This window comes from Segatella copri, assembly GCF_019249765.2.
Taxonomy (GTDB): Bacteria; Bacteroidota; Bacteroidia; order Bacteroidales; family Bacteroidaceae; genus Prevotella; species Prevotella copri_K.
This window is the reverse complement of the sequence record NZ_CP152484.1, coordinates 1,780,687-1,838,357: the sequence shown is the minus strand read 5'-3', so window position 1 is coordinate 1,838,357 and position 57,671 is coordinate 1,780,687. Positions and strand designations below refer to the sequence as shown.

The 57,671-nt window shown below is 46.3% G+C and carries 46 protein-coding genes (2 of these 46 only partly in view); 28 read left to right on the top strand and 18 right to left on the bottom strand.

Annotated elements, in window-relative coordinates:
* Positions 1-508: the final stretch of an o-succinylbenzoate synthase gene (locus KUA46_RS08185; protein ID WP_218486828.1), read on the top strand. The gene continues 620 nt to the left of window position 1, outside the view; the window shows 508 of its 1,128 coding nt (coding positions 621-1,128); its start codon lies beyond the left edge, outside the window; the stop codon is at positions 506-508.
* A complete protein-coding gene (locus KUA46_RS08180; RefSeq protein WP_218486827.1) occupies positions 505-1,488 on the top strand; it encodes an AMP-binding protein in 984 nt (327 codons plus the stop codon). Before KUA46_RS08185 ends, KUA46_RS08180 begins: the two co-directional genes overlap by 4 nt.
* A gap of 33 nt (positions 1,489-1,521) precedes the next feature.
* On the opposite strand, the gene aroB is transcribed toward KUA46_RS08180, so the two are convergent.
* Positions 1,522-2,568, bottom strand: a complete 1,047-nt coding sequence (gene aroB / locus KUA46_RS08175; protein ID WP_218486826.1) for a 3-dehydroquinate synthase — start codon at positions 2,566-2,568, stop codon at positions 1,522-1,524.
* 217 nt (positions 2,569-2,785) lie between these two features.
* Here aroB and KUA46_RS08170 point away from each other — a divergent pair, with 217 nt between their 5' ends.
* Positions 2,786-5,740 carry a TonB-dependent receptor gene (locus KUA46_RS08170; protein WP_218486825.1) on the top strand — a complete coding sequence of 985 codons (2,955 nt, stop codon included), beginning with the start codon at positions 2,786-2,788 and terminating at the stop codon, positions 5,738-5,740.
* Between the two features lie 157 nt (positions 5,741-5,897).
* Here the strand turns inward: KUA46_RS08170 and KUA46_RS08165 are convergent, their stop codons facing one another.
* The gene (locus KUA46_RS08165) at positions 5,898-6,449 is read right to left on the bottom strand and encodes a porin family protein (protein WP_217745831.1); all 552 of its coding nucleotides are present in this window, start codon (positions 6,447-6,449) and stop codon (positions 5,898-5,900) included.
* A gap of 269 nt (positions 6,450-6,718) precedes the next feature.
* Between KUA46_RS08165 and KUA46_RS08160 the strand changes: the two genes are divergently transcribed.
* Positions 6,719-6,841 carry a hypothetical protein gene (locus tag KUA46_RS08160; RefSeq protein WP_006847295.1) on the top strand — a complete coding sequence of 41 codons (123 nt, stop codon included), beginning with the start codon at positions 6,719-6,721 and terminating at the stop codon, positions 6,839-6,841.
* A gap of 42 nt (positions 6,842-6,883) precedes the next feature.
* On the opposite strand, the gene KUA46_RS08155 is transcribed toward KUA46_RS08160, so the two are convergent.
* The 3 genes from KUA46_RS08155 to KUA46_RS08145 form a co-directional block, all read right to left on the bottom strand.
* Entirely contained in the window at positions 6,884-7,306 is a 423-nt protein-coding gene (locus tag KUA46_RS08155) for an RNA-binding S4 domain-containing protein (protein WP_118254006.1), read from the bottom strand.
* Positions 7,307-7,388: 82 nt separating this feature from the next.
* Positions 7,389-7,961, bottom strand: coding sequence for an aminoacyl-tRNA hydrolase (gene pth, locus KUA46_RS08150; RefSeq protein WP_118066592.1), 573 nt, complete (start codon positions 7,959-7,961; stop codon positions 7,389-7,391).
* Between the two features lie 51 nt (positions 7,962-8,012).
* Complete coding sequence (locus tag KUA46_RS08145) at positions 8,013-8,618, bottom strand: 50S ribosomal protein L25/general stress protein Ctc (RefSeq protein WP_218486824.1); 606 nt, start codon at positions 8,616-8,618, stop codon at positions 8,013-8,015.
* A 284-nt stretch (positions 8,619-8,902) separates the two neighbouring features.
* Here KUA46_RS08145 and nusB point away from each other — a divergent pair, with 284 nt between their 5' ends.
* From nusB to KUA46_RS08120, 5 genes are all read left to right on the top strand, one after another.
* Positions 8,903-9,970 carry a transcription antitermination factor NusB gene (nusB, locus tag KUA46_RS08140; protein WP_153081244.1) on the top strand — a complete coding sequence of 356 codons (1,068 nt, stop codon included), beginning with the start codon at positions 8,903-8,905 and terminating at the stop codon, positions 9,968-9,970.
* A gap of 78 nt (positions 9,971-10,048) precedes the next feature.
* Entirely contained in the window at positions 10,049-10,363 is a 315-nt protein-coding gene (gene yajC / locus KUA46_RS08135; protein ID WP_006847301.1) for a preprotein translocase subunit YajC, read from the top strand.
* Positions 10,356-11,336: a CdaR family protein gene (locus tag KUA46_RS08130; RefSeq protein ID WP_217745832.1), complete on the top strand. Its 981-nt coding sequence runs from the start codon at positions 10,356-10,358 to the stop codon at positions 11,334-11,336. The genes yajC and KUA46_RS08130 overlap by 8 nt, the downstream gene beginning before the upstream one ends.
* Before the next feature lie 40 nt (positions 11,337-11,376).
* Positions 11,377-11,949, top strand: a complete 573-nt coding sequence (coaE, locus tag KUA46_RS08125) for a dephospho-CoA kinase (protein WP_194256702.1) — start codon at positions 11,377-11,379, stop codon at positions 11,947-11,949.
* An 11-nt stretch (positions 11,950-11,960) separates the two neighbouring features.
* Positions 11,961-12,410: a DUF5606 family protein gene (locus KUA46_RS08120; RefSeq protein WP_022121573.1), complete on the top strand. Its 450-nt coding sequence runs from the start codon at positions 11,961-11,963 to the stop codon at positions 12,408-12,410.
* A 72-nt stretch (positions 12,411-12,482) separates the two neighbouring features.
* On the opposite strand, the gene KUA46_RS08115 is transcribed toward KUA46_RS08120, so the two are convergent.
* The 6 genes from KUA46_RS08115 to KUA46_RS08090 all read right to left on the bottom strand — a co-directional run bounded on the left by KUA46_RS08115 (position 12,483) and on the right by KUA46_RS08090 (position 19,191).
* Positions 12,483-13,844: an MATE family efflux transporter gene (locus tag KUA46_RS08115; RefSeq protein ID WP_218486823.1), complete on the bottom strand. Its 1,362-nt coding sequence runs from the start codon at positions 13,842-13,844 to the stop codon at positions 12,483-12,485.
* 289 nt (positions 13,845-14,133) lie between these two features.
* Complete coding sequence (locus tag KUA46_RS08110) at positions 14,134-15,087, bottom strand: phage antirepressor (RefSeq protein ID WP_256625008.1); 954 nt, start codon at positions 15,085-15,087, stop codon at positions 14,134-14,136.
* A 180-nt stretch (positions 15,088-15,267) separates the two neighbouring features.
* Positions 15,268-15,828 carry a DUF5675 family protein gene (locus tag KUA46_RS08105; protein ID WP_218486821.1) on the bottom strand — a complete coding sequence of 187 codons (561 nt, stop codon included), beginning with the start codon at positions 15,826-15,828 and terminating at the stop codon, positions 15,268-15,270.
* 14 nt (positions 15,829-15,842) lie between these two features.
* Positions 15,843-18,377, bottom strand: coding sequence for a hypothetical protein (locus KUA46_RS08100; RefSeq protein ID WP_218486820.1), 2,535 nt, complete (start codon positions 18,375-18,377; stop codon positions 15,843-15,845).
* Between the two features lie 281 nt (positions 18,378-18,658).
* Positions 18,659-19,054, bottom strand: coding sequence for a hypothetical protein (locus KUA46_RS08095; protein ID WP_153087894.1), 396 nt, complete (start codon positions 19,052-19,054; stop codon positions 18,659-18,661).
* Positions 19,036-19,191: a hypothetical protein gene (locus KUA46_RS08090; RefSeq protein ID WP_022120246.1), complete on the bottom strand. Its 156-nt coding sequence runs from the start codon at positions 19,189-19,191 to the stop codon at positions 19,036-19,038. Before KUA46_RS08090 ends, KUA46_RS08095 begins: the two co-directional genes overlap by 19 nt.
* 750 nt (positions 19,192-19,941) lie before the next feature.
* Here KUA46_RS08090 and tnpC point away from each other — a divergent pair.
* Complete coding sequence (tnpC, locus tag KUA46_RS08085) at positions 19,942-21,417, top strand: IS66 family transposase (protein ID WP_434725783.1); 1,476 nt, start codon at positions 19,942-19,944, stop codon at positions 21,415-21,417.
* Positions 21,418-21,426: 9 nt separating this feature from the next.
* On the opposite strand, the gene KUA46_RS08080 is transcribed toward tnpC, so the two are convergent.
* On the bottom strand, positions 21,427-25,512 hold the full coding sequence (locus KUA46_RS08080) for a hybrid sensor histidine kinase/response regulator transcription factor (RefSeq protein WP_256625092.1): 4,086 nt from the start codon (positions 25,510-25,512) through the stop codon (positions 21,427-21,429).
* A 285-nt stretch (positions 25,513-25,797) separates the two neighbouring features.
* Here KUA46_RS08080 and KUA46_RS08075 point away from each other — a divergent pair, with 285 nt between their 5' ends.
* From KUA46_RS08075 to KUA46_RS08030, 10 genes are all read left to right on the top strand, one after another.
* Positions 25,798-27,264: a hypothetical protein gene (locus KUA46_RS08075; protein WP_256625091.1), complete on the top strand. Its 1,467-nt coding sequence runs from the start codon at positions 25,798-25,800 to the stop codon at positions 27,262-27,264.
* Between the two features lie 50 nt (positions 27,265-27,314).
* Positions 27,315-30,332: a SusC/RagA family TonB-linked outer membrane protein gene (locus KUA46_RS08070; RefSeq protein ID WP_117729485.1), complete on the top strand. Its 3,018-nt coding sequence runs from the start codon at positions 27,315-27,317 to the stop codon at positions 30,330-30,332.
* A gap of 57 nt (positions 30,333-30,389) precedes the next feature.
* On the top strand, positions 30,390-32,006 hold the full coding sequence (locus tag KUA46_RS08065) for a RagB/SusD family nutrient uptake outer membrane protein (RefSeq protein WP_117729487.1): 1,617 nt from the start codon (positions 30,390-30,392) through the stop codon (positions 32,004-32,006).
* Positions 32,007-32,103: 97 nt separating this feature from the next.
* Complete coding sequence (locus tag KUA46_RS08060; protein WP_118200802.1) at positions 32,104-33,858, top strand: glycoside hydrolase; 1,755 nt, start codon at positions 32,104-32,106, stop codon at positions 33,856-33,858.
* A gap of 68 nt (positions 33,859-33,926) precedes the next feature.
* Complete coding sequence (locus tag KUA46_RS08055; RefSeq protein WP_194252361.1) at positions 33,927-35,486, top strand: glycoside hydrolase; 1,560 nt, start codon at positions 33,927-33,929, stop codon at positions 35,484-35,486.
* Positions 35,487-35,604: 118 nt separating this feature from the next.
* A complete protein-coding gene (locus KUA46_RS08050; RefSeq protein ID WP_153079729.1) occupies positions 35,605-37,971 on the top strand; it encodes a beta-galactosidase in 2,367 nt (788 codons plus the stop codon).
* Between the two features lie 207 nt (positions 37,972-38,178).
* Positions 38,179-38,463 carry a hypothetical protein gene (locus tag KUA46_RS08045; RefSeq protein ID WP_228112419.1) on the top strand — a complete coding sequence of 95 codons (285 nt, stop codon included), beginning with the start codon at positions 38,179-38,181 and terminating at the stop codon, positions 38,461-38,463.
* Positions 38,460-38,924, top strand: a complete 465-nt coding sequence (locus KUA46_RS08040) for a hypothetical protein (RefSeq protein WP_228113134.1) — start codon at positions 38,460-38,462, stop codon at positions 38,922-38,924. The genes KUA46_RS08045 and KUA46_RS08040 overlap by 4 nt, the downstream gene beginning before the upstream one ends.
* A gap of 214 nt (positions 38,925-39,138) precedes the next feature.
* Positions 39,139-42,201 (top strand): DUF3427 domain-containing protein, encoded by a 3,063-nt coding sequence (locus KUA46_RS08035; RefSeq protein WP_218487729.1) that lies wholly within the window; start codon positions 39,139-39,141, stop codon positions 42,199-42,201.
* A gap of 22 nt (positions 42,202-42,223) precedes the next feature.
* On the top strand, positions 42,224-42,616 hold the full coding sequence (locus tag KUA46_RS08030) for a (deoxy)nucleoside triphosphate pyrophosphohydrolase (RefSeq protein WP_118255918.1): 393 nt from the start codon (positions 42,224-42,226) through the stop codon (positions 42,614-42,616).
* 4 nt (positions 42,617-42,620) lie between these two features.
* On the opposite strand, the gene KUA46_RS08025 is transcribed toward KUA46_RS08030, so the two are convergent.
* A complete protein-coding gene (locus tag KUA46_RS08025; RefSeq protein ID WP_218487728.1) occupies positions 42,621-44,360 on the bottom strand; it encodes an LlaJI family restriction endonuclease in 1,740 nt (579 codons plus the stop codon).
* A gap of 6 nt (positions 44,361-44,366) precedes the next feature.
* A complete protein-coding gene (locus tag KUA46_RS08020; RefSeq protein WP_218487727.1) occupies positions 44,367-46,220 on the bottom strand; it encodes an AAA family ATPase in 1,854 nt (617 codons plus the stop codon).
* A gap of 558 nt (positions 46,221-46,778) precedes the next feature.
* Here KUA46_RS08020 and KUA46_RS08015 point away from each other — a divergent pair.
* The 3 genes from KUA46_RS08015 to KUA46_RS08005 are packed head-to-tail and all read left to right on the top strand — an operon-like array spanning position 46,779 to position 47,986.
* Positions 46,779-47,078, top strand: a complete 300-nt coding sequence (locus tag KUA46_RS08015; protein ID WP_217745842.1) for a type II toxin-antitoxin system HigB family toxin — start codon at positions 46,779-46,781, stop codon at positions 47,076-47,078.
* Positions 47,079-47,089: 11 nt separating this feature from the next.
* Positions 47,090-47,452, top strand: coding sequence for a helix-turn-helix domain-containing protein (locus KUA46_RS08010; RefSeq protein WP_022120483.1), 363 nt, complete (start codon positions 47,090-47,092; stop codon positions 47,450-47,452).
* A 24-nt stretch (positions 47,453-47,476) separates the two neighbouring features.
* Positions 47,477-47,986, top strand: coding sequence for a very short patch repair endonuclease (locus tag KUA46_RS08005; RefSeq protein ID WP_218487726.1), 510 nt, complete (start codon positions 47,477-47,479; stop codon positions 47,984-47,986).
* 281 nt (positions 47,987-48,267) lie between these two features.
* Here KUA46_RS08005 and KUA46_RS08000 read toward each other — a convergent pair whose 3' ends face one another.
* Complete coding sequence (locus tag KUA46_RS08000; protein ID WP_218487725.1) at positions 48,268-48,732, bottom strand: DUF1016 N-terminal domain-containing protein; 465 nt, start codon at positions 48,730-48,732, stop codon at positions 48,268-48,270.
* A gap of 66 nt (positions 48,733-48,798) precedes the next feature.
* Positions 48,799-50,106, bottom strand: coding sequence for an ATP-binding protein (locus KUA46_RS07995; RefSeq protein ID WP_153081229.1), 1,308 nt, complete (start codon positions 50,104-50,106; stop codon positions 48,799-48,801).
* A 923-nt stretch (positions 50,107-51,029) separates the two neighbouring features.
* On the opposite strand from KUA46_RS07995, the gene KUA46_RS07990 reads away from it, so the two are divergent.
* The 4 genes from KUA46_RS07990 (at position 51,030) to KUA46_RS07975 (ending at position 53,440) form a co-directional block, all read left to right on the top strand.
* Positions 51,030-51,275: a hypothetical protein gene (locus KUA46_RS07990; RefSeq protein WP_218487983.1), complete on the top strand. Its 246-nt coding sequence runs from the start codon at positions 51,030-51,032 to the stop codon at positions 51,273-51,275.
* On the top strand, positions 51,275-52,495 hold the full coding sequence (locus KUA46_RS07985) for a hypothetical protein (RefSeq protein ID WP_434725800.1): 1,221 nt from the start codon (positions 51,275-51,277) through the stop codon (positions 52,493-52,495). The genes KUA46_RS07990 and KUA46_RS07985 overlap by 1 nt, the downstream gene beginning before the upstream one ends.
* Before the next feature lie 218 nt (positions 52,496-52,713).
* Complete coding sequence (locus KUA46_RS07980) at positions 52,714-53,268, top strand: HU family DNA-binding protein (RefSeq protein ID WP_217745688.1); 555 nt, start codon at positions 52,714-52,716, stop codon at positions 53,266-53,268.
* A 73-nt stretch (positions 53,269-53,341) separates the two neighbouring features.
* Entirely contained in the window at positions 53,342-53,440 is a 99-nt protein-coding gene (locus tag KUA46_RS07975; RefSeq protein WP_153084353.1) for a smalltalk protein, read from the top strand.
* 163 nt (positions 53,441-53,603) lie between these two features.
* Here the strand turns inward: KUA46_RS07975 and KUA46_RS07970 are convergent, their stop codons facing one another.
* Positions 53,604-54,356: a NigD-like protein gene (locus tag KUA46_RS07970; protein WP_217745687.1), complete on the bottom strand. Its 753-nt coding sequence runs from the start codon at positions 54,354-54,356 to the stop codon at positions 53,604-53,606.
* Between the two features lie 102 nt (positions 54,357-54,458).
* Positions 54,459-56,228 (bottom strand): outer membrane beta-barrel family protein, encoded by a 1,770-nt coding sequence (locus KUA46_RS07965; RefSeq protein WP_217745686.1) that lies wholly within the window; start codon positions 56,226-56,228, stop codon positions 54,459-54,461.
* Positions 56,229-56,499: 271 nt separating this feature from the next.
* Between KUA46_RS07965 and KUA46_RS07960 the strand changes: the two genes are divergently transcribed.
* On the top strand, positions 56,500-57,671 hold the beginning of the coding sequence (locus KUA46_RS07960) for a C10 family peptidase (protein WP_217745685.1). 1,282 nt of this gene lie beyond the right edge of the window; 1,172 of the gene's 2,454 nt are visible here — the first part of the coding sequence; the start codon lies at positions 56,500-56,502; the stop codon falls past the right edge of the window.

Genomic DNA, 57,671 nt, shown 5'->3' with positions numbered 1-57,671 from the left:
GGAGCAGGTTGAGTTGCGTGTAGATGCCAATGGCGGCTTTTTGCCGGAGAATGCGATGAGCCAGCTGGAGGCTTTGGCTAAATATGACATTCATTCGATAGAGCAGCCTATCAAGCAGCATCAGTGGCCTAAGATGGCCCAGCTCTGTCACGAAACACCGCTTCCTATCGCTCTGGACGAGGAGTTGATTGGTGTGAATGTCCGGAGTATGAAGCAGGCTTTGCTCGATACGGTCCGTCCTCAGTATATCATCCTCAAACCTTCACTTCATGGTGGCATCTATGGATGCAACGAGTGGATAGAACTGGCTAATCAGCGCGGTATCGGCAGTTGGATTACTTCTGCTCTTGAGAGTAATATCGGTCTGAATGCTATTGCTCATTATGCTGCTAAAGTATATGGTCCTAATGTCAAGATGCCGCAAGGCTTGGGCACCGGTCAGCTCTTTACTGATAATATACCGATGCCTTTGGAGATTCGTGGTGACAAACTGTTTGTTGTAAAATGACTTTAGAAGAATTCCTTTCAGAATGGAATAACGGTAGCGACCGGGTGCTTGTTCATACAAGTGGTTCTACAGGCAAGCCCAAGCCGATGATGGTAGAGAAGAAGCGAATGCTCAACTCAGCCCGCATCACTTGTGATTTCCTGGGATTGAAACCTGGAGACAGTGCCTTGCTCTGTATGTCGCTCGATTATATTGCAGGTAAGATGGTGGTGGTGCGGAGTATAGAGCGCCATCTCCATCTTATTTCTGTTTGCCCAAGTGGGCATCCTTTGAAAGATGTAAATGAAGAGATTACCTTTGCTGCGATGGTCCCGATGCAGGTTTATAATACCCTGCAGGTTCCTGAAGAGCGGGCTCGTCTCTGCCGCATCAGGCATCTTATTATCGGTGGCGGAGCCATAGATGAGGCTCTCGAACAGAAACTGAAGGCTCTTCCCGGCGATATTGCCATCTGGAGTACCTACGGAATGACCGAAACGCTCTCGCATATTGCCCTGAGAAGAATTAACGGTGCTGAGGCCAGCGAATGGTACCAGCCTTTCGATAGTGTGAAAATCAGTCAGACCGATGAAGGTTGTCTGGTGATAGATGCTCCGCAGGTCTGTGCTGAACCCCTGGTAACGAACGATATAGTGGAAATAGAATCCTATATATATAATAAGGTGGAAAAACTCCGTTTTCGCATCAAAGGCAGAAAAGACAATGTGATTTGCAGCGGAGGTATCAAGATACAGATAGAAGAGGTTGAGGCTCTGTTGAAGCCTTATCTCGAAAAACCTTTCATGATAGCCAAGAAGAAAGACGGGAAGTTTGGAGAGATTGCTGTCCTCCTGACGGAAGATGAGGAGATAGAAAAAGTAGAGGCGACTGTTCGCCGCCTCTTATCTGATCATAAATATTGGATTCCAAGGGAATTCCTTCATGTAGAGCATCTCCCGCTTACCGAAACCGGAAAGCCGAAGCGCTCTATCTTTCTTTAAAGGGATTCTCTGAAGAAAGATTCTTTAGCTGAATTATCCTTCTCTGAAGAAGTCGAGTGCTTCCTTGATCTCTTCTGTCGTAGCTGTCTGGTTGATACGGATATCGCCTATGCCGCCCAGCATCGTGAAGTTGATGATGCCATTCTGGTTCTTCTTGTCATGATGCATCAGTTCGATGAGCTCATCATAGTCATCGCAGGTAATATCCAGTGTACCATAGAATTCCTTGATGAAGTTTACGGTCTGGCGCATCTTCTCAGTAGGGAATCCGGTTTTGGCAACACTCAGATAGAGTTCTGGAATCAGGCCGAATGCCACAGCGTAACCATGCAGGATAGGCTTGCGCTTCAAAGCCCAGCTCTCAAACGCATGACCGAAAGTATGCCCCAGGTTCAGCGCCTTGCGGATGCCCTGCTCGTGAGGATCCTGCTCTACAATGCGCTCCTTTACCTTCACGCTGTCGCCTACCATGCGCTGCAACAGCTTCAAATCAGGCTTGTCGAGGTCGAAACTGACCAGTTCTTCCCACATTGCTTCTGTAGAAATCAGACCGTGTTTCAGCATCTCTGCATAGCCCGAACAGATGTTTTCTGCATCGAGCGTCTTTAAAAATTCTGTATCGAGAATAACGAACTTAGAATCGTTGAACACACCTACTTCGTTCTTCAGTCCGCCGAAGTTGATGCCTGTCTTTCCACCTACCGATGCGTCTACCATAGCCAGCAGTGTGGTAGGAATATTGATAAAGTTGATACCTCTCTTAAAAGTGCTGGCAGCAAAGCCACCCAGGTCGGTTACCATACCGCCGCCCAGATTAATCATACAGGAGTGGCGTGAAGCTCCCCCCTCCTGCAGTCCTTTCCATACCATCATCAGACTTTCGATGTCTTTATGGCTGTCGGTAGCCGGAATAGTGATGATATGGGCTTCCTTCATGCAGTAAAAATTCTGCAATACAGGCATGCATAGTTCCAATGTCGTAGTATCTGTAAGCACAAAAAGCTTGTCGTGCTCACACTCAGAAAGTGCACTTACCAGTTCGCTTTCCAGTTGGGTTGATATGATTACTCTTTGTTCCATAACATTCTAACGTATTAATTTTTGTGCAAAGATACACTAAAATGGAGACAATACAAAAAAAAAGTTGCTAAATTTGCGTTTTTTATCTCAGAATGCATTAAACCTTGGTGTATTTAACGCGTCAAAACAATCGAGTAACAAAAATGATAATAGAATATCATAGCGATTATGTGTGAAAACACTCATAGTTGGAAATAATAACAAATTAAAAATAAGAATGAAAAAATCGATTCTGACGATGCTGCTGCTGTTGATGGCAATAGCATCCTTTGCTCAACAGCGACTGATATCCGGTCAGATTACCGACCGCGATACCAAGGAGGCCATTGAGCAGGTAACTATTCAATTGCTTAAGAGCGACAGCACGTATGTGGCTGGTGCCATCAGTAATGAGAACGGACTCTTTCATGTCACCGCTCCGGCTAATGGCAAGTATCTGCTCAAGATTTCGAGCGTAGGATACAAGGCTACCGTGAAGCGTATCCAAATTTCTGATAACAAGGATCTGGCTATGGGGAAGATTGTGCTGGGTGCTGAGGCTATCATGCTGAAAGGCGCAGTGGTAACAGCTATGGCTCAGAAGGTAACTCTGAAGGAGGATACTTTCGTGTACAATTCTTCTGCCTATCGCACACCGGAAGGCTCGGTAGTAGAGGAACTCGTAAAGCGTCTGCCGGGTGCAGAGGTGAGCGATGATGGTACTATCAAGATCAACGGTAAGGAGGTAAAGAAGATTCTCGTAGATGGCAAGGAGTTTATGACGGGCGATACCAAGACTGCCTTGAAGAACCTGCCTACCAGCATCATCGAGAAAATCAAGGCATACGATGAGAAGAGTGATCTCTCTAAGGTGACCGGTATTGATGATGGCGAGGAGCAGACCGTGCTCGACTTCGGTGTGAAGAAGGGTATGAACAAGGGCTTGATTTCCAATATCGACCTGGGCGTGGGCAACAAGAGCCGCTATAACATGCGTGGCATGGGAGGTTATTTCAATGATAACAACCGATTCATGCTCTTTGCCAATGCCAATAACACCAGCGACCGTGGTTTCGGAGGCGGTGGCCCTGGCAGAGGTTTTGGTGGTGCTAACGGGTTGAATGCCAGTAAGATGATTGCTGCCAACTACAATTACGAACTGAAAGATAAATTCAAGTTCAATACTTCACTTCGCTGGAATCACAGCGATGGCGATATTTGGAGCCGTCGTTCCAGCGAGAACTTCATGGGTAGCAGCTCTTCGTTCAGCAACAGCTTGACTCAGAATTTCTCCCGCAGCAACAGCTGGAACGGCAACATCCGCTTGGAGTGGATGCCTGATTCCATGACCAATATCCTCTTCCGTCCTTCCATCTCCTGGAGTACCAGCGATGGATTGAGTGGCAGCCAGTCGGCTTCTTACAACAAGGATCCTTATACCATTACCTCCAAAGACCCTCTTTCTGAGGAAGGTATTGAGGAGTTGGACAAGGCTGAGGCTATGGTGAACCGTCAGTTGACTAACGGAATCACCTATTCTGATAATAACAATATCAGGGGTATGCTGCAGATCAACCGCAAGTTGGGCAACAAGGGACGCAACATCACCTTGCGTATGGATGCCAAATATACGGATAATGACAGCAAGAGCATCTCGCTCAACAATGCCAAGCTCTATCTCGTACAGACAGCGGAGGGTAAGGATTCTACTTATCAGACCAACCGCTATAACCTGACTCCTTCGAAGAATTACAGCTATGCGGGTCAGTTGACCTATAGTGAGCCGCTCTGGAAGGCTACCTTCCTGCAGTTCAGCTATAAGTTTACTTACAGCTACTCCAAGAGCGACCGCAGCACCTACGATTTCAGCAAGTATGCCATGAATGGCGATCATGAATATCGTGGTTGGGATAGCTACCTGAATCCGTTTGCCGGTCAGCTTGGCGATTACAGAAATGATGAATTGAGCCGTTTCTCTGAGTATCGCAACTACAATCACGATATCCAGGTGATGATGCGATTCGTCCGTCAGAAGTATAACTTGAACTTCGGTGTGATGATTCAGCCACAACAGTCGAAGTATATCCAGGAATATCAGGGAGTGCATGTAGATACCGTTCGCAACGTAACGAATATCAGTCCAACCCTCGATTTCCGTTATCGCTTCTCAAAGATGAGCAACCTGCGCGTGAATTACCGAGGTACCACCTCTCAGCCAAGCATCTCTCAGTTGCTTGACATCACAGATAACAGCGACCCGCTGAACATCTCGAAGGGTAACCCTGGATTGAAGCCATCGTTCACCCAGAACTTCCGATTGTTCTACAACAACTTCGTGCAGAACCATAACAAGGGTGTCATGACCTTCATCAACTTCTCAACCACCAACAATAGCATCAGCAATAAGGTGACCTACGATGAGAAGACTGGTGGAAGAATCACCCGACCTGAGAATATCAATGGCAACTGGAATGTGATGGGAGCCTTTATGTTCAACTGCTCTATCGATAGTGCCGGTGTATGGAACTTGAATACCGACACCTACTTGGGTTACAACAACTACGTGAGCTATCTGAGTCTCGACAAGCAGTCTGATTCCCAGAAGAATACCACCCGCAGTACTACTTGGAGAGAACGCCTCTCTTTCAGCTATCGCAACAACTGGCTGGAGCTTTCGCTCGATGGAACATTGAATTATAACCATGCTACAAACAAGTTGCAGCCTAACAGCAACCTCAATACCTGGCAGTTCTCTTATGGACCAAGCATGACGCTTACAGCGCCTTGGGGTACCAGTCTGAACTCAAGCCTCTCTATCAGCAGCCGTCGCGGTTATAGCGACAGCAGCATGAATACGGATGAGTTTGTATGGAATGCGCAGCTCTCTCAGGGTTTCCTGAAGGGCAAGCCTCTTACCATCATGCTGCAGTTCTACGATATTCTCCGTCAGCAGAGCACCTTCTCTCGTGCCATTTCTGCTACATCACGCACGGATACGGAGTATAATGCCATCAACAGCTATGCGATGCTGCACGTGATTTACCGCCTGAATCTCTTCGGAGGCAAGGATGCCCGTAGGGGTGGACCTGAAGGTCCTGGCGGTCCTGGTGGTCCTGGTGGCCGTCCAAACTTCCATGGCCGTCCTTTCAATGGCGGTTTTGGCGGTGGTCGTCCAGGCGGCAGAATGTTCTAGAAAAGAAAATGAAGTAAGCTTCATTTTAAACGATAGTAAGCCTCACTTCATGTTTACGTGAGGCTTATTTCAAACAGATATGACGAGAAAAAAAGAAATCCCCGCTCTTCGTAATGAAGAACGGGGATTGTTATTTTGTCTTATCAAGAGTTCTCGATTAGAGAGCGAACTTGTAACCTACAGTAATCTGGATTACGTTGTTGTAATGATCCCAGTTGTCTGCAACCTTAGTTACACCGATGTTGTAACGAGCATCGAATACGATGTTCTGGTACTCGTAAGAAAGACCGACTGGGATAGAAAGGTCGAATGTCTTAACGTCTTCTGCATCATCCTTGTTTACCAAGAAACCTGGCTGCAAACCTGCCTTGAGAGCCAAACCAGCTATTGGGTAGTAGTTCAAAGTGATAGGCACATTGATATAGCCTGGATTCCACTTGCCACCTTCAAAAGTCATACCGGCAACTTTTACATCCTTAGCCTTGAAGCCCTGTACAGAGTAGAGAGCACCTACTGCAACGCCTAAATTATCTGTAGCCTGATACTGCAACTCAGCACCAGCAGCGAAACCTGCTTTCCAATCGTTGTCACCGATTGTAGAAACGTTCAAACCAACCTTAGGCTGAATAGTTGTTGTACCTGCAGCCTGCTGTGCGAAAGCACCTACTGAAGACAGCACCATAGCTGCCATAACGAATAATTTTTTCATAATCTCTAATATTTTAAATTAATAGTTTATAATGCTCATATAGAGTATGATTAGTTATCAGTGTGTATGCTGATTCCATCATTTTTACTAGGTGCAAAGGTATGTTTTTTCTCTATTCGCTCCAAATATTTTAAGCTTTATTTTAAAATAAGTAGCCAAATATTACATATAAGTTTCTATTTCGTATATTTTTAGCAATAATTATCCCAATTTTTTTGCATCGTATCTTAAAATGTTGTATATTTGCAAAGTAAAAAAGAAAGATAATTATGACTACACAAGAAATTAATTTCGCAATGATTTGTGGAGCACTCATCCTGATTTGTCTTTTTGCTGTCGGGTTGATTATTCACGAAAAGAGCCAGCAAAAGAAGAATGCTCAATGGGAATAAAAAAATCCCCTATACAGTGTAAAAGATGTATAGGGGATTCTTTTATTCTTCATCCTCGTCCCAGTCTTCTTCGTCAAATCCAAACATGGCGGGATCTACGAAGGCGTCCAGGGCACGGCGTTCTTTCTTTGTAGGGCGACCGGTGCCTCTTGCTCTATCTACGAATCCGCTGATGCGGCTCATCTCCAGGAGCTCGTATTGCTTAGGGTCGGTTACGTTTTTATAGACACCATACAGCATCTTGGCGCCTACGCGCTGCTCTATGCAGTCGAGAACCTCGAAAGAGTAGGTGATAGGGGCTTTCTTTACGCTCACCACATCGCCACGCTTGATGATGAAGGAAGGCTTTCTGTTTACGCCTCCCACCATGACGCGGCCATTCTTACAGGCATCGGCAGCAATGCTGCGGGTCTTGTAAATGCGGGCAGCCCAGAGCCACTTGTCTATTCTTGCTGATTCTTTCATTTCTGCTTTGTTTTTTGGGGGGACAAGCGATGGAATCGCTTGGAACGGGGGACTGGCTTCTGCTTCTGCTTCTGCTGGCTTCCTATTTCTTCCCTAGCTTGTTAAACTGGTTCATGGTGATGTCGATACCGGCAAGGACGAAGCTTTTGATAATCTCTACACCCAGGTCGATGGCCGGCTGCAGCTGCTTCATGTCTTCCTCAGTATATTTGCCCAGCACCCAGTCTATCTGGCCGCCACGCGGATAATCGTTGCCGATGCCCATGCGCAGGCGGGCATAATTCTGACCGATAAGCTGCTGGATATGTCCCAATCCGTTATGGCCGCCGTTACTGCCGTTCGCCTTCAGTCGGAAAGCACCCAGAGGCAGGGCTAGCTCATCGCTGATAACGAGGAGTCGGCTCTGGTCAATCTTTTCCTGATTCAGCCAATATCTTACCGCATTACCGCTGAGGTTCATGAATGTGGTAGGTTTGAGCAGGAAAATCTTTCTTCCCTTGAGCGTAGTCTCGGCTACGAAGCCATATCGCTTATCCTCAAAATGAATATTGGACGCTTTAGCAAAAGCGTCCAATACCATAAATCCTGTGTTGTGCCTGGTGCCGGCGTATTCATCGCCAGGGTTACCAAGCCCACAAATCAAATATTTATCCAATGTTTGATAATGCTTTACTCAGGTTCGTAAAATCTCTAGATGACTCAGTGATTAAGCCTCTTCTTCCTCAGTAGTCTGAGCTGCGAGCTGAGCGTTACGTGTCATCTTGATAGAGCAAACTACAACAGCCTTGCTTGTAGCCAACTCGAGACCCTCGAATGAGAGGTCACCTACCTTGATGCTCTTACCGATCTTCAACTCTGTAACGTCGATATCGAGGTGCTCAGGAATAACCTGGTAAGGAGCTGTAACGTTGATCTTACGGATAGAGAGGTTCATACGACCACCATCACGTACACCCTGTGCAAGACCTGTCAACTTAACTGGAATACCGATAGTGATAGGCTTCTGGTCGTTAACCTCGTAGAAGTCAACGTGCAGAGGAGCGTCTGTTGTTGGGTGGAACTGGATCTCCTTCATGATAGCTGTGTGGCTCTCACCGTCGATGATGAGGTTGATAACGTATACATGAGGAGTGTAGATAACTTTACGCAACTCAGCGAATGGAACTGCGAATGACATAGCCTCAGGAGCACCGTTCTCGCCCTTCTTCTCACCGTAAAGGTTACATGGGATAAAACCTTCCTTACGCAATGTCTTAGAAGCTTTCTTGCCAAGGTCTGTACGCTTCTGACCTGTTACATTAATCTCTTTCATTTTGTGTTACTCTAAATTAAGTTATTAATAAAAAATGTGCCTTAACTCGCCATCACACGGATTAGCTTTGCTTAAAGCGGGTGCAAAATTACGAAAATTATTTGGAACGAGCAAACTTTTTGCCGAAAAACATGTTTTATATGCAGAAAAAATATTGAAAATACAATTTTTTGCTTAAATAAACTGAAATTTTTGCCCGTTTTCTTGTCTATTACCTATTTAATGTGTATTTTTGCAAGCGTATTAGGTAATTTAATAAATGAATCTTTTAAAAACATTAGAGAATGATTAATAGGGATTTGATAAGACGTAAGATTGTGCAGTTAACCTACGCATACTATCAAAACAGCGATCATAACATGGAGAACGCTGAAAAGGAGCTGATGTTTAGTCTCTCCAAGTCATACGATTTGTACAACTACATGTTGCAGCTCATCGTTGCCATCACCCAGGAGGCACGCAAGCGCTACGATGTAGATGTAGCTCGTGCCAAGAGAGAGGGTGAGCAGGAACCTTCACCACGTTTCGCATTCAATAAGTTCGCTCTGCAGCTCGAAGAGAACAAGATGCTGCTCGAATGGATAGATGTTAAGCATTCCAACTGGGATGAGGATATCGAAATGGTGCGCAAAGTGTATACTGCGATTACGTCTAGCGATCTCTATGCTGATTATGTCAGCGGTGCTATTGATGAGGAACTCGCCGATCTCGACGAGTACAGCCGCGACCGCGAGGTATGGCGCCGCATCTACAAGCAGTTCATTCAGAATAATGAAGAGCTTGATGCATTCCTCGAGGAGAAGAGCCTCTACTGGAATGATGACAAGGATATCATAGATACTTTCGTATTGAAGACTATCAAGCGTTTCGATCCGGAAGCTAAGGCCAAGCAGGAATTGCTGCCGGAATATAAGGATGCTGAAGACAGAGAGTTTGCACGCAAGCTCTTCCGTGCTACCATCCTCAACTGCGATACCTACCAGCGCTATATGAGCGAGGCATTGCGCAACTGGGATTTCTCCCGTCTTGCCTATATGGATGTGATTATCATGCAGATTGCCATCGCTGAGGTTATGAACTTCCCTGGCATCCCGGCTACCGTCACTATCAACGAGTATGTAGAACTTGCCAAGGCATACAGCACTCCTCGCAGCGGCGGTTATGTTAACGGTATGCTCGACAGCATCTGCCGCGAGCTCATCAGCCGCAACCTCATCCAGAAGGAGATGCCTGAGCGCAAGCAGCATCAGCATGCACAGCACGGCGAACATGCCGGCAAACAGCGCCCAGACAACCAGCACCCAGCCGGCCGTCGTCCGCGCATTCATCGCGCTCCGGGCGAGGGTGAGTAAATAACGGAGGCCTTTCTTGCTGGTCACACCTTATTTATATATAGAACATAAAATAATAATAGATAATACTTTAACAACATGACAAATTTAGTATTGCAAGCAGCTGCCGGTGGTAGCAGCATGAGTTTTCTCATCATGATGGTAGCTATCTTCGCTATCATGTGGTTCTTTATGATCCGTCCTCAGCAGAAGAAGCAGAAGGAAATCCGCAAGTTCCAGAATGCTTTGGCAGAGGGTACCAAGGTGGTTACAGGCGGCGGTGTTTATGGCACTGTTAAGCGTGTTGACCTTGAGGCTAATACCGTTGATGTTGAGATAGCTCGTGGCGTGGTAATCACTGTAGCTAAGGGCTACGTGTTTGCTGATGCAGCTAGTCAGACACCTAATGCATAGTATCAAGAGCATATTAAAAGCTGTCAGAAACTTCCTGTTCAGTGGTCTGAATAAGGAGTTTCTGATTTTTTTGTTCTTTCTCGCTCTCAGCGGCATCTTCTGGCTGATGATGACGCTCAATGAGACTACCGAGAGAGAATTCAATATTCCTGTGCAGTTAACCGGCGTGCCCCGCAATGCGGTGATAACCGGAGAACTCCCTGATACCGTGCATATTACGGTGCGCGATAAGGGATTCACACTCGTTACCTATGCTTACGGAGGCAAGATTCATCCGCTCACATTCCGGTTTGCCAATTATGCCGACGAGGAAACGGGAACGGGACAGATCCCGATGGCTGATGTGCAGAAACAGGTGGCATCCCAGCTCTATGGCTCTACCAAACTGATCTCCATCAAGCCGGCAAAATTCGATTTCTTCTTCACCTACGGCTCTTCCAAGCGAGTGCCTGTGGTGTTCAGAGGTAGGATTACAACCAGCAAGAGCTATTATCTGGCACATACCGAATTCCTGCCGTCTACGGTTACGGTTTATGCCAACAAGAAGCAGCTCGACCAGTTGGAATCGGTAGAAATCGAGCCGTTCAACATGCGCAACCTGCAGGATACCATTCATCGCAGCGTACCTATCAAGAAGATACGTGGCATGAAGATTGTGCCTCAGATGGTGCGACTGGCGGTATATCCTGATGTGCTTACCGAAGAGTCGGTCGATGTGCCTGTTACGGCCATCAACATGCCTGATAACATGGTGCTCCGTACCTTCCCATCTAAAGTGGCGGTAAGATTCACCATCGGAGCCAGCCTCTTCAGAACCATCAAGCCGAGCCAGTTTAAGGTGGTAGTAGATTATAACGATCTGGCTAACAACCCTTCTGACAAGTGCAAACTCCAGTTGCGCAGCGTGCCACGCTCGGTGAGCAAGGCGCATCTCGAACTGGAAACGGTAGATTATCTGCTGGAACAGCAATGATGATTAATAATTTATAATTTACAATTAATAATTCATCGTGATGAAGATAGCGATAACGGGCGGTATAGGTAGCGGAAAGAGCTATGTGTGCCGGATATTGGAGAAACAGGGCATCCGGGTTTACGACTGCGATGCTGAGGCTAAGCGGCTCATGCGTACCGATGCCCGCTTGCAGGCTGGCTTGAAGAAGCTGGTGGGCGAGCAGGTTTACAGCGCAGAGGGCGTTTTGCAGAAGCCCGTGCTGGCTCAGTTTCTGCTGGCTGGCGAGGCTAACAAGCAGGCTGTCAACGATGTGGTTCATCCGGCTGTGGCGCGCGATTTCGAGCAGAGCAGCTATGAGTGGATGGAGAGTGCCATCCTCTTCGATAGCGGTTTCTACCGCCGTATCCACCTCGATTTCGTGGTCTGCGTAACGGCTCCCATACCGGTTCGCATCCAGCGCATCATGCAGCGCGACCATATCCCGGCAGAGAAGGCGCAGCAGTGGATAGATGCCGTCATGCCGCAGGAAGAACTTGCAGCCCGCTCCGATTTCGAAATCGTGAACGATGGCGAGCAGGATATCGATGCACAGGTAAGGAAATTATTAGATATCATTAATAATAAAGAATAATAGAAAAGACAATGGAAACAATCCTTTCAATTGCAGGCAAACCAGGCCTTTATAAATTGGTATCAAGAGGTAACAGAAACCTCATCGTAGAAACACTCGATGAGACTCACAAGCGTATCCCAGCTTTCGCTACCGACCGCGTAACAAGCCTTGGTGACATCGCTATGTATACAGACGCTGATGAGGTGCCACTCTGGGAAGTGCTCGACAGCGTAAGCAAGAAGGAAGAGGGCAAGCCTAGCACTTTCAACTACAAGAAGGCGCCTGTTGCTGAGCTCCACGCTTATTTTGCTGAGGTTCTTCCTAACTACGATCGTGACCGTGTTCACGACAGCGATATCAAGAAGCTCCTCCAGTGGTACAACATTCTCGCTAAGTACGGCATCACCGATTTCAAGGCTACTCTCGCTCCTACAGAGGGTGAGAACGTAGATGATCGTGCTGAGCAGGTTGCTGAGTAAAAAATAAATTGCAGTTGTATTATACTTAAGGGTGTTCATACTTCTAGAAATAGAATATGATACACCCTTTTTTTATTCCTTTTCAATCTTTTTCAATTCCTTCTCAAATCTTCTGCGATACATTTCTCCCGCTATGGTCAGACCGAACGGGAAGGCTAACCAGATGCCCAGAATGCCCAAGCCGCATGGGAAACCTAGGGTGTAGCCCAGCGGCAGGGAGATGACGAAATAGGCGATGAAGGCATAGAGCACCATCGGCTTTACACAGGCGATGCCACGCAGCGCATTGGCAAAGGTATACTGCAGTCCGTCGCCAAACTGATATACCATCAACAGGATAATCAGCGTAGCCACATACGCCTGCACCTCCACATTATCATTAAACCAGCCACCTATCTGATGGCGAAGCAGGAACACCGGCAAACCCATACACAGCGAGAACAGCAGGTTCAGACGGAACCCGTCGTAAGCATTTCGGCGAACTGCCCCGTAGTCCTTCTGTCCCATAAAATGGCTCACGCGGATAGCCAGCGCAGCCGCCATGCCCGAAAGCACGAGATAGAAGAGCTGCGAGAGGGTAATCATCACCTGATGAGCCGCCAGCGGAATGGTTCCCAGCCAGCCCACCATCACACAGCTCAGCGTGAAGGCAGCCGATTCCATGCCCAGCTGCAGCGCCACAGGCCAGCCCAACCGGTTCATCTCCTTGAAGTCAGCCCTGGTCAGAGAACTGTGCAGAATATCGCGTCTGTATTCCCCGAAATTCTTGCCCGTCATCAGCATGCCCACCATTGCCAGCGCCATCAGAATACGGCTCACCAGCGTCGAAATACCGGCTCCCAGCAAACCCAGTTCCGGGAACCCCGCCACACCGTAAATCAGTACCCAGTTGCCCAGGATATTGATTACGTTGCCGCCAATCATCGCCCACATCGCCACCTTGGTCTGTCCGAGTCCGTCAAGAAATTGCTTCATCGTGAAGAAGATTCCCATGAAGAGCACCGAGGCGAGGTTTACCAGAAAGTAAGGACGGATGAGCGAGAGCAGCTCTTCAGGCTGTCCGATGTGCCCCAGGTTCAGGTAGAGCACAACGAGGGCGAGGGTGAAGATGAAGCCCGTCAGCATGTTGGCACAGAAGGCATTGCGCACTTTCTGTCCGATGCAGTCAGTCCGTTCCTCGCCGTAGAGCCGTCCGATGATAGGAGTGAGTCCGTAGGTGAATCCCATATAGGATACGAAAACGAGACCGAAGATATTGTTCACCAGTCCGGCAGCCGCCAGTTCGGGTGTACTGTGATGGCCTATCATCAGCGTATCGGCAAATCCCAGGATGATGGTACCCAGCTGTCCTATGATGATAGGAATGCCGATAGCCAGCAGTTCCCGGTAGTGATGTTTCTTGTTCGTCGTTATTGATGTCGTATGATTATTCATATTTGCTTTTAATTACTAATCTATTTCCTTTATTCTGCTTAAGAGCATGCAAAGTTACGGCTTTATTCACTAATTACCAAATTTTTCTCCCCTTTTTTTTAGAGGACCAGCGATGGAATCGCTGGGAACGGGGCGCAACGGGGCAGGAATAGGCAGAAAGGGGCAGGAAGAGGCTTTCCCCCCTTCCTGCCCCCGTCCCCAGCGATTCCATCGCTGGTCCCCCTAAAAAAGGTAAAAAGAGCCCTAGCTAGCTTACCCCCCGCTAGGCTCTTTTTACCTTTTTACTTTTTTACCCTTTTACCTTTAATAGATGTATGAACTTCCTTCCTCTTTCTGTCCATACGAGGTAGGTGTGGGTATAGGCGGTGCCCAGCTTCTCCTGTGCCCCATCGCAGTGAGGGTCGGGGAGGGTAGAGTAGCGGGTGCGGCTCTTCGCCAGGCCCATGTGGGCATAATCGGCATAGAGCAGATACTGACCGCTCTGGTAGTACTGGATATGAAGGGCACAGAGCTGGCGGTTCAACTCCTGTGCCGTGATACCCAGCTCCTTCGCTATCTGCGTGGTGGTATAGCAGGAAACAGAGTTGAGAACATTGTCGGTGTAGAGCGCCTTCGGCAGAAGATGATCCACCTGATTCTCCAACTGGATGATGTTCTCACCGTTCTTGGCGATGCAAACCACCTGCTCATCCACCACACCGTTCAGCCGACGAATCTCCGTATCCTGTTCTCCGATGAGTTTCTTCTGCTGATCAATCTGCACTTGCTGGTTTTTCAGCAGATTCTCCTTCTCCTTGAGTGTAGCTCTGAGAATCTCTTCAGCATGCCGAATCGTCTCCTCATCACTCTCGCCCTGATTTACCGGAATATAACCGCCCGTCTTGCGAATCTGCGGCAGCACCTCGGAAGTAACCCAGTTTTTGAATTTCACCGCCGTTGGAAGCTTGGACCCGAGAACCAAAGCATAGAATCCGCTCTCGTTGACGAAAAGCACTTGAGACCATCGCTTAGCTTCACTTCCATCCTTCTTAATACCTGTCACTACCCATGCCCCTTGTTTTAAGGTGTCATGTGGGTTAACGAACTGATATACAGCGTTATAAGATTTCTTGTACCCCAGTATATCGCAGACATCCTTCGCACAGAACAAAGGCTCCCCGTTTTCATCGGTCTGAGTAAGAATCTTACCGAATTCAGGGTTTTCAAACACGACAGCATTACCCGCTGTCTTTTCATTCTTCATTTCTTCTTTTTTTGTTTTATAATTTTTTTCCATGATATAAAAATGTTAAATTGAATGTTGAGTGTTGAATGTTGAATGTTGAATTATTAGTGTTGAGTGTTGAATGTTGAATGTTGATTTTTTGCCTAACGGACTCAAGGGCGCTAGCCTAATTCAACATTCAACACTCAACATTCAACATTACAAAATCGTTCCCCAAATGCTCTCCTCCCTGTCTCTCGCAGCGGTGATGGCATTGATGAGGCGGTGGAGCCAGATGCGGGAGTTCACAACCATGCCTTTCACACGGTTCTCACCCACCAGGATGCAGCCCTGCGTATCATCGGGATAATTGCCGGCATGGATGCGGATGCCCTCAAAATTAGGGACACCCAACAGCAGCGGCAACCACATCTGAAACCTCGGCGACTTGCTGATCACCACCGGATAAGTGCCCTCAGGTATCGCCGTCTTGCCCTTCATCTTCTGCGCCTTCTTGCCCGATACACGCCCCAACCGCACATTCTCCTCGGCAGGACTCAGCTCCACACCCAGAAGGTTGCGCCAGCACGGCTCCAGCGTATCACAGAAATACGAGTCCGCATTCAACTTCTCCGCAGGCACCTCGCACACCGTCTTCAGCCCCCTGCACTTGTTCACACTCTCAATCGTGCGCTTCTTCACGTCCTCATCCTTCAGGATGTAAAGGCGACCTATCGTGTAGGTCTTCTTCTTCGCTATACGTTTTAAAACTATCTGCATAAGTAAAAATAAATTTAAGATTTAATAACCATACCGTCGTGGCGGTACTTAAGCTTCTCAAAACTGTCACAACTGTCACAACTGTCACGCTTGCCCGTATACTGATACGCTCGCCTGATGTAATTCCGGTGCAGCCACTGCCTGATCATCATATCGGTACCCTTCGCATCCAGTCCATGCTCCAGCCGGATGGCAAGCACCTGCGCAGCCGTAAAGCTATCGGGCAGTATCTGTAAAAGATTCTGAGGCCCACGCTTCGAACTCTTCTGCGCCGTAAAGTTCTCCTTCGCAATCATGTCGCCGAAGAACCGCATCTTGCAGTACAGGTCATACTGCTCGCTCCAGCGGATAAAATCGTCAATCTCCGGCTCCCACTTGCAACCATTGGCTACATACAGCACACACGCCTTCAGGTAAGCGATGACGTTGGCACGGAACGAGAGATTCTCAAACGTCCTGTCCTGCGACAGCCGGGCAAACTCAGCATTCTCATCCTTCAGTTTGAGGGCAAGCAGAAACGCCTCCTTACACTCAATCAAGCCCGTTACTTTGTTCAGATTTTCGATGTAAGGCCGTAGCGCCTCACGGTACGATTCATCATAGGTTCCGTAAACAGGCATATCTTCGCCGATTTCCCTTTCGGGGATGGTACAGAAGTTGATACGGCTGATAGGACCATCGGTAAGAACCTTAGAGAAGTAACGCTGACCCTTCTGGATGGTGGTAGATGCATTCCAGTTGAACCGGATGGTAACACGCTCCGTGACACTCATTGTTCCTACGCGAGTTTGTCCATATTTGTTACCCGGGTCTGCGGCAAGACACATGATACGGAACTGCTGGCTTCCGCTGCCCTTGAGCGCATCAAACTGGTCGAGCTCATTGAGCGAAGTATAGAGGAAATGTTCCTGCGCTTCAGCCGTTCTCATCACGAAAGCCGGGTTCGTCATATCCGCATCAATCTCCTGGATAATCAGGTTTTCAGGTCTCTTGCGCTTATCCTTGTTGGCACCCTTGCGCAGCATCTCATCCTTCCACGCCTTTTCGCGCTTCAGGTTTTCAGCATCCCTCAGCCTGATATCCTCCATAATGAAATCGATGGGCCTGTTCACGCTGCTCTTACCTGCTCCGGTACCCGCAAGCAGCAGCGTCATCAGTCTCGCCTCGTGCTCCACGTTGTCAATATACCGGAACCTCGTCTTCCAGAGATGCGTAGCCAGCGGCGGGAAGATAGCGTGCGCCACAGCCGGCTTATAAAGTTCCGGCGTCCTCGATATCAGCAGCTCCACCAGCTTCGGCAGTTTCTTCGGCATCTCCGGCGGGTCAGGATAATCCTCATCAGCCCTATTACCTGTTAACTGTAAACTATTAACTTGTTGATTAGCCTTCTGCTCCGCAAGCGCATTCACCCTCATCACTTCCCTCGACATCGGCTTCGTATTGTCAGCATATTTCGCATAAAAGTCGTGAATCAGCTGATGGCAGTCATTCTCCTGATAGTAGCTCGGCATTTTCACCCTCACCACCTTCATCAGTTCCTCTTCCTCCATCACCCTCGAAGCACCGGCGCTCATGATAGCCAGCAGCGAGGAGTGTCTCGACCCCACGGTATCAATCTCCATACCCCCGAGTCCGGCAGCCTGCGTAAAGAGGTCAAACGCAATCAGATTCTTCTCTCTGGCTTCCAATCCGCCAGCATCCTGATTGCCTCCAGAATCCCCGATATGAGGAGCATCAGCACCATGGCTATCACCAGGTTGGGCAGGCTGAACAGCAGAGCCAGCAGAAACAGCAGGATTGCCGTCGTTGCCCGATAGTCTATTATTTTCATTATTCTTACCATTGTCATTAACTTTTAACTGTAAACTATTAACTTTCCCTCTTCCGTCCACGGTCAGTCCGCGGTCCAGATACGCCTGCCTTCGCATCAAAATCTCCTTCTCGCTCAGCACGGCGCACCACATCTTCGACCTGTAGATTTCCGAGTCCTTATCCGTAAGATAAATCATTCTCTCGGGTGTGATGCAGCTCTCGTCATACGGCACCCCCAGCGCCTCGCAATACGCCTTCTGCGTCTCCTCGATGGTCATTCCCACCGGCAGTCTGATACCGATGTGCAGCTTCTTCCGGGCACTGTAGCAGAGGTGCAGCAGCGAGCCGTTCCAGATGCTGTCAGAGCAGTTCAGCTCCCTTGCCTTCTCGATAGCCTTGTCTACATACTCCCTGTCATCCACGTCGATGATAGTCTGGAACATGAAGCTCTCGGGCTGGGCATTCTCCTGTCTGCGCACATTGTTCTTGAAAATGCCGTAGTGGGGACAGAAGAAAGGCAGTTCGCTCTTCAGCCTGTCCTGCGCCTTCTTCACCGCCTCTGCATCGTTGGCATTCACCTTCGGGATAGGCAGCTCGCCCCTGATCTGCCGGATCATCTTCCTGATTTCCGGCGATGCAATCACCTTGTCATACACCGCCATACTGTTTGAAAACACCTTCCCCTTATTGCCCTTGCGATAAGGGTTCAGTGCAATTACATGTTGTGTTTCTGTCATGTTATTTCGTTAATAAAAGATTGGTTTGTGGGGTAATCCCCTCTTCCGTTTTCACCACTCTCAGCCGTCTGTAAGGAGGAGGACTGAACACATACGCTTTCACTTCCATCATTTTAAATAATTTAGAAGATTGGGGGCTCCCACCATGGTTGATGTGCAGATACACAAAAGCCCCCGAAACTCAGACCGCATTGGTTCTGAATTCCGGGGGCAAAGGTAAGGCAAATTTCTCGCTTCTACCTAGTACGTACTATGTACGCGTACTAGTACTACCTGCCAGATTAGCCTCTGATAGCAGGCATCACTTTTTCGAGGAAGGGAATCGTTTTCTTCTGATCCATTCCTCGGTTGTAGGCGGCTCTCATCGAGTTCGGATTAGGACCCCAATAATTGCCGAATACGCTCCATATATTATCGATTTTCAACTCTGTACCTATCTGGTTGGCAAGGATGGCAGCTTCGGATGAAGACAGTCCTGAGGGCATGAAATTTTCGGTTACCAAGCCTATCTCTATCAGGTTGTTCTTTATCCTCTGAGCCTTTTCCGTTTTCAGCTCTGCCGGCATCTCAGCATTTCTGCATGAGTTTTGCTCACAGGCATTGCTGCCATAATAGTTTTCCACATGCTCGAAGTACGAGCTACCAGCGTTCATGATGATCATTCTTTGTCCAGACATTTCTCATCCTCCTTTCCCTGATAGTTGTTCATGTGTTCGATATATTGTCCACCATTCATCTGTATGGTATTGTTGATAACGATGGTAAAGTGCTTTATTACGAAGCGAATAAATTTTCTATAGAAAAAAAGTTTCATCTTCTTTTGTTGTTTTTATGTTGATTGTTAACTGTTTCCGCCTCATTTTAGTAGAGGACGTGTGTTTGCGCTAACGTTTTTAGCGTAAGCCGCTGGAGACTGCCGAGCGCCTACTATCGTAAGGTGTGGGGGCGGGTAAGGTTGTGTTTACTTTCTGGTTGTTGATATGGCATTAAGTTGATACTTGGTCGCAGATACCTGGCATCTCGACCGATTGTTAATAATTATAGCATACCACAGCTCGCTTAGGAGTTCTCCTAAGCTTCCGAAACACCTTTTCTTCATAAAGTCGAGGTGATTGCTGTTAATATGCTTCATTTTTTTCATAATTTCAAAATTTCGTGCAAAGGTAATAAAAAACATTCAAATAACCAAATAAAAAGTGAGCGTTATGACGCTCACTTTAATTTAATGTTTATTATACCAATATTACATTTTCGTAACTACTCAGCACCCCTATAGAAAACTTCTCGTTAATAAAGCATAAACTTGATTTTGCTTATTTTCTTCATCATTACAAACTTTTTAATGATTGAGTCGATGAGGACGTAGGCTGTTTAAAACAGTTCATTTAACGAGTTCTTTTCCGATGATGCCTCCAACATGTCTCCTTTGTCTATTATCGCCTTTCAACAGATTCTCTGCCAGGAGATGCGTTTTTGCATTCCCCGTAAGTCAAAAGTCTGCGTTAATGGATGTAAATCGTGATTTTGCCATGTGGAGAAAAATGCTTATCTTTGCACCAAAAAAATGGCAAGCGACTGTACTGACATAGATGTTGTTTTGCGCCAGATAAACCAGCGTCTGCGCAAACTTGAGAAGTCCGACTCCGAGAAGACTGAGGAGATCGGACGCCTCAACCGTGTCATTAACCAGAAGGACGTGGAGATACATAATCTAAAGACAGAACTTGCTTCCACAAAGGCAGAACTTGCCGTTGCTAAAGAGCGCATCAAGGAACTCGAGGGAGCTGATGACGATACATCAAGTACACCAGGAAAGCCCGAGAAAAACAGCAGTAACAGCAGTATCCCTCCATCCCAAGAAAGTATCGCTTCCCGTGAGCTGCGCAGGACAAAGTCTCTTCGCAAGCCAAGCGGAAAGCCGAGCGGTGGACAGCCTGGCCACAAGGGTCACACACTGCAGACTATAGCAGAACCAGACGTAATTGTAAAGCACGAACCAGTCTATTGTAAATGCTGTGGTCGGCTCTTGATTGATATACCATGCCAGAAGATCCGTAAGACACAAATTGTTGATATCAAGGTGGTCGTAGAGACCTGCGAGGAACAGTATTACGAGAAGGTCTGTGAATGCGGTTGCGTAAACAACTGCGAAGCTCCCAACTGTCGTATCAAGTATGGTGACAACCTCCGTGCACTGGTGACATACCTTAATGTAGTGCAGTGTATTCCGTTCAAAAGGATTGCAGAACTTATATCCGACCTGTCCGGCCAGAATATAAGTGAGGGTACAGTGCAGAACATACTCAAAGAGAATAGCGGCAAGGCAGACTGTGCATATGAGGAAATACGCAAGAGGCTGGAAACAGCGTCTGTCGTAGGAGCCGATGAAACTGGTGCTACGGTAGGAAAGCATCTGCATTGGAACTGGATATTCCAGAACGACCTGCTTACATACGTGTTCCAGTCAGAATCGCGAGGTCAGAAGGCCATAGATTCCAGGTTTCCAAAGGGACTTCCCTATTCGACACTTGTGACTGACAGACATCAGAGCTACTTCAAGATGAATGTTAAGGACCATCAGGTCTGCCTGGCTCATCTTCTTAGGAATGCAGAGTATCTGAACGAACTGGATCCAAACCAGAACTGGTCACGGAGATTCATCCATCTGATAGAACACTCTATAAATCTCAGAAGAGAGGACAACATTACCTCTAGAAAGATAAAGGTACTGAAGACAAAGATGAAGAACCTCTTGGGTGAAAGCCTCACGCATTTAGATAACGAGTTTGAGAAATTCAAGAGGGGTATCCTTAAAGTCAAAGACTACCTATTTACCTTTCTCTCCAATCCAAGTGTGCCTTACGAGAACAATGCCAGTGAGCGGGGAGTTAGGAAAATCAAGATAAAGCAGAAAGTCAGCGGTTGCTTCCGAACAGACAGCGGTGCCGATGATTTTGCCAAGTTGCACTCCATTGCTGAAACTGCTATGAAGAACGGAAATTCTAAATTCAATGCAATTCTTGCTGTAGTACAACAGTAAGACGATTACTCATGCCCATAGGGGTGCTGAGTAGTTACACATTTTCTGCAATTTCTTGAGATATTCAGAAGGAATCTCCCCATATTCAGCCTTGAAACACCGGCGGAAATAAGCCACACTATTCATACCTACCATAAAGGAGATCTCACTGATGCTATACTTACCCTCCAGAAGCAAATGCTCGGCATACTGCATCTTATACTTGCGGATATATTCGTTGGTAGATATACCCGTGAGCGCCTTCATCTTGCGATAGAGCGTACTGGTACTTACCGCCAAGTTACTGGCAATCAAGTTAACATCCACATCACCACTGATATTCTCTTCTATCAGCTTATTCAACTTGTCAAAGAATTCCTGATCTACCTTATTGAGCGATTCCCTCAACTGTTCTTTCTTCCGTGCCAAATTGGTTTCCTTCGATTCCTGTATCAGCATCTTGTCACGCCGACGCTGCTGCAAGAGGTTAAGGATTCGGCTACGCAAGAGCAAATGCGTGAAAGGTTTGGTGATATACGAATCGGCACCCGAATCATAGCCCTTCTCCTTGGCTTCGAAAGAATCCTTCGCCGTAAGAAGAATGATAGGAATATGACTCGTGCGTATATCTTTCTTCAAGGCCCTGCACATGGCATTGCCATCCATATTTGGCATCATGACATCTGAAATGATTACATCAGGCACCTTATTCAATGCCAAAGCCAATCCTTCCCGACCATCACCAGCCTTCAACACATCAAACTCGTCAATAAACGATTCTGCCACATAGTCGAGTATCTCCCTATTGTCCTCTACCACGAGGAGCAACGGTTTGCCATTCTCCACACTGAGCACAGCTTCCTCCAAATTGAGGACACCAGATGCAGTATCATTACCCTGCAATTTAGCAGAAGCATTCTCATCACCTCGCAAGGCATCGGGATAAATTTCATTCTCATCCAGAGTGACGATGAAACTGGTACCCTGCTCCAGATTGCTTTCTACCTTCACTTCACCATGATGCAGGGTCACCAACTTCTTGACCAGTGAGAGACCGATACCTGTGCCGGAAGCCTGATGGGGTCCATTCTCCTGATAATAGCGATCGAAAATATGCGGCAATGCCGTTGCAGAGATGCCATGGCCCGTATCACTCACCGTGATATCTACCAGATGACGTTCCCCGCTGCGACGACGCTCCACACTGATATCAATATTACCCTGATCGGTATATTTGATGGCATTCGATACCAGATTATCCAAGATAATGGCGATGACCTCCTTGTCGATATACATCATAATCGGATTCTCTGGAGCCACAAACTTGATGGCTACGTCAGGCTTCTGTGCCAATTCCTCGTACTTCAAAGAAACCTCATGCACGGCATCCACCACGTTTGCCTTCACTACACGAAGCTGACGGTTGTCGGTCTCCGTCTTTCTGAATTCCAATATCTGCGTAATCAGTTCGTTCAATCTCACCGCACTCTGATATATCACCGCCAGCTTATGCTTCACGGCCTTCGTAATATCCGACGAATGCGAGATGTCATCGAGCGGACCGAGAATCAGCGTAAGTGGCGTGCGAAGTTCGTGAGTGATATTAGTAAAGAAGCGCAGGCGTTCCTCGTTGAGTTTCTGTTCCTTCTCATGGTTCACCTTTTCTGCTTTCAACTCGAATTTCAAGCGGAGATGACGCTGATATATTCTCAAAGCCAGATACACTATCGCCAAAACGAATAAGGTATAGCACAACTTAGCCCACCATGAAAGCCAGAACGGAGGCCGAACGATGATGGTAAACTCGGCTATTTCAGAAGACCATGGCTGGTTATGAAAGCGAGCTCGTACCTGCAACTGATAGGTTCCTGATGGAATATCACGTAAAGTAATGGTTCCATTCTGTGCTGTAATCCAATCATTCTGCAAACCAGAAAGCATATAGCTATACTCCACATAGTTCTCCATGGCAAAGTTCTTCACGGTAAAATTTATCGCAAAGGAATTTTCATCATACGCCAACGAGATATGGTTGCGTATGGCAAGATTGATGACACTATCAGTCTGCTCTATTCCACGAATCAGCCGCAACGAAGTTATAATCGTTTTAGGCGCTCGGTTGACAGACAAGACTTGTCTTGGCAGGAAACAGCATAATCCCTGAGTCGAACCAAAATAGATAACACCTTGCTCGGAACGAGCCACACTGCCATCGTTAAAATTAGCCTTAACGACATTATCTTTCTCATTAAAATTGATAAACCTACCAGCTTGTCCTGCCTTTAAGCAACTGATACCACGATTGGTGCTCATCCAAATGTTGTGCATCTCATCTTCTATAATGGCACGCACATGGATATTGCTCATTCCCTGTCTCTGGTCATAAATCACGTGTCTATCCTGATGCTTTACATCAAAGCAGATGGCTCCCTCGTTGGTAGCTGCCCAAATACGACCTTGGGAATCACGCATCAGTTGATTCACTGCGTTGGAAGGAATATATTCTTTTTCACCCTTAGTTGAATTAAACGACTTGATCCGCTTCATTTGAGGCGAAAACACCTCAATGCCAATGCCGAAATAGCCCACCCAGACTCTATGCTGTGCATCCATACAGATGGCACGTACCATATCATTGCCAAGATGATAATTATTTACCACCTTCATCCGCTTGATATCAACCACATAGATGCCATGAGCGGTACCTATCCACATCTGCTGCTTGTCATCTTCATAGAAACATCTGACATCTTCATGCGCATCTGGCAAAACCTTGCGGAAACCTCCCCCCCCCGCCATCTTTACGGTAGCACCCTGAAAGAAAGATCCAAACCACAAATTACCATTGCTATCTCGAGTTGCAGCTGCCACGATACTGCCACCTTCATGTTCATAGGTAGCCAATCGTTTTTTTTCTGGCGAGAAGACATTCAGTCCTTTACCATCAGTACCTACCCATAGCTGCCCATCCTTATCGAAAACCAATCCCATCACAGATTTCTCCGTAAGTCGTTCCAGCTGATCAGGAACACCAGCCCGAATGGTACTGAATGGTGCAACAGATTGAGTCAGGAAATTGATGCCGCTACCATAAAATCCTGCCCATACATTATTATATTTATCTAGCAATAGGCTTCGCACACTATTACCCGTAAGATTAAATTCTTCCAACCCCTCGCTGATGAAAGAACATGGAATTTGAGTACTTGCAGTAAATGATTTGTTGGCAACATCCAATACAGCTATACCCATCTGCTCGGTTGCTACAAGCATATTACCATTCGGCAATTCACAGAAATCAAAAATACGATGATTCTTGATGGTTTGATCCGCCACATGCAGAAATCGCTGGCTAAGTGGGTCGTAAATATCTATACCCATATTAGTACCGATCCATATCGTTCCTTTTTTGTCGCGATACAGACAAATTACCTCATTACCCGAAATAGAGTAGATGTCTTGGGCGTTGTGCTTAAAATTCCGGGCAGTTAAATGTTGGGTATCCATGATGGATAATCCACTCTTGACATGTCCCACCAAAAGATTGCCATTTCCCAAATCGAGCACACACCACAATTGGTTATCAGGCAAACCTTGCACTCTATCTTTATCAAAATGCACAAACCTGCCGGTTTCGGGATCAAACAGTTCTACACCTTTCCAATAGGTGGTAATCCAGAGTTTACCATTGGCAGAGGGTGTGATATGCGTAATATCATTCGTTGCGATGCTGGAAGGATTCTTGCCGTCATGCTTATAGCTATGCCATTCTTCTGTTTGATAGTTAAAGGAATTGAGACCATCATTCTTGGTTCCAATCCAGACAACAGGTTTCTTGGCATCATCAATCACACAGTTCAACTCACTACTGGATATGCCCTTTCTGTCTCTTTGCTTGTAATAGGTAAAGAAGCTATTACCATCAAACCGATTCAATCCTTCTTCGGTAGCAAACCAAAGAAAGCCATATTTATCTTGCGCTATGCTTACAACATAATTGCACGATAAGCCCTGCTCCAAGTCCAATGGTCTTACCTGATACTTCTGAGCCAAGGCAACAATATGCCCCATCAAACAGATGAAGACCACCCAAAGTGTCTTTTTTATTTCTATCATATTCATCGAAGGTATATGGTTTTTAATTTTCAATTTGCTGCAAAATTAACAAAAAACGCCAAAAATCGGGCAAAAACAAGCAAAAAAACGAGAAAAACAGAGGCACAAATCCTTCACTGCACGATTTATGCCCCCTTTTGAATGATTTTTCTCCATTAATTCCTAATAATCGCCGTACATTTGCAACCGAATAAACAACACGCAAGTTGTTCAACTAACACAAAGTTACTCAACTAACGCATAATAAACAAAACAACAAATATAAATAACTAAAAAGAATGTCTTATGGCACATCAACCATTTAATCTAAAGAATGTCCTTTTATGGGCTGCAATTGCTTTGGGTGGATTCACATTCCAGGCATGCAGTAACGATGATGATTATCCTACAGTGGATGGTCAGAATCCAACGATTTCATTAACATCAGACCTGATTCATGCAGAACCAGGACGTACCTTCAACATCACAGGTAAGATTAGCGATGCCGACGGTATCAAGTCTATCCGACTCAAGAACGAGGGAATGCTCCTCGACAAGACCATCAACCTGCTCGACATCTACAAAGATTCCCTGCTCCATGAGTATAATCTCGACTATGCTTATACTCCTGCAGACGACTGGACCGACAACTCCAGCTTTCCATTGGAAGTGACCGTTGAAGACGTGGTGGGAAAAGTATCAACAGCCAACATCACCATCAAGGGTGACGGCGACTTTACCTTCCCGGTATTCACAGTAGCACCATCTAATAAGGTGAACGTGATGAAGGAAGACCCAATATTCCTGCTCAATGTTGCCGTATCCGACAACAAGTCGTTGAAGAAGTTGGTCATTGATATTCCTGGCATCAACAAGCACGACGAGGTAACACTCTCTGGTACCGAGTACGAATACAGCGAGGAATATACATTCCCATCAGAAGATGCCGATTACGAGATGAGCATCAAGGTGTATGACAGTATGGACAACATGACCGAGCAGAAGAGCACCATCATCGTCAGCGACTTGGTTGACTTTGAGAAGATGTATCTTGCAGATGTCAACTCAGCAGCAGAACTGACAAGCGATGTTTATGGTGTACCAATGCTGGTTGATCACGTAGGCGAATTCCAGTATCGTGCCCGCTACTACAACCAGAAGCCAGGCACAGGCATACGCTTCATTCCACAGAAGACTGATTTCGTTCCTCTCTGCTTCGGTGTTGACGAGAAGACAGGTTTGCTCACCCGCAAGGCTAGCGATGCAAAGCCTATCATCTTGGAAAAGGTGGGTTACTACGAAATCAACTTCAACATCATCACAGGTGAATACAAGGTAGAGGAATATACTCCTACAACCAAGAAGATGCCCCTCAACGGTTCTACCACGATTGACTTCAACGACGGTTCTGGCGCACAGCCTGCACAGATTTGTCTAGCAGGTAAGGGTTACTTGCCAGAGGGAGCCGGCGAATGGACAACCAATCAGAACGCAGGTGCATTCATCTTGAATCAGGACGAGAACAACCCATATCGCCTCTATCGCGAAATGAACCTCAAGGCAGGTGATGAAATTGAATTCACCATCAGCCAGACTCACTGGTGGGGTTGGTGGCCAGAGCCTTACTGGCGCTTCGATGGTTCGGATGAGAACGAGGCCAACAAGCTCAACGGCGGTGACAACATGAAAGCGGTAAGGGTTCCTGCTACAGGAAAGTACCTCTTCGAGTTCGACTACGCTCTCTTGCGTTCTCGCATCATCTCTATCAAATAGTATAACACGTGTGAAAGAACAGTCATCTAGAATATTAGAAACATTGTAATATGAACAAGAAATATATCATAGCAGCCATGGCAACCAGTTTCGCCCTCAATATGAACGCTCAGAGCGTGAAAGTGACGGGTAATGTCGTGGACAGCAACAACGAACCAGTTATTGGAGCATACATCAAGGTGAAAGGTAGCAACAGAGGTGCTGTTACCGACCTGGATGGTCATTATACCATCGATGCCGACAAGAACGCTACCCTTGTTATCTCATACGTAGGTATGGCAAACCAGGAAGAAAAGGTTGGCAACCGTTCACAGATCAACTTTGTGCTGAAGGACGATGCCAACGACTTGAACGAGGTGGTTGTCATCGGTTATGGTCAGGTAAAGAAGGGCGACCTCACCAGTTCTATCTCAGCCATCAAGGGCGACAAGCTGGAAAAGCTCTCTACCGGTAACGTGATGAACGCCCTTCAGGGTCAGGTGAACGGTGTACAGATCAGTGGCGCCGGTGGTCCTGGTGCTTCTCCTCGTGTCATCATCCGTGGTGTCACTACCGTGAATGGTTCTGATCCTCTCTACGTTGTAGATGGTATGCCTGTAGGTACCAACATCAACTTCCTCAACCAGAACGACATTGAGAGCATGCAGGTATTGAAGGATGCCTCTGCATCAGCTATCTATGGTACCCGTGCTTCGAATGGTGTGATTTTGATCACCACCAAAAAAGGCAAGAAGGGAGATGCCAAATTCAATGTCACAGCCACCGTAGGTCTCCAAACATTGAAGAAGCAGAATATGGCAGACTCTCAGGAATACAAGAAAGTGTTTGATGCTCGTTATACCAATGATGGCAACGTTTCTCCTTTCAAGGGAAGCGCTGATACCTATACAGACTGGTGGAAAGAATGTATCAACGATGTAGCCGTACAGCAGAACTACGACATCTCTTTCTCTGGCGGTAACGACAAGATGATCTACTCTGGAAGCATCGGGTACTACAAGCAGGATTCTCAGTACAAGGTAGGTCAGTGGCAGAAACTCTCTGCACGTTTCTCTACCGAATACAATTTCAATAAGATTGTCAAGGCTGGTGTTGACTTCACTCCTCGCTACGAGCAGTGGGATGACACCCCAGGACTGATGAGTGCCATCATGGCGATGGATCCAACTACTCCAGTGATGCGACCAAAAAGCGAATGGACCAGCAATCCATACAGCAACTATGACCGTTCGCACAACAACCAGGAATGGAACCCAGTGGCTTCTATGGCACGTATGGACTCTGGTGCTAGCGAATATGGATTGCTCGCAACTCCATACGTAAGTCTCACCCCAATCAAGGGATTGACCATCAAATCAGCATTCGGCTTGAACGCCCGCTTCCGCAGAACCGATTCGTTCAACGTTAACTTCTTCATCGACAACCTGGAGCAGAACCAGAACAACAATGCTACCAGAAAGATGGAGAACTGGGTGGACTGGAACTGGACCAACACAGTGAACTACATGACAACCCTCAACAAGAAACACAACATCAACTTGATGGGCGGTTACACTATGGAGCGCTTCCAGGACTACTGGGCTAATGCTTACTCAGAGAACATTCCAAATAATGATGAGTCTCTGCGCTACCCTAGTTCAGGAACCAAGAACCCGGCAGCTACGGGTACCGACAGCTTCACTTCGCTGGTATCTTACCTGGGACGTGTAATGTACAACTACGCAGAGAAGTACTACCTCACAGCATCTATCCGTGTGGATGGTTCTTCCAAGTTCTCCAAGGACAACAAATGGGCTACCTTCCCATCTGTATCTGGAGCTTATCGCCTTACCGGCGAGGAGTTCATGAAGAACCAGAAGGTGTTTGATGACATCAAGATCCGTGCTGGTTGGGGTAAGGTTGGTAACCAGAACATCGACAACTCGGCATATCTCAGCTCTATCGGTACAACAACCTATGTATTCGGTGGAACTCCAAACCGCATCATCGGTTCTACTGTGAGCGGTATCGGAAACACTAACCTGAAGTGGGAAACCGTGGAGGACTGGAACGTGGGGCTTGACCTTGCTCTTCTCCAGAGCCGCCTGAAGATTACAGCGGATTACTTCGAGAAGACATCTCACGATATGCTGATGAAAAAAGACAACCTCCTCATCCTCGGTTACCCAATGTGGAACGGACAGATGTGGGAGAACGTAGGTAAAATGAAGGCATCTGGTTGGGAACTTGGTATCAACTGGAACGACCAAATCCAGGACTTCACCTACGGCGTAGGTCTGAATCTTTCTCAGGTGAAGAACAAGGCAGTGAAACTGAATGGTGACTACATCTGGACAGGTGGATTCAGTGGCGACTACATCGTTCGCAATGCCGAGGGCGAATCTCTCAGCCAGTTCTGGGGTTACAAGACAGCAGGTATCTTCCAGAACGAGACAGAAGTGAAGTCATACACCAACGAGCATGGCGAGTCATTGCAGCCAAATGCCAAGCCAGGTGACCTCCGCTTCGTGGATTTGAATAATGATGGCGTTATCGACAGCAACGATAAGACTCATATCGGTAATCCATTCCCAGACCTCATGGTAGGTTTGAACCTGAATGCGGCATACAAGGGCTTCGACCTCGTAGCCAACTTCTACGGAACCTTCGGCAACGACATCTTCAACAAGAACATCGGTCGCTATGCAGGAACCGACGGTCAGAATGTATATGCCGGCACTTACGACAAGACCTGGAGAACCGACAACACAGGTGCAGAATACCCTCGCCTCTCTGTCAACGATTCCAACATGAACTACAAGCGAGTAAGCGACTTCTTCGTAGAGGATGGTTCTTACTTCCGCTGCAAGTTGCTCCAGATTGGTTACACCTTGCCTAAGCAGTGGTTCAACAACAAGCTGAACTTGCGTTTGTCATTCTCAGCTCAGAACCTCTTTACCATCACCAACTACTCTGGTGCAGATCCAGAAGCAGCATCAATGGGTAAAAGTGTAACAGAGGCAGGTATCGACTACACAGGTTATCCTAACCCACGTACCTTCCTCTTCGGTTTGAACATGAGCTTCTAATCGCAGGGAATATACATTATTATAATATATGTAATCATTAAAATAAGAAACAAGATTATGAAAAGATATATCATAGGTTTGACCTTGGCTTCTGCCTTGACTATGGGCTTGACATCTTGCTCCGACTTCCTTGAGGAGCCTATCCGCGGTCAGCAGGATATGGAGAACTACTTCACCACCGAGGAAGAATGTGAAAAGCAGATTACCGGTTGCTACAACTTCATCGCATGTGATGACTGGTGGCAGATTTACAAATTCTACAACCTCTGCAACATTACCACCGATGATTGCTGGATGGGTAACACCACACAGGACCCGGGTGAATATAGAGCAGCAGCCATGTTTACCGGCAACACCATCGACTTGGGTAATGCTGTACAGAACTTCTGGCAGTATCGCTACAAGGGTATCACCCAGTGCAACATCGCCATCGAAAAGATTGCACAACTGAAATTCAACGACGAGAAGTATCAGAAGCGACTGATTGCCGAGGCTAAGTTCCTCCGCGGTTTCTACTACTTCGAACTGGTGAAGAACTTTGGCGGTGTACCATTGGTAATGTCACTCAAGATGCCTTCTGAGGTTCAGGGTATCACCCGAGCTACCAGCGCAGAAACCTACGCTCAGATTGAGCAGGACTTCAAGGATGCCCTCGCCGATCTTCCAAAGAAGGCAGAGCTATCTGCCAACGACATCGGTCGTGCTACCAGCGGTGCTGCCAAGGGTATGTTGGCAAAGGCATATCTCTACCAGGGTAAGTATGCTGAAGCTGAGCCTATCCTGCAGGAACTCACCTGCCGTGGCTCTCATGCCAGCGGAACACCGGAATATGAACTGATGGATGACTTTAGCCAGGTTTGGAACATCGACTATAACAATGGCAAGGAGAGTCTCTTCGAGATTCAGACCAGTGATGATACCCAGTATTCTCTGGGTGAGCGCTACTCTGTCTTGGTTGGTTCACGTGACGACGCTGGTTGGGCATGGGGTCTTCCTACCAGCAACCTGGAAAAGGCTTTCAAGGATGCAGGAGACGAGATTCGACTTCGCTATACCATCCTTCACGATGGACAGACAGAAGTTCCTGGTGACCCAACATGGAATGAGGACAACCCATACGTGATTTCAGCCAGCAAGCATAAGTCTGGCCGTTGCAACATGAAGCTCTTCATCCCAGTGAACAGGCGCCCTAGTCCATACGATGCACCTCACAATCCATTGAACATCCGCTTGCTCCGCTATGCAGAGGTATTGCTGATGTATGCAGAGACAGAGAATGCTCTCAATCACGACAGTGAGGCACAGTGGGCACTCAACAAGGTACGCCAGCGTGTTCAACTTCCAGAAGTTACCGCCACAGGTACAGCCCTTCGTGATGCTATCCGCACCGAGCGCCGTCTGGAGCTGGCACTTGAGGGGACCCGCCTCGACGACCTGCGCCGCTGGAAGATGGATGATGGAAAGACAATGATGGAACACGTATTCGGTCCTAACGGTACTTTCGTGAAGTACAACATGGAGGAATCTACCGACCCATACGAGACCACCAACCAGCAGGAGAACAGCAACGAGGGTATCAACTTCCAGGCACCTCGCGACCTTCTCTTCGCCATCCCTAACTCAGAAATTACCATGAGTAACGGAACCATCAAGCAGAACGAAGGTTACAACTAAAATATCAAAGGGGCAGGACAAATCTCTTGTCCTGCCCCTTTTCTTTCATAAAAATATTGTTATCCATACACTTTAATTATATATAAAGCCTCAGCAAATGAAAAAAACATCCATCTTCAGCCTCACAGCTGCCTTGATGATGACTGCCAACTTATATGCGCAATCATCATATAAGGTCACCGTAAACCCCAACATCTGCTATCAGACCATAGCAGACTTCGGATCAAGCGACTGTTGGACAGCCGATTTTGTGGGCAAATATTTCAGTGATGCAGAAAAAGAGAAATCGGCGAAATGGCTCTTCAGCCAGGAAATGGATGCCGATGGTAACCCAGAAGGCATCGGTCTCTCAATGTGGCGCGTAAACCTGGGTGCCGGTTCAGCAGAACAAGGCAGCCAAAGCGGCATCGAAGACATCACCCGACGTGGCTACTGCTATCTAGATGCCAATGGCAACTACGACTGGACCAAGTCGGCAGGTCAACAATACTTCATGCAGCAAGCCAAGAAATATGGAGTAGATCATTTTCTGCTCTTCTCCAATTCAGCCCCAGTACAGTTTACCAAAAACGGCAAGGCATGCGCCAACAAGGGTGTGAGCGGAAGCAATCTCGCAGACAATCACTATGCCGACTTTGCCAAATTCCTCACGACAACAACCAAACACTTCACCGACAAAGGCTACAACATAACCCTCATTGATCCGGTAAACGAGCCACAATACGATTGGACTGAAGGTCAGGAAGGTTCACCATGGACCAACGAGTGCATCGCCAAGCTCGCCCGAGAGTTGGACAAAAGCATTACCGACCAGGGACTCTCTGCCCAGATACTCCTGCCGGAAGCCTGCCAATGGAAGGCACTCTATCAAGACGGAACCGAGAAGAGAGCCAACAACCAGATAGAGGCTTTCTTCAATACCAGCAACAGCAGCACCTACATCGGCGACTTGAAAAACCTGAAAAGAGCCATCGCTGGTCATAGCTACTGGACCTTCGGCACGAATGCCGACCTGAAGGACATCCGTCAGAACGTATGGAACAAGGCTCAGGAATACAATCTCGATGTATATCAAACCGAATGGAGCATGCTCGATAAGGAGCCATCCACTTCAGCAGGTTTCCCTTCCAGTTACGATGCAGCCAGCTATATGGACATCTCGCTCTATATGGGTAAGCTTATCCACTGCGATCTCACCTACGGCAATATGGCATCATGGAGCTACTGGACCTCTTTCGCACAAGAGAAATGGGGACAGAAGAACCGCTTCTATCTCTTGCGAATGAATACCCAGGGCGATAACAACAACGAGAGCTATGGTGATATCCAGAACGGCGGTACCATCACCGACAACAGTAACCTCTGGGTACTCGGCAACTACAGCCGTTTCATCCGCCCTGGTTACAAGCGTATCGACCATATCACCAATAAGGAAGAAAATCTCAATAAGCTTCTGGGATCTGCCTATCTTTCTCCAGATGGCAAACGAATCGTTTTAGTATATGTAAACATGATGGCATCACAAAACAGTGTACGCATCAACATTGAGGGACAGAAGGCAGCCAAGGATATCAACGTTTACCGCACATCTGCGAAAGAAAACCTGAAGCACATCAAGAGCAGTTTCAGTCTGGATAAGCTGATTGCCATCCCAACCAAGAGCGTTGTAACCATCGTGATTGATTTCGAAGATGCCATCAATACTGGCATTAGCCATATCAAGGCAGATAAGGCCGGTAGCAATGACATCTACAGCATCGAGGGCAAATTGGTTCGCAAACATGCAGATTCTACAGAAGGACTCGCCAAGGGTATCTATATCCAAAACGGAAAGAAATTCGTGATAAAATAACAGCAAGGGCATCCATCTGCTTTTGAACAACTCATCAAACATAAAATTCTATTATGGCACATAATTATATGAAATACGGTGCTTTATCTGCATTGCTCATCGCCAGCATCAACATGCAGGCAGCACAGGAAGGAACAACCCGTTATACCATCCTTACCCAAAGCCCGGAGCAGCACATCCAGCACTTCGGTGCCAGCGATGCATGGAGTATGCAGTTTCTCGGTCTATGGTCAGAGAAACAGCAGGAGCAGATTGCCGACTGGCTCTTCTCTACCGAGAATGATGCCTTAGGCAAACCTAAAGGCATCGGCTTGTCTATCTGGCGATTCAATCTGGGAGCCGGAAGCGAGGAACAGGGAGAGGCTTCGCAGATTCAGCCGGGCACAAGAACCCAATGCTTTCTCAATGCTGACGGCACCTACGACTGGAGCAAACAGGCTGGACAGCGCAAGTTTCTCAAGCTCGCCAAGCAGAGAGGTGTGCCTTATTTCCTCGCCTTCTGCAACTCAGCACCCGTGTTCTATACCAAGAACGGACTCGCAACCAACACAGGGCGCGGCGGCACCATCAATCTGAAGGATGATTGCTACGGCAAATTCGGAAAGTTCATCGCCACATCTCTCAAAGGCATCGAAGAGCACGATGGCATCCACTTCAACTACATCAGCCCTATCAACGAGCCGGATGGACATTGGAACTGGACAGGACCGAAGCAGGAAGGAACCCCAGCCACCAACCGCGAGTTTGCCAAGGTGGCAAAGGAGGTAAGCAAAGCATTGGTAAAAAACAAGCTCAACACCGAGATTCTCATCAATGAGTCGAGCGACTATCGCTGCATGCTTGGCACCCACATGGCCGACTGGCAGCGAGGCTACGAAATCAACTCCTTCTTCACCAAGGACAGTACGCAGACCTATCTGGGCAAGACCAAGCAACTCCTCCCTCTCATCGGTGCTCATAGCTACTGGACCAATACCCCTATCCCATACATGAGAGAAATCAGAATGAAGATTAGGGAAGCATGTAAGCAGAAGAACATCAAGTTCTGGCAAACAGAACTCTGCATCATGGGCAACGACGAGGAGATTGGCGGCGGAACTCCTTACGACTTCTCGATGAAGACAGCCCTCTATGTGGCTCGTGTCATCCATCATGACCTGGTATATGCCAATGCCGAGAGCTGGAGCTGGTGGCGTTCTGCAGGCGGTGACTACCGTGATGGACTCATCCGCATATACAGCAAGGATGGATGGAAGAGCGGCTGGGCAGTAGATTCCAAGTTGATGTGGGCACTCGGCAACTATTCCCGCTTTATCCGTCCAGGTGCCCAGCGCTTCGATATCGCTACAACTTCTGCCGACGGAAAGCAGATAGAGGAAGGCTACAACGACCCTTACGGAGTAATGTGTTCTGCCTATCAGAATGCCAACGGCAAATGGGTGATTGTGGCAATCAACTATTCTGAGGATGTGAAGCCTGTCAACTTCCAACTCGATAATCATGAGCAGAAAAACTGGCAGATGTATCGTACCAGTGACATCTCTTCCGAGAGTTTAGCGCCTATTGGAAGTTGCGATGGAACCACGCAGTTGGCTCCACGAAGCATTACGACTTTTATGCAAAAATGATTGAAATAGTCCCTTTTTAACGAAAAATCCCCTTTATTGAACGATTTTTATCCTTCATAAAGGAGATTTTCCGTTATCTTTGCAAATGTTTTATCAAGAATACTAAAAAATAAGTATAATGACAGTAACAACTTCAATCAAGACATTAGCCTTTGCCTCACTATTGGCACTGGCACCGGCTCAGATGATGGCGGCACAAAAAGGTGGCACCTTCACTACTGGCGACAAGACATTCCTTCTCAATGGCAAACCTTTCGTGGTTAAGGCTGCCGAGTTGCACTACCCTCGTATTCCTCGTGCCTACTGGGAGCATCGCATCAAGATGTGCAAGGCTCTTGGCATGAATACCGTTTGCCTCTATGTGTTCTGGAATATCCATGAGCAGGAGGAAGGCAAATTCGACTTCACTGGCAATAACGATGTGGCTGCTTTCTGCCGCCTCGCCCAGAAGAACGGCATGTATGTCATCGTTCGCCCAGGTCCATACGTTTGTGCAGAATGGGAAATGGGTGGTCTGCCTTGGTGGCTCCTCAAGAAGAAGGATATCCGTCTGCGTGAGCAGGATCCTTACTTCATGCAGCGAGTAGAAATCTTCGAGAAGGAAGTGGGCAAGCAGCTGGCTCCACTCACCATCCAGAATGGTGGTCCTATCATCATGGTTCAGGTGGAGAACGAATATGGTTCTTACGGCAAGGACAAGCCATACGTAAGTGCCATCCGCGACATCGTCCGCAAGAGCGGATTTGATAAGGTAAGCCTCTTCCAATGCGACTGGTCATCCAACTTCCTGAACAATGGTCTCGATGACCTGACCTGGACCATGAACTTCGGTACGGGTGCCAACATCGACCAGCAGTTTAAGCGTCTCGGCGAGGTTCGTCCGAATGCTCCCAAGATGTGTTCAGAGTTCTGGAGCGGCTGGTTCGACAAGTGGGGAGCCCGCCACGAAACTCGCCCTGCCAAGGATATGGTAGAAGGAATGGACGAGATGCTGAGCAAAGGCATCAGCTTCTCTCTCTATATGACCCACGGCGGAACCAGCTTCGGCCATTGGGCAGGTGCCAACTCTCCTGGTTTCCAGCCAGACGTAACCAGCTATGATTACGATGCCCCTATCAACGAATGGGGATTGGCTACTCCTAAGTTCTACGAACTCCAGAAGATGATGGCGAAATACAACGACGGCAAGAAGTTGCCAGCCGTACCTAAGGCTCCGATGCAGATCATCAAGGTACCAGAGTTCAAGTTTACCGAATACAAGCCATTGAGCTATGGTATCGGAAAGGAGAAAGAAAGCAACGCTCCTCAGTGCTTCGAGGATATGGATATGGGATGGGGAACCATGGTTTACGAGACCCAGGTTCCAGCCATCGAAAGTACATCAACCCTTACCGGCGAGTTCCACGATTTTGCCCAGGTATATGTGAACGGAAAGTATGTAGGCAAGATTGACCGTGTAAAGAATGAGAAATCACTCGAATTGCCAGCCATGCCACAGGGTGCACAGCTCACCATCGTAGTAGAAGGTATGGGAAGAATCAACTTCGGTCGTGCTATCAAGGACTACAAGGGTATCATCGGCAACGTAACCATCACTACACAGAAAGAGGATTGCGAACTTGCCCTCACCCCTACCCGTTGGAACAACAGCAGCATCGCTGATGATTACCAGACTGCAGTCAAGGCACTCACCATGCCAACCAACAAGATGCGCGGTCTCCAGACCAAGGCGGGTTACTATCGCGGCTACTTCAACCTGAAGAAGGTGGGCGACACCTTTATTAATATGGAGGCATTCGGCAAGGGTCAGGTTTACGTCAACGGACATGCCCTCGGTCGCTTCTGGCAGATTGGTCCTCAGCAGACCTTATATCTTCCAGGCTGCTGGTTGAAGAAGGGCAAGAACGAGGTGATTGTTCTCGACGTTGTAGGTCCTAAGGGTGAAGCAGGAAAGTCAGGTTCTACCGTGGCTCCTACCGCTTTCTGCCAGGATCATCCGGAGCTCGACAAGCTGAATCTCGAAAAGAGCAACAAGCATAACGAGCCAGGTCATCGCATGGATCTCAATTCAGAGACTCCTGTATTGAAGGGCGAGTTCAAGGCTGGCAACGGCTGGCAGACCATCAAGCTCGACAAGCCTGTAACCGGTCGCTACTTCGCCATCCAGGCAGAAAGCAGCCAGAGCGGTGACAGCCAGATTGCCATCGCCGAGGTTTATCTGCAGGATGCACAGGGCAACCGCATCGACCGCAACAACTGGGTAGCCTTCTATGCCGACAGCGAGAAGGGCAACTCAACACTCGACAAGATGTTTGACTTGCAGGAGAGCACTTACTGGCAGACCGAGAAGGGTGCCAACTTCCCACACCTCGGCATCGTGGATATGGGCAAGGAAGTTACCATCTCTGCCTTCGAGTACTTGCCACGTGCCGAGCAGGGTGCTCCAGGCAGCGTGAAGGCATTCAAGCTCTATGTAAAGAAATAAATGAAAAGAGGGAGACGGAAAGTCTTCCTCTTTTTTTTATTTTGTTTTTTATATATTATTATTCTACAATGCTGCGTTAAATTAACATTTAATCGTCTGTAAATCAATAACTTATATTGAGAAATGCTTATGAAAACTTAACTGTAAAAAGTTGGTCAAGTCGCTGATTTTCAGTAACTTTGCAAATCACGACAAACGCAAAATTATATGAATACAGGACTTGACCAATATATGGATATCTTTAAAGATGCAGTTGAAGATTCGGCTGCAAAGTTAACAAAAAGTTTCGAGAAAATACTCATCGAGGTGATAATTTTGTTCATGGTAATACCAAGAAAGATAAATTTCACCCAAATGGGGAGGTATGGCTCGCATGTTGAGCAAACCTATCGCAACGCATTCGGCTTAAAAAAGTCGAAAAGCATTGACTGGCTCAAACTTAATGTCTCACTTGCCAAGCGCTTCTTTGGTAAACAGGGAAGATGGAGATGAAAGATATAGAAGGAACAGCTTATACTTTGATAGCCTATTCCAAGGCACTCAGGTGTAAAGTTAGACTTGTCATCTGGCAGATGCCGAATGGCAAGAAGAAACTATTCTTCTCTACAGACCCCTCACTTTCGGGTGAAGAGGTACTTCTTTATTATAGAACCAGGTTCCAGATCGAATTTTGCTTTCGTGACGCCAAAGGCTATACTGGTCTTATGGACTGCCAGGCTCGCGATAAGTGGAAACTCGATTTTGCTTTCAATGCTTCGTTCACATCACTAAATGTTGCCAAGGTAACTATGAAGGAGATGGGAATGGAATATTCTATGTCTTCATTCAAGTCACTGATGACCAACATTTATCTGGTGAAACGAATTTTTAAAGCAAGCGGGTACACCCCGAACCGAACTTTAATTAGCAAGATTTTCAAAGATCTCTCGTGCTTACAGCGTATAGCTGCTTAGCACATTATTGAATTATTAACGAACTATTGTAATAAATAAGCCGAAAAAAATAGGAGAAAAGATGATGTAAATGGATTCTTTTTTGTACTTTTGCACGCTAGAAGAAATAAAGTCAAATAAAGAAGATAATATGGCTGGATTATACGAACAAATCATAAACCAACTCTTCAAGGCAAAACTTGAAAAATATGATAGAAAAATATATCATATAGGAATGAAAGAAATTGGTCGCGATGAGGCGATTCAATATCTTTCACGTTATCTTTATGCCTTGATTCAGAGTACGATTGATGATGTGGCTCAGCAGGAGAATGGAGTAGAAAAGTGCATTCAGTTTACCAATGACGTGATAAAGGAGTTGGGCGAAAAGTTTGCCATCGAGAACTACGAGGATGATTTGGTAGATGCCAGCAACTCTATCCTGACAAGTGTCATTGATAAGACGAAGTGCGATTATCCTGATTTACAGAAGTATATACAGCGAATCACCCCTCTTACTTCGCTTACTAAAAGTAGTCTTTTTACAGGGGCAAAGAACTCTGTAAATATGATTAGCGAACTGAAGAAAGAAATCCTGTCTGCCGACAAGATTTATATCGTGGTTTCCTTTATACGTTTGTCCGGCTTGAATATGATGCTGCCCGAATTACAGGAGTTTGTGGCCCGTGGCGGATGTTTGAGAGTGATAACCACTACCTACATGCAGATTACGGAATATAAGGCTGTAGAGAAGCTTTCCAAACTGGCTCATACCGAAATCAAGATATCTTATCATAGTGATTTAGACCGCCTTCACGCCAAGGCGTATGTGTTTATGCGCGATAGTGGCTTCCATACGGCATATATTGGCTCTTCCAATATTTCTCATGCAGCATTGACCGAAGGCTTGGAGTGGAATGTGAAGGTAACTCAGATGGAATTGCCGCATATTTTCGCTACCGTTAAGAATACATTTGATACCTATTGGGAACAAGATGTATTCGAAACTTTCAATCTGAATCGGGATAGCGAGCGCTTGAAGAAGGCACTCGATAAGAACGCTCAAACTTCTGAAGGAATAGATTATTCGGTGCTCGATTTGATGCAAGCCAAAGAATATCAGAACGACATCCTTGACAGGCTGGAGAAGGAACGCCGTTACCATAATAACTGGCGAAACCTGGTGGTTGCTGCCACCGGTACCGGTAAAACAGTTATTGCCGCTTTCGACTATAAGCGTTTTAAGGAGCAGCATACAAAGGCTAATTTCCTTTTTGTGGTGCATCGTGAAGAGATTATCAAACAGGCTTGTGCTACCTATCGTGCGGTATTGGGAGATCCGAATTTCGGTGATATGTGGTATGGTGGACATGAAGCCTCTTCGTATTCGCATCTCTTTTCATCAAAGGATTTGCTGAATAACAGATTGGACAAGCTCCAGCTGCCAGATGATTATTATGACTATATCGTGTTTGATGAAGCTCATCATATCGTGGCAGATACCTATCAGAAGATTTTGCATAAGTTTAAGCCGAAGGTACTTTTGGGTCTTACCGCCACGCCTGAGCGAATGGATAACAACGATATTACCCAATACTTCTATCATCAGATTTCGGCAGAAATACGTTTGGATACTGCTCTGAATAATCGCCTGCTGTCTCCATTTCATTATTTCGGCATCACCGATTCTGTAGATTTGTCTGAGGTGAAATGGGAGCGAGGCAGATTCGTGGCTTCTGAGCTCTCCAAAATATATACCAACAACGATTTACGAACCAATATTATCTTCAAAACCTTAGAGAAATATTTGCCTAACTATAACGATGTTAGGGCTTTATGCTTCTGTGTAGACCAGCAGCATGCTAACTACATGAATGCCAAGTTTACCTTGGCTGGCTTGAAGTCTGCTGTTCTGACGAGCGAGAATTCTAAGTATAGAAGTGTCGAGATAAAACGTTTGGCAGAGAAGAAAATAAACTATCTTTTTGTAGTAGATATGTTTAACGAGGGTATCGATATTCCTGCGATAGATACAGTACTCTTCCTTCGTCCGACAGAGAGTTTGACCATCTTCCTGCAGCAGTTTGGTCGTGGTCTGAGAAAAGCAAAAGACAAGAAGTATCTTACGGTCTTGGATTTCGTAGGTCATTCTCGTGCCGAGTTCAATTATATGGATCGGTTCCGTGCGTTGATGGGACGAACATCCATGAGCGTGAAGGAAGAGGTGGAAAAGGATTTCCCTCATCTTCCTTTGGGCTGTACCATCCAGTTAGAGCCAAAGGCAAAGGAGTATATCATTCAGAATATCAATGGCTATATTAATAGTTTTAAGAAGACTAGAATCATTCAGACCATCAAGCAGTTTGAGCAGAAATTCAGCGAACCATTATCTCTTGCTTCTTTCCTCAGACTCACTCATGTGCCTCTGGAAAAGCTCTATAATGGCACAACCTGGAATAGCCTCTGCTGCCTGGCTGGAGTAACTGCTAAGGAGTCGGAACTTAACGCAGAATTATCTCGTGCCGTGAGCAAGAAATGGCTCTCTACCGATTCGTATTCTTACTTCAGTTTTATCCATGATTTGGCTGCTCGTCGTTTTAAGGTGAGCGAGGGATTGCTGACTCCAAGGGAGCAGAAGATGGCGTTGATGTTATATTATGATTTGTATATCTCTGCTGGTGAATATGATAGCTTGCAGCTGATGTTCAATAGGTTAAGCGAGGATGAGTTTTTTGCGGATGAGGTATGTCAGCTAACAGAGATATTGATGTCTCGCTGCAACGCATTGGAGCAGGATGATAATTCCGCTTTCAGAGATTCGTTCCCATTGAAACTTCACGGAGTGTATACCAAAGCGCAGATACAGGTAGCCATCGAGACTTCAACTTTGCAGAAAATGTCACCAAGCCGAGAGGGTTGCGAACGCAATACGCTGAATGGAATCCCTATGGAAGCGATGTTTGTAGATGTAATCAAGGATAGAGAAGAGGGCTCAAATACTAACTATAAGGACTTTGCCCAGACCGCTGTTAAGTTTCACTGGGAAACTCAAAACTCAGTCAGACAGGAATCGCCTACCGGTCAAAGTTATATAAAGGGTTCGCGAGAAATGCTGCTGTTTGTAAGAAAGCAGAGAAATGCTGCTGAAAACAAGTATCGTACCCTTGGATATGTTTATCTAGGCAAGGTTACTCTTGATAGTTTTGAGGGCAATAAGCCGATGCAGATTGTTTGGAATCTGAAGACTCCAATGCCTGGTTCTGTATACGAATATGCAGCAACTTTGGCAAATGTATAGTTTTAAATAGAAGATAAGAACAATGAAACATTATAATGTGGTTGCAGCCGTGGTTTGCCATGATGGCAAGTATCTCTGCATGCAGAAAGGCAAGACAAAGTTTGAATATACCAGCTATAAATGGGAGTTTCCTGGTGGCAAGATTGAGCCTGGTGAAACTCCTCAACAGGCGCTGGCTCGTGAGCTGATGGAGGAGATGGAGTATCCTGTAGAAGTAGGAGAGGAGTTGGTAACTGTGAATCACGAGTATCCTGATTTCTCAATAACCATGACTGCCTTTCTGTGTACGCCAAAAGGCGATGCTAATGGGTTTAAGAGGCGTGAGCACGCTGATAGCAAGTGGTGCAGCAAAGATGAGCTGAAAGGGCTCAACTGGGCTGCAGCAGATATTGATGTTGTGGAAGGTATCTTATAATACGCTAGTCAATCTTGCCGTTAGTTGATAAGGCAAATCCCTCTATATAGAATTTTTCCTTAACATCGTTTATGATAGCTTCTTTCTGCTCCTCGTTGGAGTCTTCTTTCTCGAACGCAAGTATCAGATAATCATTGGATTTCGTTGGCGAGAATATCTTGCCGATAAGCTTTCTGAAATTCCGGCTGACGAATTCTTCTACTTGTGTATCTTCTTTCGGCGTGAGGCGATAGAAGTCGTATCTTTCGTCCAGCATCTTCTGGATTTCATCACGGAACATCTTGCGAACCCGGTTTTTCCAGGCGAATTTCTGGTGCTCGTTATGACGGGCATACAGAGATACTACATAGAGGAAGTTGACATCGTAGTGGAAGACGAGAAGGGTGTCGCGGTCGAACAGGCGGTCGTTGAAATGCTGGGTGTTGAAGCACTTCTTTTCCCTGTCGGTTGACGAAATCTGGTCTGAGAAAGAGAGATTCTCTGCCATCTTTGCGCTGATGAAGAAGTTCGGAATGATGTTGTAGCCTTCCGTCAGGTCATCGCGAAGCTTAGGTACGTTGCCAAAATTACGCTTGTCGTATTGCAGTTCTTCATCGTCCTTATCGTCGTTCATAAAGAGGTTCAGGTTCCACTGGATGATGTTTCTGGCGTACGTAAACTGCTTATACACAGATTCTTTGCCGATGGAATGACCTAACTTGTAATACTTGCTGTCGCCGATGTAATAAACTGGCTCCTGATTTCTTGTTGTAATCAGGTTCTGGTAGCTGTACAGATGGTCTATGCGCTTGCCGTCAGCCTGTTCTTTCAGTCCGGCTGGAATGTTCTTCTCGCCTAGAAGTTCATCAATAATAGCCTCGAAAACGATATTGAAACTCTTAACCAGAAGATACTCCTTGCGTTCCTGCTGGATGTTCATGCGCTTGGCATTATCAAAGAAATCGTAGCATAGTTGCCAGAGGTGTAAAGCCTTGTCTGAGAAGTATTTATACTTAATCTGGAGCAGCCTGGTCTTTCCTAATCCATCCAGATAGGTCTTGAAACGATAGCCTGTTATCAGCTGGAAATTGCAGTTGATATGATTGGCAAAGCCGTATCTTTCGCTGATATAATTCAGGATGGAATAGAAGATAATCAGGAGTTCTTCATCAAAATTGATCTGCTTTTTCCTGTTGACAGGATGGGGATAAACAGGGCTGTTTTTGCTGATGATGGCACTCGTGGTGGCTATGGTCTTTGACCAATGAATGCGGTTGTAACCGGAATGGATGTTCTTCAGGATGAAGAAGATGAAATCCTGGTTATGCTTGTTGAAGTCGATGAGAGCCAGCAGAATATCGAGGAATGTGTTGTTGATTTGCCTGTTACTTTTACCGAGGCACGCTATTTTCTGGTGATAGACAATGCCGTTTCGGGTGGTATTGTTGTAAACCTCGATGGTGCGGTAAATCCAGACAGAGAACTCATAGATGAAGTCTTTCTCCTGTTGAGAGAGTGGGTTGTTCTGGTTCAGGTTGACGATGGTTTCCGGGGCGTATTTGCCGAATACCTTTTCGCCCTCTGGGGTGTCTTCGAGCAGTACTTTCGGCAAAATAAAGACGCAATCGTTGAGCTGGGTATTGTAGTAATACCCAACGTAGTTGATGCTGACGTTGCCGTCAATGTCCTGCATGGCGTCGATGCCGTGCAGAACATCCCTAATCTGTTCAGCCTGATACTGATGTTCTTCTATGAGGATTCTCATGTTATATTATTTTACGGATTCAACAGTACATCCTTTTGTTCTCGCTAAATGAAGAATAGCTTGGATGTTTCCTTTGCCCCATTGTGTTGTAAAATAAAATTTGACGTTATCTATTGTTGTTAAAGGATAATCGTCATACCAACGTTTACCTTTGTCATTTTTATATTTCTCTTTCCATTGAGGATAGTCCTCAACTTTAATAACAATTCGATCTGTCTTTGAATTGATAATCCTTGATATATCTGATAATATTTCAGAATATGTTTCTTTCTTATCATTAACCAGATATTCCATTACGGCAAGAGCCATTTTCCCTTTTCCTAGGAGTTCGCTGCTTCCGTTAACTCGATATTTTGTGTAATCGTATGAAGTTGAATTGCTATTGTTGTTATTGTTAAGTTCGAAATCAGATTCTTTTTCGTATGAATCGTATGAATCATCAGAATCCTCTTCTTCTGAAATGTATTCCTCTACTCCCAAATTCTCCAAGAACTGCTCAACGATAGCTATATCAACGTTAGTTTTGCCGTTCTTATCCTCGTAGAATCGGTCGAAAGACAGAATCTTGCCTTCTTCATCCTGAAAGTCCTTATCATCGAAACCATAGTCCTTGAACACATCATTCCAGAGATAGAAGATAACCTTACTAACGAACAAGTCGGCATCGATTTCGCCATCCTTTGCCTTGCAGAAGAAATAGCCGAGTTTCTTGTCTTCAGAATTGGTAAGTGAACCAATCAGCTCATTAACCTTGCTGATAAATGACCACCAGTCGTACTGCTTATCTCCCGTGTTGATGTACCAGTTGAGAGGAGCGTTGGTTTCTTTGTCACGACCTTCGCGAATAGGGACATACTTCCAATCCCAGCGGCGCTTGAAGGCAGAGTCGATAGGGAAGAGGCTCTGGTCGCTGGTGTTCATTGTAGCCCAAATATAGAGGTTTGAAGGTAGAACAAGGCGCTCTCCCTTCATGATGAGGCTTACCATATTGGCTTCGCCATAGAGCTGGTTGATTTCGTCTTTATTCGTAATCTCCCATCCTTCAAATTCCTTTTCGAGATACTTCTGCATATCCTTATCTGCAACGATAGGATAATCAGAAAAACCATATTCGTTGCGGTCGAGCAATTGGAACAGATCACCAAAGATTTGGGCACAATTGCCTCGGTTTATTTCCTCGATAATAAGATATTGCTTCTTGCTGGAGCCTAGTTTCTTCCACGCTTCAACATAGGCTTCGAGAAAAGCCTGAGGAATGAACTTGTAGGCAATTCTTTCTTCCTTTACGACTTCCTTTGTATCGTCGTCGATGACCTTTTTGCCATAGCAATCTCGGAGATCAACTTCTTCTGTAATAGGTTTATAAGTACCTACAAAAGAGGCGTAATCTGAGTCTGGATGAAATGTAGTACGAATCACGCTCTCTCCGAAAGTCAAATCCTTGATGGTCTTTGATTTGCCTGTGCCAGGAGCACCATAGTAAATCTGCTGAAGGTCTGTAGTCTTAAGCAAATGGTTTTCTGCACGAGAAGATTCTGCTGGATTCCCTTTTCTGACGAGTTCGTTCTTTGGGTCAAGAACCATCTTAGCCATCGCTGTCAACGTAGCGTTGTAGCCATATTCATATTTATCAATGTCAGACAGTTCTTTGAGTTCTACTCTGGCATCCTCAGCCTTTTTGTTGGGGTTCTTTTTATAGTAGTCTATAAATTCTCCCAGCAATTGCTTGGATATGGTACGAATACTAAAGCTGCCTTTGCTCCCTGATTTTACCAGATAGCAAAGTCTGTCTTTATCAGCAATTATAATGCGCCCGTCAGTAGATTGGTCGCCAACCATAAGTTTATCGTAATCTTCCATGTTGTTTCTTTATTGAAATTTAGGCAAAAGTACAACTTTTCGGTGAAATGACCAAGTATTAATTCGATTATTTTGATAAATGTATGATATAAAGTAAGATTAGGTATATTTTTCTGCAAATTTTTAGGCTTTTTCTCAAAACTTTCGCCCTTACATAGAAGGGCTTCAAGGTATGCCTTCAGACGGACTATCAGGAAAAACTTAGGGGGCATTTCTACATAGATATCTACATCGCTGCCATCGTGGTGCTGTTTTCTCGCCTTCTCTTGTTTTCATTCTTAATATCCTTTTTAAAAAGGCTTTTGCCCTTTACCTTTCCGCTACGCGCCGGTGACCGTTGGTTCAGGGCGCAAGGTGGATTACGCTTATACCCAGGGTGTTACCCTGGGCTAGGAGCTTCTGGGCCTTCAGCCCGTAAGGGGGGAAGGTGGAAGCTAAATAGTAGAAAAACAAGCTTAATTATATAAATAATCCTAAAAAACAAAATATTTATGGAAGAAACTATTGTATTTCAATATTTCTATATATCTTTGCAATGAAAATTTAAATCATGGAATTATGAGAATTATTTCGCATAGGAAAATAAAAGAGTTTTACGAGACCCCTGGGCGAGAAGACTCAAAAGTAGCTCTGGAAAGATGGTACCAGATTGCGGAAGAAGCAGAATGGCGCAACTTTTCTGATATAAGAACTGACTTTCCTGATGCTGACTACGTAGGTAATCAACATTACGTATTTAACATTCGAGGAAATAAATATAGGTTAGTTGTGGTTATTAAATTTACAATAGGCCGACTCTTCGTAAGATTTGTCGGAACACATAGTGAATATGACAAAATAGATTGTTCCACCATTTAATAAAAACAATTATGGATAGAATTACGAAAGAACAATATGAGTTTGCACTCAACAGAATAGAAGATCTCCTGCCATTGGTAACGGACGATACGCCTGCCAATGATAAGAATGCCATAGAACTGACATTAATGTCGGACATTGTTGAGTCATACGAAAAGAAACATTTTCCTATCGGAAAGCCTTCTGTTTCTGAACTTATCGAACTTTCTTTAAATGAAAAGAAAATGACTCAAAAACAACTGGCTTCAGAAATTGGAGTAAGTCCTTCACGTATTAACGATTATGTAACAGGGCGCTCTGAGCCTACTCTAAAAATAGCTAGATTGCTATGCAAGGTTCTGAACATAACGCCTGCTGCGATGTTGCAATGTTAAACAGATGTTGATGATAAATTAAAGATGTCGGACCGTTTGACCATAGAACAGCGCCACAACAATATGGCGGCAATAAGGGGCAGGGATACCAAACCGGAGATTCTTGTCAGGAAATTTCTGTGGAGTAGGGGATTCAGGTATCGGCTCAATCATCCGCGGTTGCCGGGCAAGCCGGACATCGTGCTGAGGAAATACCGCACCTGTATTCTGGTGAACGGATGCTTCTGGCACGGACACGAGGGGTGCAAATATTATGTGGTGCCGAAATCGAACACCGGGTTCTGGATGGAGAAGATCAGGAGGAACCGGGAGAGGGACCATGAGGTGCTGCACTGGCTGGCTGAAATGGGATGGCATACCATCGTGATATGGGAATGTGAACTGAAGCCGGAGGTAAGGGAGAAAACGCTGGAGTCGCTCGCCTTTACGCTGAACCATATCTATCTGGAAGATCATCATATCAGGAGATATGAATTGCCGGAAGAAGTGCCGGAAATGGTGGCGGAGCCGGAGGCGGAAAGACGAGAGGAATAGGCAGGGATTTCACGAAAATTTTTAAGGCTTTTGCCCTTTCAGGGCGCAAGGCTGATTGCGCTTATACCCAGGGTGATGCCCTGGGCTAGGAGCTTCTGGGCCTTCAGCCCGTACCTGAACCACATGCGGAACTAGAGTTAGGAACCAATAATTTGAAATCGTCAACAGGCTGTTGACGATTTTGCTTGTTGACTGCAACTTGTTGAATATCAATGACTATTGTGCTATCTGTGAATTCGTCCGCAAGTTGCGGACGATTTGTCAACAATCGGAAAAAGTGATTACAGTACTGCTGCGCAGACCTTGCGGAACCAGTCGAGTTTCTTGCCGCTCATTTCTGCTATGGATAAGTTCTCTTTGTTCACATCATCCTTACATTTGTCGATGATACGTTGATGATGAAACCATGGAATAAAGAATAGAATTTTGAAATCGTCTACACCGTGTAGACGATTTTGTTTTTTATCTCCAACTCGCTGAATATCTGTTTTATACAAGTCCTCTTCAAAATCGTCAGCAGCTTGCTGACGATTTGCAGCCAATGGAGCATAGAGCTTATAAAAATAGCTCATGTACTTCAAGTTGGTTGGCGAGAATCCCTTCACCCCCGGCATTTCATTCTTCAAGTCTTGACTGAGATTCTTGTAAAAGCCAGAACCATAATTGTTGGTGTATTGCTTAGCTTCAATGTCTCGTCCCAGCTTATATTTTCCTTTGCCATCTTTTTTTCTTTTTATCTGCTGCAAAAATAAGAAATTTTTCTCTTTTCTGCAAGTTTTTGGGGGATTTCTTTTGTGTTTTCGTGAGAAAGATTAATTTTGTATCGAATAAAATTCGAGACCATTTACCGCATAGAGCGGTACGTTAGTAACCCAATCTTCCTGCAGATAATCATTCATGGAGATGCGATAGGCCTTCTTTGACTGGTTGTCTGCAACAAACTGGCGCAGGCTCTTTGCCTTGACATTCGTCTCGGCTTTCACCTCCAGCGGAACAATCTCATCCTCCTCATCCTGGAGCAGAAAATCAATCTCCTGAGTACTGTTGGTCTTGGCATAATAATACGGTTCATACCTGAGAATTAGCTGCTGCAAAACATACTGTTCCGTCAATGCCCCTTTAAACTCTGTAAAAATACTGTTGCCAGCCACTATTGTCGCAGCCTTGAGATTAGACATCGCACCTAGAAGCCCGACATCCAGGACAAAGATCTTGAAGGCCGCCCGGTCTTCATAACTGGCAAGCGGCAGTCGGGGAGCCTTCACATTATATACCTTATATATCAGTCCGGCATCCAGCAGCCACTGCAAGGCCAACTCATACTCCCGGGCTCTTGCCCCCTCGCGCACCACTCCATAGATAAACTTCCTGTTTTCCTTGCTCAACTGGGCGGGCAAGGATTTCCACAAATCAGTAATACGGGGAATAATCTCCGATGGAGCATGCTTCGACATATCTCTCTGATAACTGTTCAGAATGTCCTTCTGTATGGTTCTCACCTCTTTCCAGTCACGATTCTGGCTAAAGCTCAATACGGCTTCAGGCATGCCTCCCACGTAGTAATAATACTTCAAGAGTTCCTGAAACTTGGGAGCAAACATCGTTATCATATTCCAATCCTTCGTCTGAAGCAGCTGCGCCAGATTCTTCTCCCCCATAGCCATCACGAACTCGATAAAGTTCATTGGATACAGAGAGAGAAAATCCACCTTACCCACAGGAAAAGATTCCCCCTGATGCAGTTCGATACCCAGAAGAGAACCTGCAGCTATGACATGATAGCCCGGCGCATTCTCTGCAAAATATTTGAGAGAAGTAACAGCATGAGGGGCAGCCTGAATCTCATCCAGGAATATCAGCGTTTCGCCCTCTGTGCAGGTTACATTCGTTGCAGCCCCAATAGCTGTAAGAATTCTAGGAATACTGAAATCCTGTTCAAATAGATTCTGCAGGATCTTCATCTCTTCAAAGTTCACATATGCCAGCTGCTTGTAATTCTGGCGGGCAAACTCCTTCACCAGCCAAGTCTTTCCCACCTGTCTGGCGCCCTCTATAATAAGAGGTTTACGATATTGTTTATTCTTCCATTTCAGAAGTTCATTGATAGCTAATCTTTCCATAATCCGTATCTTAAAATCACATTTTATGAGGGAATAATCACCTATTATCCCACATTTTATGAGGGAATAACGCTGCAAATATACACATTTTATGAGGGAATCCTATCATGTTTTTGCACATTTTATGGGGAGCACCCATTTTTTAACTGATTTTAAAGGATGAAAAATGAAGTAACTACTCAGCAGCACCCCCTATGGGCATGAGCGTATCTCCCTAATAACCTCCAGGGGGGTAGGGTGATTCCTCTTTTCTTTACAAAACAGGATGGAGGGAGAAGGAGAGGAGAAGGATTGAGGGAGCGTTACAGTTGTGACAGTTGTGACAGTTTTCAGGGGAGGGGTATATGAACTCGGGCTGCTTTCAAATTGTTATTATTATATTTAACTTATTATATATATATTTATATATATTATAAGTTACCTCTAAAGAGAGGGAGGTGGGGGTAGGCGCTGAAAACTGTCACAACTGTCACAACTGTCACGCTTTGGAGGTGGAAATGGGGTCGGTGGTTGATGATGGATTTCTTGCTTCCTGCTGTTTTCGGGATGAGAAAGCATAGAGAAACTTTTTACATCACATAGTTTTCTCGCACGATAAATTATGAGTTGGCAAGATTAACCGGATACGCCCGAAGTGTTAAATCCGTTTAACATAACTCTGCAGGGTGAAATTTGGTAGTATCAGAAAATTGCCGTACCTTTGCATCGTCGTTCGAAGAAAGGCAATCACAAGTTTTAAAGCTTTTGCCCTTACAGGTAGGCTGTTCAAAATCCGAATCAAAATCTGGTATAAAAAAATGGTGTTATATAGGTGTATTTAAGTTACTGATATTTAACACTTTAATATACAAAATAGTTCTTTAAAAATTTGTATAACTCGCTGATTTTTAGTATCTTTGCAAATAAAAACAAATACATAAGATATGAAAAAATCAGTCAAAGATATGGAGCCAAAAGAGCTTCAAAAGTATGCCGAAAAACTAAAGAAGGAAAATAAGTCTCTAAAAAGGGACAAACGTAATCTTGAGAGAAGATTGTCTACCTCTCAGAATAAGTCCAATAAGTATCGTTCTGAACTTAAAAAAAAAGAAAAGCCGAACGTAGGATTGGACAAGGAGACTTACGAACAAATGATGAGTCTATTAGACGACATCATTATTCATCCTTAATGGTTGCTTTGAGTACGGCTTTTTATGCTCGTCTGTCTATAGGTTCACGTCAGATTGTTGAAATATTCAATATCCTGAATGAGTTTATGGACAATATTTTCGGTAAAGTACCAGCTTATACGACAATTGGCTATTGGGCACAAGAGTTAGGGCTTAGTGTCTATAAGGAATCGTGTACCCTTTTCAAGGGTAAGCGTTATGCCTTGATTGTCGATGAAAGCATGATGATTGGCAGTGAGAAGATGCTGCTTACACTTGCTGTTGCGGCAGATAATATAGGAATGGCTATTACTGAAAAAGACATATCCATTGTAGACATATCTATCGCTAAGAGTTGGAATGGAAAAACTATTCAGGAAGTATTGGAGAAAGTCGCAGCTAAAATTGGGCATGAGCCAGAATATGTTATCAGCGACAACGGCTCCAGTATATGTAAGGCCATTAGAGATGCTGGCTATAAACATCACCATGATATTAGTCATACTCTTGGCATGTTTCTTGAAAGAGTTTACAAGAATGATCTTGATTTTCAGGAGCTTTCAAGTAATGTTCAGATGGCACGTCTTAAATATAACATGCAAGATGTTGCTTATATACAACCTCCATCGCAACGAAGTATTGCACGTTTTATGAACATGTCAAAATGGATTGACTGGATAAGCAGGATGCAGTATGTATATCATACATTGCAAGAGGATATAAAGAGCATATATGCCTTTATTCCGCAGAATGCTTCTCTGGTTGATGAATTGGCCGAAACGATGGACTGTATAACGAAGATTGAAAAAGACATAAAAAACAACGGGTGGTCTCAAGTCTCTATTGCCCGTTGCAAAAAACTCGTGACAGAAAGCTTGATGTTGAAGCATGAGCGACAGCGAAAAGTTGGCTCTTATATCTTGGGATATTTAGAACGTGAGCTCTCTCTCTTAAATGAAGGAGATGTACACAATGCAAGTTCTGACCCAATAGAATCAACATTTGGAGTGACTAAGGCTAGAATGTCTAACGACAAACTTACTGGTGTTACCCCAATGATTCTTATAATACCTCTGCGCATAGCCTTGGCTGACAAAAATAGGCGAGTTGGTTTCGAATTTAAAGAACGTTTGGAGAAAGGAAGACATCGTCACATCAAAGAATGGACTAGTACAAACCTCTCTCCTAATTTGACCGTGAAACGCATCAATACCTTAGGGAATAAATGCGTCGGATTTTAAACGGATTTTGAACACCCTACCTTACAGGGCGACAGGGGTGCGTCCGTAATTACCCAGGGCGATGCCCTGGGCTAGGAGCTTCTGCCCTTTCAGGGCGTGTGGGCAAAAACTTGCGCACCCCACCAAGTTAACATTCAACACTCAACATTCAACATTAAAAAGAAGCATTCAACACTCAACATTCAACATTAATATTAACCCTTTAATAATTTAAGATCATGGAACAGAAAGGAACATTGAAGTATCGTAAGTTGCAGCGTACACCACAGAGCGGCGAGAACGCTGGTAAGAAAAAGTGGTATGCCACTGCGGTAACCGACCGCGAGGTGGATTTCGAGGGATTCGTATCCCACATCTCTGACCACGGTTCGCCTTACTCCCGAGGTACTATCCACGGTGTGCTGATGGATGCACTCGACCATCTGCAGGAGTTGATTCTCGACGGCAAGAGTGTGCGTCTCTCTGACCTCGGTCTGTTCTCCATCGGTATGACTTCGAAGGCGGAGGATACCAAGGAGAAGGTAACGGCTGCCAGCGTAGAGGGTGTACACCTGATTGTGAGAAACACAAAAAGCTGGAGCAACTCTGAGCTGCGCAAGAAGTGCAAGATTCAGGAGTACGGCGGCTATACCGGCACCGACGAGGGTGGCACCTCTGGTGGTACCTCAGGCGGCACTGAACAAGGTGGCGACACCAGCCAGGGCGGCTCCGGAACTACCGGCGGCGGTACACAGCCAGGCGGCTCTCAGGAAGGCGGCGACGGGCTTGAATAAAGCCCTCGCCTGAGGCCAACCCCCACCAAGTCAACATTCAACATTCAACACTCAACATTAAACATTAAAGATTATGAAAGCAAGTACCTGGAAAACAATTTTGCAGATTGCAATCTCCTTCCTTACAGCTATCGCTACCACCCTCGGTGTAACAAGCTGCAGCGGAATTTAAAGGTAAAAAAGTAAAAAGGTAAAAAGAACCTTAGCCCCTTTGTGCTCCCGTCCCCAGCGATTCCATCGCTGGTCCCCCCAAAAAGCCTTTACCATAAAGAAAACCCAAAAAAGCCCCGATGCATCACGCATCGGGGCTTTTGCTTTTATCTGCTTTTCTTCGTTTATCGGATATCTCTTCCTTCCTGGCTGTATCCTTCGAGCATCTTCGGGCTGCTGATAGGCTTGCGCGAACAGTAGTCGAAATCTACCTCCTTGTAGCCCTGGCTGGAACGCCAGCGGATGGTAAGCTTCACCGTCTTGCCTTCGGTATCAGGCACGACTCCGTTCAGATTGAACGCTACGAGGGCATCTCGCCAGTAGTTCTGAGGGTCGCCATTAACATTGTGGCGCAGCTCTACCTCGTAAGGATTATCTGGATTCACACCCGTAACGAGGTTGATGTAATGCACCTTCTGACCGCCCCAGAGAGCACGGAAACGGAGGGTGAGATAGCCATCTTCGGCTACCGTTACCCAGTCGCGCACGATGTCGACCATGTCGTCGCCATACTTCTCGCGGTTCTCGGTATCAGAACCGAGCGAAGGAACTGGCTTCTTGGTCAGGATGCTGTCTATCCAGTTGACGTGAATCACCTGGTTATACTTCTCGCTCTTCTCCGAGGTCTGCGTGTAGTTGACCAGGGCGCGAACCTCCTTACCGTCAAAGATGGTAGGTTTCAGGTTCTTGGCGAGCAGCGTGGTGTTGTCGTCGAGCTGCAGATAGCAGGCATCGCCACTCTTTTTCACGGTTACCAGTGCGTTAGGGAAAACGCGGTCCCAGTCGGTATCGTTATCGTTATCGCACGACTGGAATGTGAGGGCCGACAGGAGCATCATCGCTGCCAGCCCGATCTTCTTGAAATCAATTTTTCTCATATATAATGTTCCTTTCTTTTTATTGTTTCACTTTCTGATAATAAAATAAGAAAGGAACAGAAATCTTGCTTCTGATTTAGAAAAAGATTGTTAAAAGCTCAATTAAAAATAATACGTGCAGCCGATGGTGGCAGCGCGGTTGCCGAAGTGCTGGCTCGCCATATCGTGGAAGCGGCCTTCGAGCGTCCAGTGCTTGCCCAGATTCTTGTATACCCCTACCTCGGCATAGAGATTAGCCGGGGTGTAGGCATCGCTGCGGCGGCGGGTACACCAGATGAGATTGCCCGTAAAGCGCCAGCCGTCGGCCATTGTGAGCTGCGGTGCCAACTTGAATACGGCAAAATGATTATACTCCGCATTGCGCTGCTGAGCCTCCTCTGAAGGGGTTTCGCTGCGCTGCCAGAAGTAGTTGACTCCGGCTGTGAGGCGAAGGATGCCCTTGTGCCAGAAGGCGGTGGAGCCGATGCCGAGCGTATTGTCGTGAGTGGCACTGAACAGGTGCTGGTGGATGTTCTTCACCGAGGTGCTGAGCACGAAGGCAGGACGGCTGTAGGTATGCTTGAGCTCTACCACATTCGCCATGCTGTTGACGATATCGGCGGTATAAACCGGCTGCCAGGCGCCCTCCATATCGCCCGCGGTTACGAAATCGCCAAACTCGGGATTGAAGATGCGGCGGCAGTAGGTGGCCTGCAGGGTATGACCCGGCGTGAAGCTGTAATAGGCGCTCGCCGAGTAGATATGGTTGCGCGTGGTATGCTTCCAGTGCTCTTCCGGCGCAATCTGCTTAGGACGGAAGTTGATGATGCGGAAGCGGTCGCCTGCCATGAATCCCCACTTGCCGATGTTGTAATCCAGCTGGGCGTAGAAATCCTGGTAGTTGGAATGGTTGGTGTAACCGGCGATGCAGTTCTTCTCGATGGAGAGACCGCCCTCGAAACCTGCCGTAATCCAGAGATTGGAGGTGACGACCGGAGTGGCGTATTCTACCACCATGAAGGGGTAGGTAGAGTGGTTCTGATAAGGTGCGGTCTGGGTTTCTTCCTGCGTACGGCCGTTGTCGCTGATATGCTCGGCACCGAGGGTAAAGAGGATGCTGGAGCCGTTGTCGGCGAGCGTGCGGGTATAGTCGGCCTGCAGATGATAGGCGCGCACGTAATCGGCCGGGGTGTGGGTGAAATGGTTGCGGGTATAGGTCTGCATCGCATCTATTTCGAGCACATCCTTCGCGGTAGGCGTCCAGAGCAGATTGAGTTTGGCACCCTCGTGGGAGTAGTGGTTCACGGTGGCTCCTGAGATGCCCTGGTAGGCATCCTTATCGCTGCTGGAGGTGCGCTGGAAGTTGCCTTCTACATGACTGAGCACACGGAGTTTATCCTGCTGGCTGATGACGCTGACGATGCCTTTTGCGCCGCCGTAGGTATCACCGAAGAGCCCCCATCTGCCGGTGGTTCCGTTCTCCTTCTTGCGCAGTGTGATGTCGATGACTTTCTTCAGACTGCTGCATCCCTTCATCACTTCGGCGTTCTGGCACACCTTGATGGTTTCAATCTCCCGAGCCTTGAAATGGTGGAGGAAGGTGGCGTAATCGAGTCCGTATTCCTGGTTGTCGATACGGATGACGAACTTGCCGTAGAGGTTGGCGAATGGATCTCCGCCGATGATGTTGTTGCCGTCGAGCGAGATGACTTCCGGGCACATCATGAGCACATCGAGGAGTGATTCTTCGCCTGTGAGTTCCATTTCTGGAATATGCATGATGTATCTGTCGCCGATATGTTCTATTGGGGCGGCCTGTGTCTGGTAAGTAGTGCTGGCCATCGCGAGTGCGATGATGAGCAGGCTTTTCTTCGTACTGTTGTTTATCTTCATTTTTTTTCCTAATTTATTTTATTGGTAAAAAGGATTTCTTTGTGCCAAATCTATTTGCAAAGATAAGGCAAAAATTGGGGAATAACGAAAAAATGGAGATTTTTTTATCGTTCAATGCGTAAAAAAGGTATCATTGCGTAAAAAAGTGGAGAACGGGACGAAAAAAGAGAGCATAAAACTTGCGTGGCATTTAAAAAAACATTATCTTTGCAAAAGAAGAAATTTCTAAGAACTATACATATATATAATAACCCTTTAAAGATAAGAACTTATGAAGCGACTATTACACATTCAATTTCTATTGGTATTGTTGCTGGCGCTGGGATACTCTCCTCTGCAAGCCAAGCGAATCACACAGTGGCAGGCTCAGCAACAGGCCTACAGCTTCTGGGGAAAGCAGATGCCGCAGAAGGCGAAGGCGAAGAGCCGCACGGCTACTACTGCATCGCCATCGGATGCTTACTATGTATTTAACAACGATGCAGGCGGATTCGTCATTATCGCTGGTGATGATGCCGTAACGCCAGTATTGGGCTATACCTCAACGGGAGCATTTGATGCCGAGAATCTGCCTGACGGACTGAAGGACCTGCTGAAGAGCTATGAACGGCAGATTGCGGCGCTGGGCGACAATTATGTAGCGAACCAGACTGCCACGAGAGCAGCATTTACAGGCGAAAAACTGCTCAATACCGCAAAATGGAACCAGGGCAATCCATTCAATAAGTATACGCCAAACAACTATGTAACAGGCTGTGTGGCAACGGCTGGTGCCATCGTAATGAAGCACCACGGTTATCCTGCCAAGGGTACCGGAAGCCATTCCTATACCTTGAACGGCAAGACCCTCTCAGCCAATTTCGAGCACGATTATGATTGGGCAAGCATGCCTGTCAAATATGACGGCACCAACGATGCCGCTTTCGACGGCGTGGCAAGACTGATGTCAGACCTCGGTGTGGCAGTGGAGATGAATTATGCTAAAGACGGCAGCGGTTCGTATATCGGCAACCTGGTAACCGCCCTGCAGAAGTACTACGGCTACAGCAAACTTTCGCATCTGATGGCAATAGAAGATGTGGGTGCTGAGGCGTGGAACGGCAGACTGCGCGAGGAGATTGATGCCAACCGCCCTGTGCTCTATGCTGCATCTGACCCAACTCGTGGCGGCCACGCCTTCGTAATTGATGGATACAAGGACGAAAGCTTCAGCGTAAACTGGGGCTGGGGTGGCTATTGTGATGGTTTCTACCAGATTGGAGCCCTGAATCCGGAAAGCGAAGGAATGCCAACGGGCGATAAATATAATGTAGGACAATCGGCAGTATTCGGCATGGAACCATCTGGCGGAACGGAGAAAGTCTCTACCATGGGATTCAAGAAGCTTACCAATCAGTTGCAGACATTGAATATGAATATTACCGATGTGAAGAAGGGACAGAG

Excerpts from the sequence above, each read along its gene's own strand:
- KUA46_RS08165 (WP_217745831.1), bottom strand. The coding sequence starts at position 6,449 with ATGAAAAAATTATTCGTTATGGCAGCTATGGTGCTGTCTTCAGTAGGT.
- KUA46_RS07975 (WP_153084353.1), top strand. The coding sequence starts at position 53,342 with ATGAAAGCAAGTACCTGGAAAACAATTTTGCAGATTGCAATCTCCTTC.
- KUA46_RS08055 (WP_194252361.1), top strand. The coding sequence starts at position 33,927 with ATGAAATACGGTGCTTTATCTGCATTGCTCATCGCCAGCATCAACATG.
- KUA46_RS08170 (WP_218486825.1), top strand. The coding sequence starts at position 2,786 with ATGAAAAAATCGATTCTGACGATGCTGCTGCTGTTGATGGCAATAGCA.
- KUA46_RS08120 (WP_022121573.1), top strand. The coding sequence starts at position 11,961 with ATGGAAACAATCCTTTCAATTGCAGGCAAACCAGGCCTTTATAAATTG.
- KUA46_RS07980 (WP_217745688.1), top strand. The coding sequence starts at position 52,714 with ATGGAACAGAAAGGAACATTGAAGTATCGTAAGTTGCAGCGTACACCA.
- KUA46_RS07990 (WP_218487983.1), top strand. The coding sequence starts at position 51,030 with ATGAAAAAATCAGTCAAAGATATGGAGCCAAAAGAGCTTCAAAAGTAT.
- nusB (WP_153081244.1), top strand. The coding sequence starts at position 8,903 with ATGATTAATAGGGATTTGATAAGACGTAAGATTGTGCAGTTAACCTAC.
- KUA46_RS08070 (WP_117729485.1), top strand. The coding sequence starts at position 27,315 with ATGAACAAGAAATATATCATAGCAGCCATGGCAACCAGTTTCGCCCTC.
- KUA46_RS08010 (WP_022120483.1), top strand. The coding sequence starts at position 47,090 with ATGGATAGAATTACGAAAGAACAATATGAGTTTGCACTCAACAGAATA.
- yajC (WP_006847301.1), top strand. The coding sequence starts at position 10,049 with ATGACAAATTTAGTATTGCAAGCAGCTGCCGGTGGTAGCAGCATGAGT.
- aroB (WP_218486826.1), bottom strand. The coding sequence starts at position 2,568 with ATGGAACAAAGAGTAATCATATCAACCCAACTGGAAAGCGAACTGGTA.
- KUA46_RS08035 (WP_218487729.1), top strand. The coding sequence starts at position 39,139 with ATGAAAGAAATTGGTCGCGATGAGGCGATTCAATATCTTTCACGTTAT.
- KUA46_RS08050 (WP_153079729.1), top strand. The coding sequence starts at position 35,605 with ATGACAGTAACAACTTCAATCAAGACATTAGCCTTTGCCTCACTATTG.
- KUA46_RS07965 (WP_217745686.1), bottom strand. The coding sequence starts at position 56,228 with ATGAAGATAAACAACAGTACGAAGAAAAGCCTGCTCATCATCGCACTC.
- KUA46_RS08155 (WP_118254006.1), bottom strand. The coding sequence starts at position 7,306 with ATGAAAGAATCAGCAAGAATAGACAAGTGGCTCTGGGCTGCCCGCATT.
- KUA46_RS08090 (WP_022120246.1), bottom strand. The coding sequence starts at position 19,191 with ATGAAACTTTTTTTCTATAGAAAATTTATTCGCTTCGTAATAAAGCAC.
- KUA46_RS07985 (WP_434725800.1), top strand. The coding sequence starts at position 51,275 with ATGGTTGCTTTGAGTACGGCTTTTTATGCTCGTCTGTCTATAGGTTCA.
- tnpC (WP_434725783.1), top strand. The coding sequence starts at position 19,942 with ATGGCAAGCGACTGTACTGACATAGATGTTGTTTTGCGCCAGATAAAC.
- coaE (WP_194256702.1), top strand. The coding sequence starts at position 11,377 with ATGAAGATAGCGATAACGGGCGGTATAGGTAGCGGAAAGAGCTATGTG.
- KUA46_RS08025 (WP_218487728.1), bottom strand. The coding sequence starts at position 44,360 with ATGAGAATCCTCATAGAAGAACATCAGTATCAGGCTGAACAGATTAGG.
- KUA46_RS08160 (WP_006847295.1), top strand. The coding sequence starts at position 6,719 with ATGACTACACAAGAAATTAATTTCGCAATGATTTGTGGAGCACTCATC.
- KUA46_RS08110 (WP_256625008.1), bottom strand. The coding sequence starts at position 15,087 with ATGAAGAATGAAAAGACAGCGGGTAATGCTGTCGTGTTTGAAAACCCT.
- KUA46_RS07995 (WP_153081229.1), bottom strand. The coding sequence starts at position 50,106 with ATGGAAAGATTAGCTATCAATGAACTTCTGAAATGGAAGAATAAACAA.
- KUA46_RS08080 (WP_256625092.1), bottom strand. The coding sequence starts at position 25,512 with ATGATAGAAATAAAAAAGACACTTTGGGTGGTCTTCATCTGTTTGATG.
- KUA46_RS07970 (WP_217745687.1), bottom strand. The coding sequence starts at position 54,356 with ATGAGAAAAATTGATTTCAAGAAGATCGGGCTGGCAGCGATGATGCTC.
- KUA46_RS08045 (WP_228112419.1), top strand. The coding sequence starts at position 38,179 with ATGAATACAGGACTTGACCAATATATGGATATCTTTAAAGATGCAGTT.
- KUA46_RS08115 (WP_218486823.1), bottom strand. The coding sequence starts at position 13,844 with ATGAATAATCATACGACATCAATAACGACGAACAAGAAACATCACTAC.
- KUA46_RS08075 (WP_256625091.1), top strand. The coding sequence starts at position 25,798 with ATGGCACATCAACCATTTAATCTAAAGAATGTCCTTTTATGGGCTGCA.
- KUA46_RS08065 (WP_117729487.1), top strand. The coding sequence starts at position 30,390 with ATGAAAAGATATATCATAGGTTTGACCTTGGCTTCTGCCTTGACTATG.
- KUA46_RS08130 (WP_217745832.1), top strand. The coding sequence starts at position 10,356 with ATGCATAGTATCAAGAGCATATTAAAAGCTGTCAGAAACTTCCTGTTC.
- KUA46_RS08105 (WP_218486821.1), bottom strand. The coding sequence starts at position 15,828 with ATGCAGATAGTTTTAAAACGTATAGCGAAGAAGAAGACCTACACGATA.
- KUA46_RS08100 (WP_218486820.1), bottom strand. The coding sequence starts at position 18,377 with ATGACAGAAACACAACATGTAATTGCACTGAACCCTTATCGCAAGGGC.
- KUA46_RS08020 (WP_218487727.1), bottom strand. The coding sequence starts at position 46,220 with ATGGAAGATTACGATAAACTTATGGTTGGCGACCAATCTACTGACGGG.
- KUA46_RS08005 (WP_218487726.1), top strand. The coding sequence starts at position 47,477 with ATGTCGGACCGTTTGACCATAGAACAGCGCCACAACAATATGGCGGCA.
- KUA46_RS08040 (WP_228113134.1), top strand. The coding sequence starts at position 38,460 with ATGAAAGATATAGAAGGAACAGCTTATACTTTGATAGCCTATTCCAAG.
- KUA46_RS08145 (WP_218486824.1), bottom strand. The coding sequence starts at position 8,618 with ATGAAAGAGATTAATGTAACAGGTCAGAAGCGTACAGACCTTGGCAAG.
- KUA46_RS08095 (WP_153087894.1), bottom strand. The coding sequence starts at position 19,054 with ATGTCTGGACAAAGAATGATCATCATGAACGCTGGTAGCTCGTACTTC.
- KUA46_RS08030 (WP_118255918.1), top strand. The coding sequence starts at position 42,224 with ATGAAACATTATAATGTGGTTGCAGCCGTGGTTTGCCATGATGGCAAG.
- KUA46_RS08015 (WP_217745842.1), top strand. The coding sequence starts at position 46,779 with ATGAGAATTATTTCGCATAGGAAAATAAAAGAGTTTTACGAGACCCCT.
- KUA46_RS08060 (WP_118200802.1), top strand. The coding sequence starts at position 32,104 with ATGAAAAAAACATCCATCTTCAGCCTCACAGCTGCCTTGATGATGACT.
- KUA46_RS08180 (WP_218486827.1), top strand. The coding sequence starts at position 505 with ATGACTTTAGAAGAATTCCTTTCAGAATGGAATAACGGTAGCGACCGG.